Below are 57,671 nucleotides of genomic sequence, written 5' to 3' on the forward strand. Positions count from 1 at the left end.
GGTGTCCGATCAGCACGCTGCATCGCGTTTGACAGCCGTTCGAGCCGCGCAGGATACTGGCTGGCGCGCCTCGCGGCGCCCTCGCATTCGATCGGGAATCCACGTGAAGCCGGGCAAGACCGTTTCCGTCTCCGACGTCCCGCTGCGCTCGCGTTTGGCGGGCCTGCCAGGCGACGTGGCGGCGGGCGCCGTTTCGACGCTCGTCATGCTGTGCTATGCGATGAGCCTCGGCACGATGATCTTTAGCGCCGATCTTGCGCGCTACGCGATGCTAGGCGTGCCTACCGCGCTCGTGAGCTGCGTCGTCACGGCGCTGGTGATCGCACTGACGAGTTCGATGCGCATCAACATCGGCGGGCCCGACAGCAATGCGGCGGCCTTTCTCGCGGGCGTGGCGGCGGGTGTGGCCAGCAGCGTGCGCGCGGACGGCGGCTCACCGCAGACGCAGATCCTCACGGTGCTGATCGCCATCGCGCTTTGTTCGGTGATGACGGGCATCGTGCTCTATGCGATCGGCTCGTCCAGGCGCAGCCGCTCGCTGCAGTTCCTGCCCTATCCGGTGCTCGGCGGGTTCCTCGCCGGCACGGGCTACCTGCTGCTCGCCGGGGCGTTCCGCGTGCTGACGGGCCAGCCGCTGGAGTGGCACACGCTCGCGTTGCTCGCGCACCTTCACTGGATCACATGGATTCCGGCGCTCGTCGTCGGCGTGCTCGCCACGGTGCTGATGCGCACGTGGCAGCACATTGCCGCGCTGCCGCTCACACTGGCCTTCGGTGTCGTGCTTTTCTACGTTCTGCTACAGGTTGCCGGAATTTCGATCGATGACGCGCGCGGCATGGGTCTGCTGCTGCCGCGCGTCAAGCTGCAACTTGCCGGGCTGCCGGAGTTGCACCTGGCCGCGAGGCTCGGACAGGGCGCCATCGACTGGTCGGCGGTCGGCGCGCATCTTCCCGAAAGCCTGGTGGTGACATCGGTGTCGGCCGTGACGATCCTGATGAATTCGACGGCGATCGGCACCGCTACCGGAGAGGACGTCGACCTCAATCGCGAGATGCGCGCCGCCGGCCTCGCCAATCTCGCGAGCGGACTGCTGGGCGGCATGGTCGGCTACCAGTCTTTCAATCGCTCGATGATCAATGCGCGGGTGGGCGCGACGAGCCGGGTAGCGGGCGTGTTCGCGTCGCTTGCGTGCGTGGTCGTGCTCGCCACCTCGCCCGACATCGTGGCGCTGTTTCCGGTGCCAGTGCTGGTCGGTCTTCAACTGTTCATGGGGCTGCGTCTGCTCGTGCATTGGCTCGCGGGCGCCTGGACCAGGCTCGACTGGTATGAGTATCTGCTCGTGCCCGTGATTCTCGGCACCATCGCGGCGTATGGCGTGATCGTCGGCGTGGTCGTGGGCGTCGTTGCGGCGTGTGTGATGTTCACGCTGCTCTACGGCCGGGTCGGCTGCATACGCATGGAGTTCGACCTGCGCGCGCGGTCCTCGAATGTGGAGCGCAGCATCGAAGACACCCAGGCGTTGCGTGCAATCGGCGCCCAGGTATGCGGAATGTGCCTGCAAGGGTTCCTCTTTTTCGGCACGGCCAATTCGATTCTGCAGCGCCTGCGGGAACGCTTCGGTGGGAACAACCAGATGCCGATCCGCTTCGTCGTGCTCGACTTTGCGGCGACCCATGGCATGGATGCGTCCGTATCAATCAGCTTCGTCAAGCTGAGGCAATTCTGCGCGGCAAAAAACGCGGACCTCGTATTGACCGCGCTGCCGCCGCGCTCACGCGATCTGCTCGAGAAGACCGGCACGCTCAATCTGAAGATCCATCAATTCGATACGCTCGATGCGGGTCTCGAGTGGATCGAAGACAAGCTGCTAGCGTCGAACTCGCTCGCGCTCGCGCATGGCGGCGATCTGCGGGCGATGCTCGAGCCGCATTTCACGGCCAGCGCGTTGAACGGCTTGATCGCGTGTCTGGAGGTGCGTGATCTGCTTTCGGGCCAGGCACTGTTTCGTCATCGCGAGCCGGGCGATGCGCTGTATTTCATCGCGCAAGGACGTGTCGCGATCTCGCTGCCCCTCGCCGATGGCCGTTCCGCGCGTCTGCGTTCGTTCGGCCCGGGCACGGTCGTGGGGGAAATGGCGGTGTACACGCAGCAGCAGCGCAGCGCGGACGTGATTGCCGAGGCGCCGACGCGCGTGTACCGACTGTCGATCTCCCGGCTGCTCGAACTCGAACAGCATGATCCGGCAACCGCGCAACAGTTGCACCGGTTTCTCGTGAAGACGATTGCGTTGCGCCTTGCCGTTGCCGATGAGGCGCTACGCGCGGCTTTGTAAATGATGGATGCGGAACCGGCGCATCGCGCGCGATCGTCAGTTGTAGCCGAGGATCGCCGCCGTTGCGACATCCGTGCGGTCGAACGGGTTGCCAGCAAGCAGTACAGTTGGCTCTTTCAACAACAAACGGTATGACGGCACGTAGGTTTCGCTCATCCCATCCGCGTCGCGCGGCTGACCTTCCTGCAACTTGCTGTTTTCGGGGTAGTTCATCGTTGTCTCCTTCTGGATGGCCGGAGTTCACGTCACGGATGCTTTCAAAGCAGCAATAACGCATGCGTCCGTTGCGACGAAAACTCGCAGCCTGATATACATCATTTAGCAAATTCAATGCCACGGCGGCATCCGTCCGCAACGAAAGCAAGCGATGGCGGTACCGACGGTCGACGATGCGAATGTCTTCCGGCACGCACGTCCAACATATCACACCGTGAGATATATTTTTCCATAAACAAACCGTTATTGCACAGGCAAGTCTTCGACTGCCTGGCTCGCCTTTACCGCATCAACATTCGCATGGTACAAACATCGTGTTTCGCAGTTCGGGCTGGCTAATGTAAGCAGGCACACCATGCGGGCAGCGCTGGATCATCTTCGGCGCCGTGTCTGCAGAGGAAACCGATGCAAGGACGCTGATGAACGATCCTGCTCACTTCCTTCCCTCATTCGTTTGGCGTGCCGATCGCGACGGCGTCATTCGCTATGCCAACCCGTGGACATCACGGTATCTCGGCATTCCCGCTCTTGAACTGGTCGGGATGCACTGGAAGGCCTTCGTTCATCCCGACGACATCGATCATGTGCTCGACGCAGTGCGGCAGATGCGGGACGGCACGCTGCTCGGCAATGTCGAAGTGCGTCTGCTGCGCGCGGACGGCGAGTATCGCTGGCACGTGTTGCATCTTCAAGCCGAGCGCGACGCGAGTGGCCGCATCGGCGAGACGGTGGGCGTCGCGACCGATATCCACGAAGCCCGTCACGCGTGGGCCATGTACGAAGCGAGCGAGCGACGCCTGAAGGCTGCCTTCCACGGCGCTCGCATGGGTGCGTGGGAATGGGACATGAAGAACCGCGTGGTGCGAATGACCTCGCAACTCGCGGATCTGTACGGCTTTCCGCCCGGCACCGATGCGCTTGCGCTATCCGATCTGGAGAATCAGATCGAGCCCGAGTATCGGGCGCTATTCCAGCGCAAGCTCGATGACGCCCTGCAACACGGCGGTCCCTTCGAATTCGATTTCGTGCTGCATGGTGGCTCGGCTTCGCCACGCTGGCTGCGCATGCGCGGCCATGCGGAATTCGACGAGCACGGCACGCTCGCGCACGTGTACGGCGTGACCTTCGATATCAGCAAGCAGCGGGCAGCCGAAGAACAGCTCAGTCTCAGCGAGCGGCGTTATCGGGTGCTGGTCGAATCGACGGGCGCGCTCGTGTGGTCGGCCGAGCCGAACGGCGACATCCGGCCCGCAGACGAGCACTGGAGCCGGTTCACGGGCGACGACGTGGTCCGTCTGGCGGACTGGGGCTGGCTCGACTACGTTCATCCTGACGACCGCGAGGCGGCCCGGCAGGTGTGGGTCGATGTGCTGCAGCGACGCGCACCCGCATCGACCATGTTCCGCATGCGACGTCACGACGGCCAGTACAGGATGATGCACGCCCAGGCGGCGCCCCTGTTCGACAGCCACGGCAAACTACAGGAGTGGTTCGGCACCTCGACCGATGTGACGCCTCAGTATGAAGCGCAACTGGCGATCGAGGCGCGCAACCTGCGTCTGTCGGTGGCGATGCAGGCGGCGCGGCTGAACATCGTCTGCTTCGACCTGGCCTCGCGCACGCTATCGTTCGAAGAGGGCCTCGCACCGCGGATAGACCATGTGCTCAGCTACGACGAGGCGCTGCGCAACGTGCACCCCGACGACCGCGCGATGCTCGAACAATATGTCTGCCGACTGGCCGAAGGCCACGACCCGGTCGCGAACTTCGAATTCCGTTTGCAGAACGCGCACGGCGAACAATGGATGCACGGCAGCGCGATGCTCCAGCGAAGCGCGGACGGCAAGCCGTTGCGCATCATCGCCAGCGTGATCGACATCACCCAGCGCAAGCAGCTCGAACTGATGCTGCGCGAAACCGATCGCCGCAAGGACGAGTTTCTCGCGATGCTCGCGCACGAGTTGCGCAATCCGCTCGCGCCACTGCGCACGGCCATCGCATTGCTCGACAAGCAGCCCGGCACGGTGTCGCGCCCACATGAGCTGATCGACCTGATGCGCCGGCAGGTCGAGCACATGACGCGAATCGTCGACGACCTGCTCGAAGTGTCGCGCATCACGCAAGGACGCATCGTGCTGCAACTCGAGCCCGTTCTGGTCGGCACGGCCGTCTATCACGCTGTCGAGGCGATCGCGGCGATGGCCGAAGCTCGTCATCAGCAGTTGCACGTCAGTGTTTGCGATCCGACTACGTGGGTATCTGGCGACATCACGCGGATTTCGCAGATCTTCGTCAATATCCTGAACAACGCGAGCAAGTACACGCCGGAGAACGGGCATATCTCGGTGAACGTAGCGGCCGACGACGAATGGGTTTCCATCGTCACGCAAGATACCGGCACAGGCATTTCGGCCGAGCTTCTGCCGAAGGTGTTCGAGCTCTTTTCGCAAGGCGAACGCACGCTCGATCGCTCGGATGGCGGCCTCGGCATCGGTCTGTCGCTCGTCAAGAAGCTCGTCGAAATGCACAACGGCACGATCGCCGTGCATAGCGACGGCCCCAATCTCGGCACCACGGTGACGGTCCGACTGCCGCGTCTGCACCACCATGAGCGCCATTCGGCGGTCGCGCTGTCGGAGCCCGCGCCGGGGCACGCGCGAACCGCGTTGCGCGTGCTGGTCGTCGATGACAATCGCGACGCCGCCGATTCACTCTCGATGCTGTGCGAATCCGAAGGGCATGTTGCCCGCGTCGCGTATTCGTCAGCCGAGGCGCTGGAAGCCGCCCCGTTATTCGCGCCGGACGTGGCGTTGCTCGATATCGGCTTGCCGGATATCGACGGATACGCACTGGCGAGACAGCTTCGCCGCAAAGGCGATGCGAAGCCGTTGCTGATCGCGATCACGGGTTACGGACAGACGGACGACAGGCTGCGCGCGCAATCGGCGGGCTTCGACTATCACTTCGTCAAACCCGTCAATATCGATAGCCTGCTGAAGCTGCTTTCCTCGCTGATGCAGGGGCGGTAGAGCGGCTATCCGTCGCTTGCGATGCCGCGTCGCCCCAACCCATCACCAGGTGCCGCTAAACGCCTGCTGTACCTTGAGCGGGTCCGTCACGCCGTTGGCCACCAGCAACTGCGTCAGCAAGCGTGCCTTCTGCGGATTCAGATCGAGCGATGCGACGAAGCCGCGCTTGTCGTCATCCACCTCGACGTTCCGGTTCACGAAACCCGACACGAGGCGCGTCGAACGAACCACCACGATGCCTTTTGCGGCAGCGCGGTCGAGCGCCGCGAGCGCTTCCTTCGACATGTCACCATCGCCTTCGCCGGCTACCACGATGCCTTTCGCGCCATCGGCGATCGCATGCTCGATCTGGCGGCCATCCATGTTGCTATGCGCATAGACGATATCGACGCGCGGCAATTGCCCGTTCGCGGGCAGGCTCAGCGCGGTCCGCGCCGATTGCACCGCCGGCGTCACGAAGCGCACGCTGGCCGGATCGACGTAACCGATCGCGCCCGCGTTCGGCGACGCGAACGCCTGTACCGCCGTCGTATTCGTCTTGGTGATCCAGCGCGGAGCGTGAATCTGATCGTTCATCACGACCATCACGCCCCGGCCGCGCGACTGCGGGCTCGCCGCCACTTCGACGGCTTCGTACAGATTGTTGGGACCGTCGGCGCTCGTGGAACCGCCCGGGCGCATCGAGCCGACCAGTACCACCGGCTTGTCGGAGTGCAGCACGTTGTTCAGGAAGAACGCGGTTTCCTCGATCGTATCGGTCCCGTGCGTGATCACGACGGCGTCGGCCTCGTTGCGCTCGAAGGCCTCGTCGATCCGCCGCGCAAGCTGCAACCAGATCTTGTCGTTCATGTCCTGCGAGCCGACGTTCGAGACCTGCTCCGCGTTGATGCTCGCGAGCTTCTCGATGCCCGGCACGCCGCGCACCAGTTCCTGCCCCTTCACGTTGCCCGAGTTGTAGCCGATCGCCGAGCGCGGATCGGCGGTACCGGAAATCGTGCCGCCGGTGGCCAGCAGCAGAACGCGCGGCATTGCGGTGACGGCGCTTGCCTGTTGCAATGACGCGTCGGCCGCCTGCGCGCCGGTACCCGCGGCAAGTGCGGCGATCAGCAGTGCCGCCGAACCGCACAACCGCATTGCTTTTCGATTGATCTTGATGCTCATGTTTCGTCTCCACATCGTTTGAAAGAGCCGCGTGCGTATGCACGCGACCTGTGTCCAGCAAAACCGTCGTCGCTCATTGCGCTGGGGACATTTTTCTCGGTTGCGTCAGCATCGCTGGTTGAAGGATCTGGTCGAGCTGCGCCTGGCTCAGCAGCCCTTTGTCGATCACGATCTGCGCGACGCTCCTGCCCGAGGCCAGCGCTTCCTTCGCGACTTCGGTCGAGTGTGTATAGCCGATGTACGGGTTCAGCGCGGTCACGATGCCGATCGAGTTCTCGACGATCGCGCGCAGACGCTCGCGATTCGCGCTAATGCCGTCGACGCATTTCGACGCGAGCGTCAGGCACCCCGCGCGCAAATGGGCGACGCTCTTGAACAGGCTGTGCGCGATGATCGGCTCGAACGCGTTGAGCTGGAGTTGCCCTGCTTCGGCGGCAAAGCTCACCGTCACATCGTTGCCGATGACTTCGAACGCGATCTGGTTGACGACCTCCGGAATCACCGGATTCACCTTGCCCGGCATGATGCTCGAGCCCGCCTGCACCGGCGGCAGGTTGATTTCGCCGAGGCCCGCGCGCGGGCCGCTCGAAAGCAGGCGAAGATCGTTGCAGGTCTTCGACAGTTTGACGGCGACGCGCTTCAGTACGCCGGAAAGCTGCACGAACGAGCCGACATCCTGCGTCGCTTCGACCAGATTCGGCGACGTGGTCAATGCGATACCGGTTATTTCGCTCAGGTGCCTGCATGCAAGCTGCGCGTATTCCGGGTGCGTGTTGATGCCGGTGCCGATCGCCGTCGCGCCGAGATTGATTTCGCAGATCAGTTGGGCGGCCTCCTTCAGCCGCTCTTCATCTTCGCCGAGCATCACCGCGAAGGTGCTGAACTCCTGGCCGAGCGTCATCGGTACGGCGTCCTGAAGCTGCGTGCGGCCCATCTTCAGGTCGTTGCCGAATTCCACCGCCTTGCGTTCGAACGACGCGCGCAACACGCCCATCGCATCGACGAGTTGCATGATTCCGGCGTGCGTGGCGATCTTCAGCGCGGTCGGATAAACGTCGTTGGTGCTCTGGCCGAGATTCACATCCTCGTTCGGATGGAGAATCGCGTATTCGCCGCGCTGTCGCCCGAGATGTTCGAGCGCGAGATTGGCGATCACCTCGTTCGCGTTCATGTTGGTCGAGGTGCCCGCGCCGCCCTGAATCACATCGGCGACGAAATGCTCGTGCGCGGTGCCTGAACGCACCTGCCGGCATGCATGCACGATGGCCTGCATCTTCACTGCGCTCAACAGGCCGAGATCGTGATTCGCGAGTGCCGCGGCTTCTTTCACGCTCGCCAGTGCGTTGACGAGGTTCGGATACACGGAGATCGGAAGGCCGGTGATCGGAAAGTTCTGCAACGCGCGCAGCGTATGAACGCCGTAATACGCGGTCGCGGGCACGGCGAGATCGCCGAGAAGGTCGTGTTCGATACGTTCGGTCGGTGCAAGCATGAGGTCCTCTCAGGTTCTGAAAACGACAGGCGAGCGGGGTCATCCGGCACACGTCGTGTGCAGGTCCGTCGCGTTGAATGGGTGATGCGGTTGGGTTATCGAGGCGGCGCGGTCGCGCAGGCGACGCACTGCTTCGCGAGCACATCGGTCGGATCGACGACGCTCACGCGCGCGCCGTTCGCGCCGATCACATAGGGCTCACGCAGCAGCAGCGGCAGTTCCGTGCAGCCGAGAACGATTACTTCTACGCCTTCGGCGATGAGCCCATCGATCGCCGCGGCGAGGTCTTGCTGGCACTGCCCGGCGGTGAATCCGGCCTTCACGCCTTGCTTGCCGTAAATCGCGTCCATCACGCGCGCCTGCAGCGCGGGTGACGGCACGACCTGCCGCAAACCCTGCGATTCGAGCGCCTTCTGGTAGACGCCGCTCGCGAGCGTGCCGGAAGTCGCGAGCACACCGACCGAGCGCAGCGCGGGAAACGACTCGCGCAGATAACGCACCGTCACCGTCAGCATATTGACGATCGGCACGCCGAGATAAGGCTGAATCCGCTCGACGAAGGCATGTGCGGTATTGCAAGGAATCGCGATCAGATCCGCGCCGCCCGTTTCGAGCTTCTTGCAGGTCGCGTACAGCGAGATGGTCGGGTCCGGTCCGTCGCCGATCAGATTCTCCGTGCGATCCGGGATCTGCGGGTTCTGCTCGACGAGCAGCTTGATGTGGTCCTGATCGCGCTGCGCGGGCGTCGCGCGCACGATCTTGTGAATGAAATCGACGGTGGCCGCCGGACCCACGCCGCCCACCACGCCGACCTTGAAGATCGTCTCCGGCGTGTGGTACTGGCCGGACACGACATATTGCGCGTAAGCCAGGTTCGAATCGACGAGCGGCACACGCAACGCACCCAGTTCGTCCGCGACCAGCGCGATCTCGGTGAGCCCCGGCACGATCACATTGGCGCCCTGCGCGATCAGATCTTCGCAAGCCGCGCGCAGCAACTCGACCGGACGGCCACGCAGATTGCCGCTCTTCACGCCATCCTCGCCATAGACCGCTTCGGTGACGAAATCCGTTCCGTCGCTGATACGCGGATGGATCACTTCGAATTCGGGCGCCGCGAAGTACTTCTCGAACAGACGCTTGCGCCGCGTATAGGCCGACGCGAGTACGCCCACGCGGCGTACCGCGGGAAATCTTCTGCGCACGTGGCTGCGCACCGCCTCGACCATATCGACGATTTGCAGCGGCGAATTGGCTTTCAGTTCGTCGATGAACGTGTGGCTCAGGAAGCACGGCAGCACGACTGTCGTCACGCCGCGCTTCTCGAAACTGCTGATCAGATCGAAGATGTACAGCTTGCGCTGCGTCAATGTCTCGCTGTCGGCATCGGCGCTGCGAAACGGCTGCTGCTCGAAAATCGCATCGAAGTGCTCGGCGTCGCGCGTGGCCGGCGTCGATTTGATCAGTTTGAAGAACACGTCCGCACTCGCGAGCGGGCCGAGCCCGCCCACCACGCCGAACTTGCGCGCGCTCGTGGCAGCGGTTGCATCGATGCCGCTCATTTCGTCTCGCCTTCGAGCTGACCGAACGAAGCCGTCGCGATCGCCGCGCGGCGCTCCTGGCGCGCCACGCGCTTGCCTTCCCACTTCGCGATGGCCGCCGTCGCGATGCTGTTGCCGATCACGTTGGTCGCCGTGCGCCCCATGTCGAGAATCTGGTCGATCGCGAGCACCAGCACGACGCCCGATGGCGGCAGATGAAACATCGGCGCCACCGCCGCGACGACGACCACCGAGCCGCGCGCGACGCCCGCCATCCCCTTGCTGCTCACCATCAGCACCAGCAGCATCACGATCTGCGTGCTGATCGGCATGTCGATGCCGAACGCCTGCGCGATGAAGATCGCGGCGAACGCCTGATACATCATCGAGCCGTCGAGATTGAACGCATAGCCGAGCGGCAACGTGAAGCCGACCACTTTCTTGTCGACGCCGAATTCCTCCAGCTTCTCCGTCAGGCGCGGATACGCAGCCTCGCTGCTCGCGGTGGAGAACGCCAGCATCGCGGGTTCGCGGATCGCTTTGAGCAAGGCCCAGATCGGCTTGCCGAGAAACGCGTAGCCGGCAAGAATCAGCGCCGCCCACAGCAGCGCGAGCCCTGTATAGAAGCTCGCGACGAGCTTGCCGTACGTGGTCAGCACGTCGAGACCATGCACCGTGATCGCCGAGGCCAGCGCGCCGAACACACCGAGAGGCGCGAGACGCATTACGTAATCGGTCAGTTTCAGCATGGTGGGCACGAGCGCTTCGACGCCCGCGATCAGCGGCGCGACGCGCGGGTCCGACTTGATCACGCTGAGCACGATGCCGAACAGCACCGAGAAGACGAGGATCTGCAGGATATCGTTGCGCGCCATCGCATCGATGATGCTGGTGGGGAACGCGTGCGTGACGAAGTCCTTGAAGTTCAGGCTCGACGTATTGAGGCCGGTGGCCACGTCAGCGCTCGTCTGGGCCATGTGCAAACCCGCGCCCGGTTGCAGCAGATTCGCCAGCACGAGGCCGAGCGCGAGCGAGAACAGCGACGCGCACAGGAACCACGCGATCGAGCGCAGGCCGATGCGGCGCACGTCGCTGGTGCCTTCCATGCCGGCGAGACCCGACACGAGCGTGGCGAACACGAGCGGCGCGATGATCATCTTCACGAGCCGCAGGAAGATATCGGTGATGATCGAAAAGTAGCCGGCGATCTCCTTCGCGTGCGCGGCATCGGCCGCCGTGCGATGGCAGACATAGCCGACAGCCACGCCGAGCAGCATGCCGGCGAGGATGTAGAGGGTGAGCCGATTCTTCATGTGTCTCCGTCCAGGGATGGCGCACGAACGGTCGGCATCGACCGGCGCGCGCTCGGGAATGGCCGGCACATCGCATGTCGATGTACCGCTTTTTTGTGTCTGGACGGAATTCTAGAGACGGCAGAACCGCCTTGAATGCTAGTGTTGCATACGGCTATGCAAGTTTCGCATAACGCGGGATAACCCTATCAGCGCTGCTCGGCGGGCCCCGACGAAGCCCGAAGATGCCGCCACAGCGTATCGAGCAGTTCGCTGCGATTCGTCAGATCACGGTACACGCGCAACTCCAGTTGCAGTTGCCATTCCGAGCGGCCGGCGGCGACGAGTTGGCCGCTGTCGAGTTCGGCGGCGATCGAGCTCTTCGGCAGCCATGCGACGCCCTCGCCTTCCAGCACGAGCTTCTTCACGACCTCGGCCATGTCGGACTCGTAATGAAGATGCAAGGCGGGCGACGCTTTGCTTTGCTCCATCAGCAACTTGAAGCAGCGCCCAAAGTAGCTGGTCTCCGTATAGGCGATGAACGGCATCGGATGTTCGATCAGGCCCGGCAGACGGTACACGTGCGCAAGCCGCTGGTTGGGCCTGCATACCGGCATGAAGGTGTCGACGCCCACGGTCACGCATTCGTACCTGGCCGGATCGAGATGCAACGGCAGCTGCGGATGGTGATAAGCGAACATTAGCTCGCAGTTGCCGTTGACCAGCATCAGTATCGAATCGTGCACATTTGCCGGAATCACGCGCGCGCGTACTTCGCCGACATGCTTCGACAGCGTGCGCAACCACGCTGGCAGGAAGTTCAGCGCGATCGTGTGGCCCGCCGCGATCTGCAGGCTCGTGCCGGCAATGCGCTGTTCGGTGCGAATGATCGCGCGCGTGTCGAACAGCTTTTCGAGGATGTCTTCGGCCGCGTCACGAAACAGTTGGCCTGCCGGAGTCAAGGTCGGCGGAAAGCCGGTACGGTCGACGAGATCGGCGCCGACCCATTGTTCGAGCTGCTGAATCCGTCTGCTGAAACCCGACTGCGTGACGTTGCGAAACTCCGCCGCGCGGGAAAAGCTCTGATAGCGGGCGAGCGCGATGAAGTCTTCGATCCACTTGATTTCCATCAGCCATCGGTCTCCGGTCCGGCGACGAATCGGCTCGCCGCTGCGCCCGCAATTCTACGCTTGGCCGTGCCGCGCGCTGACTATCGGAGCGAGGTCAAACCGCCATGCACAGGTACTTGATCACGAGATAGTCATCGATCCCGTAGTGCGAGCCTTCCCTGCCGAGACCCGACTGCTTCACGCCGCCGAACGGCGCCACTTCGTTGGAGATCAGGCCGGTGTTGATGCCCACCATCCCGTATTCGAGTTGTTCGGCCACGCGCCAGATGCGGCCGATATCGCGGCTGTAGAAGTAGGCGGCCAGACCGAACTCGGTGTCGTTGGCGAGCCTCACCACTTCTTCGTCGCTCGAGAAACGGAACAGCGGCGCGAGCGGGCCGAAGGTCTCGTCTTTCGCCACGGCCATCTGCGCGGTGACGTTGGTCAGCACCGTGGGCTCGAAAAAGCCGTGGCCGAGCGCGTGTCGCTTGCCGCCGGTGACAAGCGACGCCCCTTTGCCGAGCGCATCGGCGATGTGCGCTTCGACCTTGCTGAGCGCCGCGTCGTTGATCAGCGGACCCAGCGTGACGCCGCCCTCCATACCGTGCCCGACCTTCAGGGCTTCGACTGCCGTAGCCAGCTTCGACGCGAACGCGTCGTACACCCGCTCATGCACGTAGAAGCGATTCGTGCACACGCAGGTTTGCCCGTTGTTGCGGTACTTCGATGCAATTGCGCCTTCTACCGCTGCATCGAGATCGGCGTCGTCGAATACGATGAACGGCGCATTGCCGCCCAGTTCGAGCGTGACCTTCTTCACCGTGGGCGCACTTTGCGCCATCAGCAATCTGCCCACCCCGGTCGATCCGGTGAACGACAGCTTGCGAACCACTGAACTGCTCGTCATCGCCCCGCCGATTGCCTTCGGATCGCCGGTCACGACGTTGAGCACGCCCTTGGGCACGCCGGCCCGCTCGGCCAGAACCGCGAGCGCGAGCGCGGAGAACGGCGTGGCTTCGGCGGGCTTCACGACGATCGGGCAGCCCGCCGCGAGCGCCGGGCCCACCTTGCGGGTAATCATCGCGTTCGGAAAATTCCACGGCGTGATCGCGGCGCACACACCGATCGGCTCCTTGAGGACGACGAGCCGCTTGTCCGATGCCGGCGTCGCGAGTGTGTCACCGGCCACGCGTTTGCCTTCCTCGGCGAACCACTCGATGAACGACGCGCCGTAAGCGATTTCGCCTTTCGCTTCGGCGAGCGGCTTGCCCTGTTCCGCGGTCAGGATCAGCGCGAGGTCGTCGGCGTTCTCGATTATCAGCTCGTACCAGCGGCGCATCACGACCGCGCGCTGCTTGGCCGTGCGGGCTCGCCACGCTGGCCACGCGGCGTTGGCCGCATCGATTGCCCGCGTCGTTTCGGCCTCGCCCATCGACGGAACGCTGCCGAGCGTTGCGCCCGTTGCCGGGTCCGATACGTCGAAGCTCGCACCCGAGTCGGCCGGGCACCATTGCCCGTCGATATAAGCCTGATGGCGCAGAAGCGCCGCGTCCTTCAACAGGGTCTTCAATTCCACGTTGCTTTCCTTCATTACACAAAATGCGGTTGATGCGATGTTCCGCGCGCCGGTTGATTGGAAACGCCCGAGTGCTAGCGCGCCTGACGCCATACCGCCTGCTCGTGCCCTTCCGCCAGCAGCTTGCGGGCGATTTCGGCCACCCGGTGCACATGCGCAATCGCGGCCTCGCGCGCGGCCGAGGTATCGCGCGCCTCGATGGCCGAAAGAATCCGGTGCATCTCGTCGACGGCCTGGCGGCCGCGGTCGTCGGAAGCGATCGTCAGCGCTCTGAGCCGGTTGATGCGCGCGGTCAGCGACTGCACGATCTCCCAGGCCACATGCTTTTTCCCGCTGATGAACATGCGTTCGTAGAACGCCGAAGTGAGTGCCCTGACGGCCCGATGATCCTGCGCTTCGAACGCCGCCTGGATCTGCTCGATGAAATCAGCCAGATCGGCAACTGTCTGCTCGTCCGCATGCTGAGCGCACGCCATCGCCGCCTCGCCTTCGAGCAGCGCGCGTATCTCGTAGATCTCCGCCGCCGTATCGAAGTCGAGCACGGCGACGATCGGCCCCTGGTTCTGTATCGAGTCGACGAGCCCTTCCGTTTCCAGATGCCGCAACACCTCGCGCACCACGGTGCGGCTCACGCCGAGAATCTCGCACAGCGAGCGCTCGACGAGCCGCTCGCCGGGATGGAAATGGGCCTCAAGGATCGCCGTGCGCATTTTTTCGAGCGCGAGTTCGCGCAAGGTGGTCGTCGGGCGTTGAACCTTCAGCGATGGCAGTGCGCCGCTCATGACAGTCGCCGTTATGCTTGAGCGAACAGGCGCACATCGCGTGCGTCCCAGTCGACGAGCGCCTGGGTGCCGATCGCGATACCGCTGTCGTGCCGATGCGCGGCCGGCATCCGGATCGAGATTTCCTGCTGCCACGGCGTCGCCACCGCGTAGTGCATCGCGTCGCCGAGATACGTGATATCACGCACCGTCACAGGCAGGCCGCTCGTGCCGCTGGCAGTTTGCAGCGCGCTGATGCGCATCTGCTCGGGGCGGATCATCAAGGTGCCGTCGTCGCCCGCGGTGAGCGCGGGACTGAAGGCGTCCGACGCGATCTCGTGACCGTTCGGGAACACGCCGTTCATGCGGCCGTCGGTGTTCTTCGTGACCTTCACCGGCAAAAAATTCGAATTGCCGATGAAGCTCGCGACGAAGCGCGACGCCGGGTTCGCGTACAGCTCTTCACCGGTGCCCACCTGCTCGATGCGGCCTTTGTTGAACACCGCGATGCGGTCGGACAGGCGCAGCGCTTCCTCCTGGTCGTGCGTGACGTAGAGGATCGTCACGCCCGTCTCCTGGTGGATGCGGCGCAATTCGAGCTGGATTTCCTCGCGCAGCTTCTTGTCGAGCGCCGACAGCGGCTCGTCCATCAGCAGCACGGGCGGATCGTAGGCGAGCGCGCGAGCAATCGCCACGCGTTGCTGTTGCCCACCCGACAACTGCGCGGGCATCCGGTCGCGGCACTCGGACAGATGCACGAGCTTGAGCATCTTGTCGACTTTCGCGTTGATCTCGGCTTGCGGGCGCCGGCGCACGCGCAGCGGAAACGCCACGTTCTCACCCACGGTCAGGTGCGGAAACAGCGTATATCGCTGAAACACCATGCCGATGTTGCGCTTGTTCGGTGCGACCGCCAGCAGCGGCTTGCCGTCGAGCAGCACGCGGCCGTCGGAGGGCTCCTGAAAGCCCGCGACGATATACAGCGTCGTGCTCTTGCCCGAACCGGACGGTCCGAGAAAGGTCATGAACTCGCCCTTGCGCACATCGAGGGAAACCTGGTCGATGGCGACGACGTCGTCGTAGGTCTTGCGCAGACGCTGGATTTGCAGGAATGCAGTCATGGCTTGTTTACCTCGCTGATTACGTCGATTAGCGCGCGCGGCGCAGCACGGCGCCCGCCAGCATCAATACGGTCGTCAATGCGACGAGCAGTGAAGACGCCGCCGCAACGACGGGCGTCAGGTCCTGCCGCAGCGTCGACCAAATACGCACGGGCAGTGTTTGCAAGGTCGGGCTCGACATGAAGATCGACACCACGACTTCATCCCACGACGCCAGAAACGCGAAGATCGCGGCGGCGAACAGGCCGAGCCGGATCGCGGGAAGGGTCACGCGCAGCTTCACGGTCAGCGGCGACGCGCCGCAGATCAGCGCGGCATCTTCGAGCGCCGTATCGAAGCTCACCAGCGAGTTGCTGATGGAGATGATCGAGAACGGCAGCGCAATGATCAGATGGCCGATCACGAAGCCGGTCATCGTGCCGTTCAGGCCGATGCGCAGAAAGAACGCATACAGCGCGACGGCCAGAACGACGACGGGCAGCACCATCGGTGTCAGGAAGAAGCCTTTCACCGCTTCACGGCCGCGGAACTTGCCGCGCACCAGCGCAAGCGACGCTAGAATACCGAGCAGCACCGAAAGCGCCATCACGATCACCGCCAGCTTCGCGCTCGTCAGCAGCGAATCGATCCAGCCCGCGTCCGTGAAAAGCTGCCTATACCACTCCAGCGTCCAGCCCGGCGGCGGGAAGATCAGCCACTGCGAATCGCCGAACGACAGCGCGACGATGAACAGGATCGGCAGCAGCAGAAACAGTGCGACGGCCGCGCCTATCGCCACCAGTGCCCAGCGAAGCCCGCCGAGACGATCGAAATCGAGCAACATGTCAGCGTCCTCCCTGAATTGCACGCGCACTGCCGGTGAAGCGCAATTGCAACGCATAGAGCACCAGCGTCACGCTCAGCAGTACGAAAGCGGCGGCACCGGCGAGGCCCCAGTTCAGCAGTTCCTGCACGAGCTGTGCGATGAGTTCGGCGAGCATCATGTAAGACGGGCCGCCGAGCAGCGCGGGTGTGACGAAGTAGCCGAGCGCCATCACGAATACCATCAGCGCGCCGGATGCCACGCCCGGCATCGCGAGCGGCACGAGGATGCGCCAGAACGCCTGCCAGCGGCTCGCACCGCAAACCGCGGCGGCGCGCAGCGTCGACGGATCGATGCCGCGCAGCGTCGCGTGCAGCGGCATCACGAGGAACGGCAGCATGATGTACGTCATGCCGATCGTCACGCCGGTGAGGTTGTTCACGAGCGCGAGCGGCTCGTGAATCAGGCCGATCGCCATCAGCGCGCGGTTGATCGGACCCGTGCCCTGCAACAGCACCATCCACGCGAAAGTCCTTGCGAGCAGGTTGGTCCACATCGACAGCAGCAGGATCGCGAATAGCAAAGAGCTGAGCTTGCGCGGCGCGATCGCGAGCAGCCATGCCATCGGAAAGCCCACTAGCACCGTCACGAGCGTGACGACCGTCGCGACGAGAAAGGTATTGCCGAACACGCGTAGGTACGTGGTCGAACCAACCAGTTGCTGATAGTTCTCCAGTCCCGGCGTCGGCTCGAGCACGCTGCGCAATAGCAGCGACAGCACCGGCAGCAGGAAGAAGATCAGCAGCAGCAGCATGGCCGGCGTCAGCAGCCATATGCTGCGCCAGTCGCGCCGCTTGCGCGCGGCCGTCGCGGGCGGATGCGCGACGGTACTCATTACGTTGGGCATGATGTCTCCTGCTCGGTGTCTCTGTGCGCGCCGGTTCACTGCGCGGCGCTCGGCTCTAACGTCGGTCCGTGCGGCTTATTTCGATTGCCATGCGTACCAGCGCTTCGCAATCGCGTCGCGGTTGTCGGCCCAGTACTTCATGTCGAGATTGATCTGCGAGTCCTTGTACTGGTCGGGCAGCGTCTTCGCCATCGCGGCCGGCATCAGCGCGGCCGACTTCACGTTGATCGGTGCGTAACCCGTCTCCGCGGCGAATTTCGCCTGCGCCTGCGGGCTCGTCGCGGCCGCCAGATACTTCATCGCTTCCGCGCGATGCTTGGCGCCCTTCGGAATCACGAGCATGTCGGCGGCGGTCAGGTTCTGGTTCCACGAAATGGCCACCGGCACACCGGTCTGCGCGAGCGCGTGCAAGCGACCATTCCAGAACATCCCGATCGGCGCTTCGCCCGATGCGAGCAGTTGCTGCGATTGCGCGCCGCCGCTCCACCAGACGATGTCGCCCTTGATCGTGTCGAGCTTCTTGAACGCGCGATCGAGGTCGAGCGGATAGAGCTTGTTCGGCGGCACGCCGTCGGCGAGCAGCGCGATTTCCAGCACGCCCGGTGCCGACCATTTGTAGAACGTGCGCTTGCCGGGGAATTTCTTGGTGTCGAACAGATCAGCCCACGTCTGCGGCTGTGCGCCCGTGTACTTCGACTTGTTGTAGCCGAGCACGAACGAGTAATAGAAGCTGCCTACCGCGTCCGGCGTCGCGAAGCGCGGGTCCAGTTCGTCCTTCTTCACGACCGAGTAGTCGATCGGCTCGATCAGGCCGGCCTTTTGCGCGGCGTACGCGAAGTCGCCCTCCACATCGACGACGTCCCAGCTCACGTTGCCGCTATCGACCATTGCCTTCAGCTTGCCGTAGTCGGTCGGGCCGTCCATCAATACGGTGATGCCGCTCGCCTGCGTGAACGGCTGCGCCCAATTCTTCTGTTGCGACGACTGCGTGGTGCCGCCCCAGCTCGTGAAGACAATCGGGTCTGCGGCGAGTGCGGGCGCTGCCGCGAACGCCGTCGCGCAAGCAACGAACAACGGTGCGATAAACGGAATGCTTCTGCTGCTCATGTCTGTCTCCGGGATACGGTTGGGTGTTGCTTCGTCGGTCCGGCGGCGAGAAAACGCGCCGGCTTCATCGTTGTGAGTTGTGAGTTTTGGGTTGCAGCGGTGCCGCGCTGTCAATGCGCGAGGCCGACCGGCTGCACGGTGCCGGCTTCGCTGTCGCCGACATAAATGCCGAACGCGTCCTGTCTGCGTTCGCGCTCATAGCGTTCGAGCATCGAGCGCACGGCGGCGTCGCTCACGTCGTCCCACGGAATCTGGGACAGCGGCACGATGCGCACGCTGCTGTCGAGCCACGGCGAGCCGTTCGGAATCACGCGGCCGCGATAGTAGATATGCACGCCGGGCTCCTTGCCGCTGCCGTCCTCGAATACCGCGAACAGGAAGTCGAGATGCACGCGCAGGCCGAGCTTCGCGAGCACGCCGTGCAGGCTCGCGGGGTCGGTGGCCGGGTCGAGCTTGATGCCGGTTGGCAGCCCCAAACCTTTGCCGGTGTCGACGAGCACCAGCCCGTCGCGATGCTCGAGGATCGCGCCGACTTTCGCGCGCGCACCCGCCGCGGCCAGCGCGTCCTGCGACAGGCTGAAGTTCACGTACGCGCCGCGGCAGTAGCCAAGCGGCGACGAACTCGTTTGCACGAAGTCCACCACGCGACCGATCAGGATGATGTGATCGCCCGCATCGACCACTTGATGCGTCGTGCAGTCGAAGCTCGCCGCTGAGCCATCCATTACCGGTGCACCCGTTTTGCGCGTGCTCCACGGCACTTGCGAGAATTTGTCCGCGGCCTTCGAAGCGAACACGCCCGACACATGCTTCTGGTCTTCGGCGAGCACGCTGACCGCGAAGCGGTGCGTGTCCGAGAACACCGCATAACTCGCCGCGGTCTTCGCGATGCACACGAGAATCAGCGGCGGATCGAGCGATACCGACGTGAACGAGTTCGCCGTAAAGCCGCGCGGCGAGCCGTCTGCCTGGATCGTCGTGACGACGGTGACGCCCGTCACGAAAGCGCCGAGCGCGCGTCGAAAATCGACGATATCGAAAGCGGGTTGCGCGCTCGGGGCGGTAATCGACTCAGCCATGGCGTTCTCCGGTTGGTACTGCGACTGCGGTAGTTGCTGCGTTCGTTGCTGTGGTCGTTGCGGGCTTCTTCCGTCGCAGCGCCGATGCTTCGACGAGGAAAGCGAGCAGGCTTGCGTTCACGCGCTCCGGGTCGGTGACGTTCATCATGTGGCGCGCGTTCGCGATGATTTCGGCGCGGCCATGCGGTGCCGCCGCGGCCATCGCCCGCGACATCTGCGCGCTCGAATTCGGGTCGCCCTCGCCCGTCAGAAATAGCGCGGGAACCGCGAGACTCGCGAGACGCCCGACATGCGCGTCGTCCGAGCAGGCGAACAGACGGTAGGTGCGCGCGTAGCCCACCGGATCGACGGCAAGCAGCAGCGCGCGCACCGCCCGCGCGGCCTGGGTGAGATGTCCCGGAATGGGATCGCCGAACCAGCGCGACAGTGTTCCGTCCACCCCGGTGTCGGCACGCGCATCGCCGAGCGTGGCCGCGCGCGTCATCACCGCCTCGCGCTGCGCCGGCGTGCGGTCGTACACCGCGTTCAACGCGGCGACGCTCAGCGTGCGCTCGGGGTGGGTCAGCGCGAATTCGAGCGCGACCAGCGCGCCCATCGAGTGCCCCACCACGTGCGCGCGCTCGATCCGCAGCGCGTCGAGCAGCGACGCGAGCTGCGCCGCGTATTCGTCGAGCGAGGGCTCCGCGCTCGGCAGCACGCTGTCGCCGTGCCCCAGCATGTCGTAGACAACGACGCAAAACGATTCGGCTAACGCATCCATCTGCGGCGCCCACACGCTCTGATTCATCCCCACGCCGTGGATCAGCACGACGGTTTCGGCGGCGGCGTCCGATTGCGGCGCGTACACGCTGTAGCAGGTGCCCGCGGTTCGGCCACGCTGACCATGCGAAATCACGCGCGTCGGCGATAAATCGGGCTTCATCGGACACGCTCCACTTCGAACGTCATTGGGTTCTCCTTTCAGGCTTCGAGCCGCAATACAAAATCGATGAGATTATGGTATGCCATCTTATGGCCTACGCCAATGCATGGCGTATTATGGAATACCATGATATTGGAGGGAGTTGCTCAGGCACGCTTTGGGCTAAGCGTTGTGTGTTTGGCTGATCAAACAAACAAAAAAAGGCCGCCGGCAGATGCCGGCGGCCTTGATGGGGCGGCTGCGGATGGGGTTTAGGCGTCGCCGGTCGCTTCGTTCTGCTCCGCAAGAACCGTCAAAGCCAGTTCCGACACCCGCTTGATATGCGCGAACGACGCTGCGGAAGCCGCGTCGCCGTCGCGCCGCTCGATCGCGTCGAGCAGCAGGTTCATCTCGCGGTTCGAGTCGCCGCCGCGGCCCGGCGTTGCGATGGTCAATGCGCGCAGCCGGTTGATGCGCGCGTTCAGCGACGTGACGACCGCCAGCGACACCTGTTTGTTGGCGGCTTCGAACAGCGTTTCGTAGAAGCGCTCGGTATACTCCAGCACGCGCGGCAGATCGCGTTTCTCGAACGCGTCTTCGATGACTGCGCGGATCTCGCGCAGTTGCCGCACGACTTCTGGCGTCGCGTTCTCGGCGCAGGCCCGCGCGGCGTTCGCTTCGAGCAGCCCGCGCAATTCGTAAATCTCGCCGACCTGTGCGGGGTCGAGCCGCGCGACGATCGGACCTTGCCGCGCGACGATCTCGACCAAGCCTTCGGTCTCCAGATGCCGCAGCACCTCGCGCACGACAGTGCGGCTCACGCCAAGCTCGTCGCACAGCGTGCGTTCGACGAGACGGGTGCCCGGCCGGAAATACCCCTGGACTATCGCGGCGCGCAGTTTGTCGAGCGTGAGTTCACGCAAGGTTTTGACATTGCGGTCGATTTTGAGGTCGTGCATAGGCGGCAGTGGGACGATGGACGAAGGCCCCCACCAAGGGCGCGGGCGTGGAATGCCATATTATGACTTATCCGGCGTCCAGGCTTGCACACGAGGGCACAATCCGCCGCCCAGTGGTTCTTTGCAAAGGAAACCTGTTTCGGATTCTGGCCTGCCCTGACGGGTTGGTTTCCTCGTAGCGATCGATCGTTTCCGTATCGATGACCATGACGAAGGGCACGATCGCGTCGTGTCTCAACGCCATGCGCTGCCGACCTGTACGTAGAACGCGGTCTGATCCTTGCTGTGGGCAATGTCGATACCAATCGAAACGCCGAGCTTGCGCGCAATCAGATATCGGAACCCGACGCCGACACTCTGGACATCATGAGCTTGGGAGAAGCTCTCCAGTCGCCCGTAGGCCTTGCCGGCGCCAGTAAAACCTAGCACTCGCCAACGCGGCGTAAGATCCCACCGCAACTCCGCCTCGATCGAGATCGCATTGCGGTCCTGGTAACGGCCCTTCTGCACGCCACGCAAATCGACGTACGGCTGCGCATAAAACGGAATGTAATTCTGCGTACCGCCGAAGCCCGTGCGCGCGAATTGGCTCTCGAGTTCGGCGAAGCTGCCGGAGCCGGGATAGAAGATGTTGTCGCGCGAATCATAGTCCACGATCAGACTGCCGGCGCCGATCCGCTGATCCTTCTGGAAGTTGCGCACCTCGGTGGGAACGACTCCGCCCGCGAAGTTCGACGAAGCATCGAAGAACACATAACGCACGCCCGCATACCAGCGGCTATTGCCAATGCGCGCAAGAAACTGCTGAAGCAGACCCGCGCCCAGCAAGGTGTAGGCCCTTGGCTGCCCGGATAGACCGAAGTAGTCGAGATGCGCGTCGACTTTCGCGACCGCGCCGAGGTAGCGGAAACGGTCGTCGCCCCACGTGTGGAAATGAGCGGCCGCCACGGCCCAGGTGCCGTTCTGCGTGTACAGACCACCCAGCGCCGTGACGTTCGGCGGACCACGGTTGGCAGGTTGGCCCGTCGAATCCGTCGCGCCAGATTCGCCAATCGGCCCGGAAAAGAACAGCAGCCCAAGTCCGAAGCCATAGCCAACGGCCGGTTCGGTGATCACGACCGGCACGGGTAACGCGCCTTTGTGTTTGATGAGGAAATCGGTAAAACTGAGCGGCTGCTTTTCGTCGGCGCACGCGTCAAAGGACAGAGCCGTGATCGTTGCAAGGACAGCGGCGGTCCACGTCGATATCGTTATATGACTGTGCACGTGTGCACCGGCCCTGGACGATAAAGCTCGCAGCAATTAGCGGCTGTCAAAAGTGAAGCGGGCGTTCAGAAATCCCTGCTGCGCGTGAGCCACGAGCAGCTATCCTCACGCCGCTCATGCGACGTTCATTGAGTTGCAGACCGATTGAATAGCACCAAGGACAGCGCTCATTCAAATCCTTCAAGCATCCGTTCTATGGAAATAGTGATTCATGTAACGCAATTTACGATTCACACGACGGAAAACAATAGTGTCAGTCGTGAATCGCCAGGGCATTCGTCACCGACGTAACGCCGGGAACGTCCTTCGCAATGTTGCCGGCCTTTTCGATCTGGTAATTATCCGGGACATGCCCTGCGAGCGTCACCGCACTACCTTTGACCAGAACTGTGAAGTGCGAGGTGTCGACCCCACCCTTTGTAAGCGCGCGCAGCACCTTTTTGCTGAGGGCTCCGTTCGCTTTTCTAATGTCCGACTTCGATGGAGCCGCCGTTGTGCCCGACTCCGTGGACGTGGCGGCGGACTCGTTTCCTTGCGGCCATGCGTTGATGGATGCGACAGCGATCAATGCTCCACTAGCCAGCTTGAGTGTTCTGTTTGCTTTCATGGCTTTCTCCCTTATTGACGCGGCATCCGCAGTCACGCGCCGACCCGCGCCGCGCCGCAGCCGTACCGCCAATCGCAATCTTCATCTCGGCCCGTCTGTGACGACGTCCAGACAGCACATCCGATCAGAGAGCGACGATCAGGTCTCCGGCGATCGCTGCCGGGTGTACGCCAAAAATAATTCCTCTGTGGCTTGCACGCTATTGGACTTTGGTCTCATATTCGAGCGATGTGTCAGACGAAGCATGCTGAGCAGAGCCGCGAGTGTGATGCCGAATTGGATGAAGGTGCACGCCACGAGCCCCGAAGTGATCACGCGCAGACATGCGGTCGTGTTGGCCTTCACACCTTTCCGGTTCGTGAGTCCGTGGAAGAACTGCGCGCCTAACTAGAGTTTCGTGAGCACCATCGGTCTTTAGTCCCATTGGCTTCATGCACGTGGTCGTATAGGTTGATATTCAACCGACCTTTAGGGCGGCGACATATCCACAAACTCGCACCGGAGTAGATCATGAGGATTTCAGCATTTACGGCCTCAGCCATCTTCGTTGTAGTGCTATCGAATTCGTATGTATGGGCCCAGGACAATTCAGCTAGCAATGCGCCTGCGACTACAGAGCATCCCGACGAAATCGTGCGGATGCACCAACAGGTTGCAGCAGCTAATCGTGTTTACAACAAGAAGGTAGCCGCCGCAAAGAAAGCTTTCGATGAAAAAAAGACAGCCGCCGGAAAGGAGCGTGATGCTGCAATAGCGGCAGCACACCAGGGAGTTGGAGAATAGGCCGAGTTCGGCGAGCTTTCCTGTAAGTCAATGTTCTTTCGTCAAGGAGGTCCAAATGGCGGCAGACTCCCGACACGCCGGCGAAGTGTTCGGGTGTCCCGCAGTGTTTGGGTCTCTTCGGGCGACACTGCCTTTATAAGATCCGACGTTCGGCAGACGCCTGCAGCAGCATCGCTCTCTCTCGTGCGAATGCTATTCTGTTGTGGGCAGCTACCAGGAATCCACTGCCATTCTTGCGCGGGACGGTAATCCCTCAGTGTCATCCACCATGCTGGGCGAATACATGAAAGAGGCATGACGCGACCTGGCCCGTCCGCCAGTATCGTCATGGAAGCATCCCCGGAGGATTCACATGTTGCTGTTGTCGCTGATGCGACGCGAAATTGCAGCGCCGGTCAAGCTCATCGCGAACGGCGGGGTCGCTCAGCAACCGGGCGCTTCGGTGTTCCCCATATCGAGCACACAGGGGCTGGGAGATTGCGATCCAGTCCGCGTAGGTCCCTGTGTCTGCTAGCTCCCTTGCGTAGCGCAACACCGACTCAGGCAGCTTGATTGCTGGATACCGATTTCTCATCCGTCTCACTCCTCAGGTCAATGCCCGGACAGTGCCGGTCCGTCACGCGCTGTGCGAAAGCGTTCGTGGCGTGCATGACGACGGGATCTGGCTTAGGCCAGACTCGCGCTGCATCGTCAGTGGGGCCGCGCTCGCACTCAGCCGCTTGCGCGGGACCGAAAGCCGCGCCGCGACCGTTTCCCCGGCGCGCGCGTCACGCCGCGCAATGTGGACCTGGCTGATACCCAGCATGGCGCGTAACGCTCGCCGCACAATCTGTAATGCGCCACTGAACCGCGGTGTGCGGGTTGCCGGCTCCCAGCGCCGTGACAACCTCGCGTGCAACAGCGGCAAACTCCGCGCCTTTCTTTGCCGGCATACCAACTCTGCAAGCGACTCCAGGTTCGTCTTCTCCGTCACCCGTGCCCAATGAATCTTGACGGTCTTCTCCGGCGCGCCAAGCTCGTCCTCAATTAGCTTGTTCATCCGACCCGTCAGCCCGAGTGACACCGTAGGCCTGCACGCTGTAGTTGCTTGATCCCAGCGAGCCACGCAGGGCGTTGCACACGTCCTGGGCGCAGGCGCGTTTTCCGTTATATTGCAAAACCCCGTTCTCAGCATCCCGGTTGTGTAGGAAGTTCGACATGGAACGTCAGGCCGCGCCCGGCATTGCGCTCGACCCATAACCGACCGCCGTGCGCCATGACGATGGTCCGGCTGATGGCAAGTCCAAGACCGAGCCCTCGCGGTTTGGAGGTGACGAACGGCATGAACAGCGTCTCGAAGCGGTCCGCATCCACACCCGGGCCCTCGTCTATCACCGCGATGCATACCTTGCTGCGATCGTCACTGGCACAAACCGTAACATCAATCCTGCGATGCTCCGCGCGGCAGTCGCGCACAGCATCGAGCGCGTTGAGCAGCAGGTTGACGAGCACCTGCTGGAGTTGAACGACATCACCGCGCGACCGCGGCAGCCCGTCTGCAACGCTGGCGCAAACCGTTGCACCGCGCGCTTGCGTCTCGCGACGCAACAGTCGAATGACTTCACGCACGAGGCTGCCCAGGTCAACCAGACTCGTTGCGGTTGGTTCGCCTTTGGCGGACCGACGCATCTTGCGGACGATGGCGTGCGCACGCTCGCTGTCGGCAACAACGTCCGCTAACAACTCGCGCAGGTCGCCGAGAGCCGGTGGCATTTGCGCGAGAAACCGCTGTGCCGCCTGGGCATTGCTGAGAATGGCGGTGAGCGGCTGATCGACTTCGTGGCCCAGCGCGGCAGCCAGGTCGCCGAGATCCGCCGTGCTCGTGCGCAGCGGGATGCCTTCCAGGTCGCCGCGCGCCAGCACATCCGTTGCATCCACTCCTTGCGGCTCAATAACGATCACCACCCGCGGCTCCGGTTCGATCGCCAGCGAAGCAGACATGCTGACCTGAGCCTGAAGTTCTCTTCCGCTCTTTGTGCGCGCAACGGCCGACCACGTAGTGCTTTGAGACAAACCTTGCAGGACCCTCTCTGCGGCAAACGAAATCGGGCGGTTGTCGCGGGGCGAAGGAACGAGAATTGACTCGATTTGCATACCCGACATTTCATCGAGCGCGTAACCAAGTACCTGGGTCGCCCTTCCATTGGCCCAGACAACGTGATGAGACTTATCGAGTACCAGCGCGACCGCGGGCACCACCTCAAGAATGCTATGCAGGCTCTGCGCGAGGAGATCTTGTGGGTCGGATAACGCCTGATGTCTCTTCTGCATCGTCGGCTTCACCGCGTGTCTCAGGCCGGATCGTGTCATCCGTATCAACCACTCACGCAAAGCGGCAACCGCACGCGGTGTCATCGAGTCAGTCACAGTGAGCTTTTCGTTTCTCATGTTTCTCCCGATACACCGGTCCGTGAAATGACCGCCTTGGGCACCTTGAAAGTGTACCAATAGGTCCACAAGCCAACACCAGGGTAAGCCATGAGAAATGTACTGCTCGGTTCATAACCTTAGGGACTATTATCGTTCAATGGAAAAGCGGCAAAAGACGACCAATCGTCGAGGTCGGCGATCGCGCCAGGAAATCCTCGACGCGGCATCGCGTGTGATGTCCGCTTACGGTTATGCCGGCACTTCAATGTCCGCCCTTGTCAATGCAACCGGCATCCCGAAGAGTGCGATCTACCATCACTTTGGCTCTAAAGCCGGACTCCTGGCCGAAGTGATGGCTCAGGGGGCCCGGGGCTTTTTCGCAGCCATGCAGGAAGCTCACCGGAATCCACCTGAAGATGGCACACCGCGTGAGCGGCTAGGCTGGTACCTCAAAAAGGCGGGCGAGGTGTTTAAGACTCGGGAAAACTTCCTGCGATTGATGCTCGTCCTGGTCATGAGCAACGAGGCCGCGGAACCTGAAGCTCTGCGGATGGTTATCAAAGTCCGCAACGAGGGCCGCGGCTATATGCGAGAGTTGGTCCAGAACGCTTTCAGCGTTCAGGACGACACCCGGGCATCAGAGGTCGTCGACGACGTTGCTCACTTTGGCATGCTTGGCTTTGACGGTGCCTTTATTTCCTTGCAGTCTGGCGACGAAAGATCAATGGACACGCAAATGGAACAACTCACCGACGCCATGATCGCACTCGGCGAGGCGCGGGTTGCATCCTTGAAGAGCGCTCGCTCCCGCGCCGAAAACGCGGTCAGAATCGTGCGTAGCCATTCCCGGAAATCGAAGACAGTATCATCTGAATGAAAAGGACGCACGGGAGCGATACGTTAAGAGCTATCGGCGTAAGATTATGAGCGCACAGGTTTTGTGGCAAAAGGCGACCTTACTCAGAATCGCACACAGTGCGATCAACGCGCTCTCTTAGCGGCCAATTTCTGCGCTAGCATGGGAGTTCGATCAGCATGCAGACGCCGACGGCCATTACGCCCGGAGGCTGTCATTGCTATGACCTCCCCAACATCTTCCGAGCGGGCGGCGTCGCCTATCTCGCATGAAACCGCACCCCGTAGCGGGTCGCAACGCGGCCGCTAACTGCTATTCACGCATGCCAACGCGGGGCCATTTCAAATGGCGGTTTCTCCACTGAAAGCAGCCGTAGATTTGCCAATTGCATCTCCGTTTGCGGCCGCAGGCCTCCGGTTCCGGCAAGTATTGGTCCGATAATCATTCGATTGATCGGTTCGGTCATCCTGAAAGGCCATTCGGTGCTTCGATGTAAATGGTGAGAAACGGGAGTAACTGAGGCGTACCTGGTCTCACAAAGCGGTGTCGTCCACTTTGCTGCCGGAGAAAGACATGACCGGCGTTCATACAAATCGGTCTTGCATACCCCTCGAAATACCGCTCCTTACTTTCCGCGCAATTCTTGTATTTCCAGAACACACGCCAGCAGTAGCGACTTCTACCAAAAGCTTTGCCCTATTGGACCAAGGTCCTATTGTGAGCCGTGTCGTTCCCTAGCAGATTTGAAACGCGATCAGGCGCGCTTTCCATTTTTGCTTCAGGAAATTCGCGCACTCCTCACACAAGAAAGCGCTTTCACTGGTCGGTGCAACGCGAGTCTGCGGCGCGACCGGCTTGTACCGGAGACCATCCATGTCCGATTCGACGTCCACGCCTCGTGCCGCCCCGACACCCGAAAGCGCCGCGACGCCCGCCTCAGCGAACAAGCTGCGCCTCGGCGCGCTCACTGCCCTCGTCGTAGGCTCGATGGTGGGCGGCGGCATCTTTTCACTGCCACAGAACATGGCGGCCAGTGCGGATGCCGGCGCCGTGCTGATCGGCTGGACAATTACCGCGGTCGGCATGCTGATGCTTGCATTCGTGTTCCAGGCGCTAGCCTTGCGCAAGCCCGAACTCAACGGCGGGGTCTATGCATTTGCGAAGGCTTCAGTAGCGGAACCTTCACGGCCGACTTCTGGGGTCAACTGAACCCCAATCTCGGCAGCGTGACGAACCAGGTTCGCAACATGATGCTCGTGACTGGCGTGACTTTCTATTGAGCACTGAGGGGAAAACGTATTGGCGCACGCTCACTTCCCGCAGAGCGGGAACGTCACTGATGCGGATCTGCTCCGTGGAATACATCCGCCACAAGCCACATCGACTTCCTCAGTGGCGCGCACGTGCTGCCCGACACATACACGACGCCAACCAGACAACTTGCTGGGAAACGCGGTGCTCGTGGGCATTCTCTCTCCAGAATCTAGCAGGCCAGTGGCTGTCCGATCCTGAAATCGATCGTCCGGCAGACCGGTATCGTATGAGTCTCGGCAGGAGATCGCCATGCCCACCTATGTTTCTCTTTCCCTACTTCTATTGCCGTTTCTCGGTGCCGGCTGCAATACCCCATCCATTCCCCTTGGCAAGCCGGTCAACATTTCGATCGCCCTCGAGCAAGCCCTCAAGGGCTCATGCAACTTCAGCAATGAACAGGCAGCTCAGAGGCAGGCCCGGGGTGTCGATGCCTACTCATCATGGAGAACCGGCCAGGTTGCTTAAGAATGCGTGCACTGCCGTTACATCGGACTCTTCACACGTCACGGATGTGTGTCGCTCTGTCCTTGCTCCTGCTACCCGGCCTCGTGATTGCCCAGACGACCCCAGCGCGATCTTCGATCAACACTGTGATCGGCGGCAATGTAAAGCAGCACGCGGACGCTGTGCTCGCGATCATGAGCTACACGACGGTCCCGGACGTCACGACCAGCAATCTGTCGGTCAATAACGGCCTGACCGGTAATCCCGGCTTCGGGCAGACGCAATTCGGCGGCGGCTTCACGCTCAGCAGGTCGTTTCCGTTGTACATGGAGGGCACGCTCGCCTACAGCCGCTACGATCCGATTTTCATCGCCACGGATGGCGCCCAGCAGCGTGCGGTGCCCACCAAGTGGAACACCTTCAGCGGCACGGTCGGCCTGGGCTGGGATTTCCGCATCACCGACGAACTGGCATTCCGCCCGATCCTGAACGGTACGATCGGGCGCGTGTCGAGCGACCTGAAGGTGGGGCAGACGCTGTTCAATCACGTCACCGACAGCAACCTGCAGTTCCTCGAGAACGGCTCGCTCGATGCCTACGGCTATGGCGGCTCCCTGATGCTCGACTACGAGCACTACCGCGAAAACTACGAAATCGACGCCGAATTGCGGGCGACCGATATCTACCTGCGCAGTTTCGGCGGTTCATCGCAGGCCGTTCAGGGCTCGGCCACGGCCCAGCAAGTGAGCCTATGGACACGCTGGCGCGCGCCCACCGGCTGGCATGCGCTGGACCGGCCAGTCCGCTATGTGCTCGAAGCCGCTTACTCGCACTATTTCGGCGACAGCGCCGGGGTGCTGGGTTTCAACGACCTCACGTCGCTGGGAGTCGGCCTCGAACTCGATAGCAGCAGGTATCCCGTCATCGTCACCCGCACGCGCGCGATGGTGCGCTACGTGTTCGGTCGCAACGTGCACGGCGTGTCGTTCGGATTCGCGATGAGTTTCTAGCGGGTCCGACGAGCCGACCGCAAGGTCCAGCGCGGTAAAAAGTGCAGCGCCGGGCTGCTATCGGACTTTGGTCCCATTGGTTTTGCCCGCTTGACCGGGTACGGTAAGACTCCGAAGACGATCGAACGTCGCCGTGCACGCAATTTGCCCGGCAGTCAATCATTAAATGTCTTGTCAGGATCGCCCTCCTGGAAACAGGTTCGCTCATGTCGATGGCATTCGTTATGGAAGTCGGAGGCTACCGCTTCTCGAGCGTTCAACGTCTGACGCGCATTTTGCCTTCTCTCGTCGCCGCAAAAACACAGGGCGTCGCACTGCAGCACGCGAGGCACTGATTTTCTCGAGGGGGAAAAGAGTCACTTCTAATGTCTGCTGCGCGAACGCACCCGACTACGCGGCACCGTACTGGTGGCGACCTTCCTGAAGGATGTCCATGAACGCGTTCATGCGGCGTCAATCTGGCCACGCCCGGCCTCTTTCCGCGCCGAATACTCTCGGGGCTGTAGCTGCTCCGTCGCATACACCAAGGATGGGCGGAACGGCAGGACGAACCACACGGCGTGCTCGCGCATGCATGATGCTGATTGGCATCCTCGCGCTGCTGCCAGCATGGGTCAGCGCGGCCGCAGCAGCGCCCTTGCCTGCCCCGCTGCAAAGCAGCATCACCGCTATGACGGGTGCCTCTACACAGCCGCCCTCGGCGCCACAGGCCGCTTCTGCACCTTCGCCCGCCAGTCAGGCAGAACTTACGCGTTCGCTGAACACCCTGATCGTCACGCTTGAGAATGAGAAAGGGCGCGAAGCGCTTATCGCCCAGTTGAAGGGACTCCGCGACGGGACACAAGCTCCGGCACCCGTTGCGGCGTCGGCGCAGACTAATGGCGCTCTTCTCGGCGTGATCGCATCGGGCATTGCGTCGGTCGAAACGAATCTGAACGAAGGCCGGACACCGCTGCACTTCTGGGCGGCACGTTTTGCTTCGGCCGCTAGCGAACTGCGAGCCCTGGTCATGGGCGGGAGGGGCGAGACACTCGGCCAGGCTTTGCTCGGCATCGCCTCGACGCTTGCGGGGTGGGGCGCGTATGCCGCGCTGCTAGTCCACTTGCAGCGGCGCGTGCTTGCGCACTATGGCCGGGACGTCACACTAGCTGCGGATCCGAGTTTCGTGGACCTGTTGAGCTTCACGCTGCGCAAGACAGGGCCATGGATCATCGCGTTCGTAGCGGTCCTGCTGTTTGGGCAGAGCATGCCCGAAGCCATTGGCCGTACGCTCGGACTCGTGATCGCCTACGCGATCGTCGTGGGTATAACCTTCCGGGTGCTCTGCGTGGTCGTGATTTCGGCCTTTAGCACGGCACACCGGCGTGTCGCAGTGCGGCAGTTGTTGGCGGGCGGCCTCTTGCCGATCTTCGCGATAGGGGCATTCGGCGCGCTCGGCGACGCAATGGCCGACCCTGACGTGACGCGCATTGTCGGCCCGAATGTTGCCGGCATCGTGTCGAGCTTCGCAAACATGGCGGCGGCCGTTTTGAGCGGTTACTTCGCGCTTGCATACCGCCGCCCCGTCACGCATCTGATTCGCAATCGACCTTATTCGCGAAGACGCGACCACAAACTTGCCACCGAAGCGCTCGATATCCTCGCCTCGCTGTGGCACATCCCGATACTGCTGATTGCAGTCGCTTCGGTCGTCGCCACCATTGCTGGACGCAGCGACGAGGGCAACGTATGGCAGCCGTCGCTGCTCAGCGCGCTGTTGCTCGTGCTCACGCTGTTTGCGTCGGTGCTGCTGCCGCACCTGACGCGTCGAATGGACAGCCGCGCCGAGCGCCGCGCGCCACACCTGATGCGGCTCCTGCGCTTTGCCAGTTCGCTGCTCGTTCTCGTGATGTGGCTCGCGTACATTCGATTCGAACTGGTTCTGTGGAGTGGCCCGATTGCAAGGCTGGTCAAACGAAGTGCGATGACACCCGGTTTCAGACATGCGCTTTTTACAGTCATCGCGACCGTTTTCGGCGCATGGTTCGTCTGGATTCTCGTCGACACGGTCATTCTCGAGGTTCTAGGCCCGAGCAGTTCACGCAACAAGGCACTGGAGCCCGGCGTTCGTGCGCGTACGATGTTGCCGCTGGTGCGCAATGCAACCCTTGCGACGGTGGCAACCCTGGCCGCCATCATCGGCGCGGCCAGCCTGGGCATCAATCTGACGCCCCTGCTCGCGGGCGCAGGCGTAATCGGTCTTGCATTCGGCTTCGGGGCGAAATCGCTCGTCACTGACCTGATCACGGGGCTCTTCATCATCGTCGAGGAGACCATCTCCGTCGGCGACTGGATCGACGTCGATGGCGGCCATGCGGGCATCGTCATGGATCTGACGATCCGCACGGTCCGGTTACGCGACGGGCAGGGCGCGGTCCACACGATTCCGTTTTCGCAGATCAAAATCGTGAAGAACCTGTCCCGCGACTTCGCCAACGCCGTCTTCGAAGTAAGAGTGCCGTTCTCTGCTGACATTGATCAAGTCACGCGCATCATCGCGGAAGTGGGCACGGATTTGATCGAAGACTATCGCTTCCGCGACGAGATACTCGCGCCGATCGAGGTGTGGGGGCTCGAGCGCTTCGACACCAACTGGCTAGTGGTGAAAGGGCAGATCAAGACTCGACCGCTGCAGCAGTGGAGCATCTCCCGCGCGTTCAACGCAAGGCTCAAGCTTAAGATGAATGCGGCCGGCATCGAGATCCCATTGCCGCAAATGCAGCTTCATACGTCGTCGGAAGAGATCAACCTGTCGCTGCAAACCGACGATCTCCCCTACGGAGAGGGTCCGCAAGCGGCAAGCGCAGGCAGTGCGGCCCCGCCCCGGCCGGATAGCGCTGCCCTACCGGAACTCCACGTACTGCGGCAGCCGCCCCCTCCCGGGAAACCTGGCGGCCAGGCTGTTTCTGCATCGTCAACCGCTCCCCGTCGCGAGGGTGAGATCCGTAATTGAGGCGAGCCTGGCGGTGAAGATTTCCTGCCCAACGTGACGGTGGTGAAGGGCTGGCCACCCTCCCCGCCTTGACAGTACAGTCAGCACGTACATCGATATCCGAACTGATGCCGGCAGGCGAGGAGGTCATCGCAAAGCGAACCCTGGCAGCTTTCCCCGATAAGAACTTGCTGCGTGCCTGGCTGCGCGGCACGCCCCAAGGACGTCAGTACAGATTTCATTTGCAAATCCGTTTTTGCAGCGCGCCGCGCACCTAGACCATATTTGTTTGCAACGAGGGAATTGCGAGGAAGAACGAATTCATACAAACAGTGACTTAGCCATTTGCGTCAGGACACGTTTTGTTTTCAAACATCCACCAAGCCCTCCACGATCGTGATCTGCGCCCGGCAATGTCCATCGCGCTTCTGTTTGGCGGCCTGATACTCCGGCGAGTGATAGCAGTCGAGCGCCGTTTGCATGTCCCTGAAGCGCATCACGACGTGCCGCTCGAACGACTCGCCTTCCAGCACCTCCGACGCGCCGCCGCGCGCGAGAAACACCGCGCCGTACTTGTTGAACGCCTGCGGTGCGATGTCCGTGTAGCCCTTGTATTTCGCCGCGTCGAGCACGGTTACGTGGGCGATCCAATATGCAGCCATATCTCCTCCTTCTAAATCCGGAATGGTTTGCGCAATGCCTGCCGCTTCCTTGATGGTCTGACAAACCGCGCGCTGCGTGTTTTTGGCGTCGCTGCTCGCCGTCAAATCCCTCGCAAAAAACGCCCTTCTCCCTGCCCGACGCGGCTTCCTCCGACGCCGCGGGTTAACACTCATGGCATGCCGTAACATGGTATACCACAATGCCTCACACATCCAACCCACGCAGGAAGCTGCCATGAGCCTGATTCGCAAATCCATCCTCCATGTCGAGACCGTCTTCGTCGACGGCGACAAGGTCGCCGCGAAGCCGCTGAAAATGATCGGCGCGGCCGCCGTGATCAAGAACCCGTGGGCGGGCCGCGGTTATGTGGAAGACCTGTCGCCGGAGATTCGTGCGCTCGCGCCGCAACTGAGCGAGCACCTGACCAGGCTGATCATCGACGAAGCCGGTTCCGGCGAAGCGGTCGAAGCGTTCGGCAAGAGCGCGATCGTCGGCCTTGCGGGCGAGATCGAGCACGCGTCCGCGCTGATCCACACACTGCACTTCGGCAACACGTATCGCTCGGCCGTCGGTGCGAAGTCGTATCTGGCGTTCAACAACACGCGCGGCCCCGCCAATGCGCCGCTGCTGATCCCGATGATGGACAAGAACGACGAAGGCCGCCGTTCGCACTATCTGACGCTGCAGTTTGCGATTGCGGACGCGCCGGCCGCGGACGAACTCGTGATCGCGATTGGCGCTGCTACAGGTGGCCGTCCGCATCACCGCATTGGCGATCGCTACAAAGACCTCGCAGAGCTCGGAAATGACGTCAAGAACCCTGCAGCTGTCAAATAAGCGCGTCGCGCACTATCTGGAGCAGGGCAGCGGCGAACCGCTGGTGCTGATCCACGGCGTGGGCATGCAGGCGCACGCGTGGTATCCGCAGATCGAAGCGCTGTCGCCCGAGTTCCGGGTGATCTCGGTCGATATGCCCGGCCACGGTCGAAGCGATCCGCTCGAACCGGGCGCCGGCTTGCAACAGTTCGTCGAGTGGGCAGCGAGTTTCATCGAGGCGCTGGATATGGGCCCCGTCAATCTGGCCGGTCACTCGATGGGTTCGCTGATCGCAGCGGGCGTCGCAGTCACGCGGCCCGATCTGGTCAAGCGCGTCGCCGTGTTGAACGGTGTGTACCGGCGCACCGCGCAAGCGCGCGATGCCGTGCTGCGTCGCGCGGCCGAACTACACTCGGGCGCCGTCGATGTGGCAACACCGTTGCAGCGCTGGTTCACGGCCGAGGAATCGCAACGCGTTGCCGCGCAACGGGTCGAGTCGTGGCTGAAGTCGGTGGACCTGTGTGGCTACGCGACCGCCTATACGGCCTTCGCGAACGGCGACGACGTATATGCCGACGGCTGGAACACAATCGCCCGCCCTGCTCTCGTGCTCACCGGTTCCGGCGATCCGAACTCGACCCCGGCGATGGCCAGACAGATGGCGCAAGCCGCCCGTCACGGCCACGCGGTCGTGATCGACAACGAGCGACACATGGTGAATCTGACCGCGCCTCGCGAAGTCAATCGCGCGCTGCGTGCCTGGTTGCAGACGACGCCGCAGACGCAAGACCACGAATTGGAAGTGTGAAATGAGCCAACAGACGAGCCAGCAAGTTTGTCAGGCAGTTAGCCAGGAAGCCGCGAAAATCAACACACGCGAGCTGCGCGACGCGTTCGGCGCGTTCATGACCGGCGTGACGATCGTGACCACCGCGAGTGACGACGGCAAGCCGCTCGGCTTCACCGCCAATTCGTTTTCGTCCGTTTCGCTCGACCCCGCATTGCTGCTAGTGAGCATCGCGAAGACGTCGAGCAATTATCAGACGTTTTCCACCAGCGGGCACTTCGCGATCAACATCCTCGCGGAAGGGCAAAAAGATCTGTCCAACACGTTCGCGCGGCCGAGCGACGATCGCTTCGCCAACGTGGCATGGCATCTGAGCCAAAACCGCAACCCGCTGATCGACGACGTCAGCGCGTGGTTCGACTGCACGACGCACGCGGTGATCGACGCGGGCGACCATGCGCTGATCGTCGGCAAGGTCGAGGCGTTCCATTCGGCCGGCTGCGCGGGTCTCGGCTACTACCGCGGCGGCTATTTCACGCCGGCCAGAGTGTCGGCCGAAGTCATCGCGGGCCCGAAGGTGATCGTCAGCGCGATCATCGCGCGCGACGACAAAGTGCTGCTCGTCAAAACAGCAGACGACAAATGGGGACTCCCGTCGAAACAGATCGGCAACGAAGGCGCCGACAAGGCACTCGCCGAGATCTTCGAGAAGTACCAGCCCGACGCATCGGCAAGCTTCATCTATTCGACCTACAACAACACCGAAACCCAATACCAGTACATCTCGTTCCTGTGCAGCGCACCGGATGAACTCGCCGCTTCGGGTCACGCTTCGGGCAAATTCATCAGCCTCGACGACATCGACACGCAAGCGTTGCAGGACAGCGCGTTGGCCAGCATGCTGCACCGCTACCGCAAGGAAAGCCAGTTGAAGAGCTACGGGTTGTACTTCGGCGACCATAGCAACGGCACAGTCCGCCCGCTTCATTCCTGAAAGGTCACATCATGCGATTTTCCCTCTTCGTTCACATGGAGCGCGTCTCCGAGCAGACCAGTCAGAAGCAGCTGTATGACGAAATGGTCGAGCTTTGCCAGATTGCCGATCGCGGCGGCATGCACGCTGTCTGGACCGGCGAGCACCACGGCATGGACTTCACGATCGCGCCGAATCCGTTCATCAATCTCGCGGACCTCGCCAACAAGACGAAGCACGTGAGGCTCGGCACCGGCACGGTGGTGGCGCCATTCTGGCACCCGATCAAGCTGGCCGGCGAAGCCGCGATGACAGACATCATTTCGAACGGCCGGCTGGAGTTGGGCATCGCGCGCGGCGCGTATTCGTTCGAATACGAACGCCTGCATCCGGGGCTCGACGCGTGGGGCGCGGGTCAACGCATGCGCGAACTGATCCCGGCCGTGAAAAAGCTCTGGGAAGGCGATTACGCGCACGGAGGCGAATTCTGGAAATTCCCTGCCACGACGTCTTCGCCGCTGCCGCTGCAGCGCCCGCACCCGCCAATCTGGGTGGCCGCGCGCGACCCGAACAGCCACGAGTTCGCGGTGTCCAACGGTTGCAACGTGCAGGTGACGCCGCTGCATCTGGGCGACGAAGAGGTCGAGAAGCTGGTTGGCCACTTCAACGCCGCGTGCGAGAAGTTCAGCAACCTGCCGCGCCCGCAGATCATGCTGCTGCGTCACACGTATGTGGCGAGCAGCGAAAACGACGCGCAGATCGCCGCCGACGAAGTGAACACGTTCTACAACTACTTCGGCGCGTGGTTCAAGAACGAGAGACCGGTAAGCCGCGGCATGATCAAGACGCTGAGCCCGGAAGAGATCGCTGCTCATCCGTTCTATACGCCCGCGGCGATGCGCAAGAACAACGTGATCGGCACGCCCGAGGAAGTGATCGCGCGCCTGAGGGCATACGAGGCACTCGGCTTCGACGAGTACTCGTTCTGGATCGACACGGGCATGAGCTTCGAGCGCAAGAAGGCATCGCTCGAACGCATGATCAACGACGTGATGCCTGCATTCCGGTAAGGGGCCGACGCCATGGATTCACATTTTCAGCTGTATATCGACGGACAGTTCGAACCCGGCGCCGCCACGTTCGCGAGCGTGAACCCGGCCACCGGCAAAGCATGGGCGCAGATGCCCGAAGCGCGCACCGAGCAGGTCAACCGCGCGGTCGAGGCGGCCAATCGCGCGCTCACCGATTCCGCGTGGGCCGGCCTCACCGCGTCGGCGCGCGGCAAGCTGCTGTACAAACTGGCCGGGCTCGTCGAGAAGGCTGCGCCGCGACTCGCTGAAATTGAAACGAACGATACCGGCAAGATCATTCGCGAGACCTCCAGCCAGATCGCCTACGTCGCCGAGTATTACCGCTACTACGCCGGCATCGCCGACAAGCTCGAAGGGAGCAGCATTCCCGTCGATAAGCCGGACATGCAGGTGTGGCTCGAACGGCAGCCCGTCGGCGTGGTCGCCGCGATCGTGCCGTGGAACAGCCAGTTGTTCCTGTCCGCCGTCAAGCTCGGACCGGCGCTCGCCGCCGGTTGCACGGTCGTGCTCAAGGCGTCCGAGGAAGCGCCGGGGCCGCTGCTCGAATTCGCGAAGCTGGTGCACGAAGCCGGCTTCCCGCCGGGCGTCGTCAATGTGATCACCGGCTTCGGGCCGGAATGCGGCGCGGTACTCAGCAGCCATCCGAAGGTCGACAAGGTTGCGTTCACGGGCGGCCCGGAAACTGCGCGGCACATCGTGTCGAATACATCGAACAACCTCGCGAAGGTGTCGCTCGAACTGGGCGGCAAGTCGCCCTTCATCGTGTTCGCCGATACCGATATCCAGAGCGCCGTGAACGCGCAGGTCGCGGCCATCTTCGCGGCGAGCGGCCAAAGCTGCGTGGCGGGCTCGCGGCTGCTGATCGAAGACTCCGTGAAAGAGCGGTTTCTCGCCCTGCTGGTGGAGCGTGTATCGCGCATCCGCGTGGGTTCGCCCAACGAGATGTCGACCGAGTACGGACCGCTTTGCACCGAGAGGCAACTGCGCAACATCGAGAAGGTCGTCGCGAACTCGGTACGCCAGGGCGCCAGGGTACTCGCCGGAGGCAACGCGCTCGCGCGCGACGGCTACTACTACGCGCCGACGATTCTCGACTGCACCGGCGTAAGCAACGCCGACAGCATCACGACGGAGCTGTTCGGGCCGGTTCTTTCGGTCGATACGTTCACCACCGAGCAGGAAGCGATCGACAAGGCGAACAGCACCGCCTACGGTCTCGCCGCGGGTATTTTCACCACCAGCCTGACTCGCGCGCATCGCGTGTCGAAGCGCGTACGCTCGGGGATCGTGTGGATCAACACCTATCGCGCGGTGTCGCCGCTGGTGCCGTTCGGCGGCTTCGGCCTGTCTGGCCACGGCCGCGAAGGCGGCTTGGCCGCGGCGCTCGAATACACGACGACGAAGTCGGTATGGCTGCGCACCTCGGACGAACCGATCAGCGATCCGTTCGTGATGCGCTGAGTCCAACGCGCGGTCCATTCGCCGCTGCACCGTTTCAAAGCCGTAGAGCGCAATGCCATGTCACGTCTATCGAACGTGGCATCGCGCACGCCTGCGCGATAAAGATGGAGACACTATGAAAGACCAGTCGAACGACAACAGCGTTCTGGCCATTGAAAGCAACTCGATCGAGTACGTCGCTCCGTCGGATCGGCACGGCAAACCGGTCGATCTTTTCACCCTGTGGTTCTGCACGAACGTCGCGCCGCTCGCGGTGATTTCCGGTGCGACTTCCGTACTCGTCTTTCACCTCGATGTGGTGAGCTCGATTCGCGATCGCCGCCGGCCAGTTCTTCGGCGCGGTCTTCCATGCGCTGACCTCCGCGCAAGGTCCGCTCGTCGGCGTGCCGCAGATGATTCAAAGCCGCGCGCAGTTCGGCCGTTATGGCTCGCTGCTCGTGGTCGGTTTCACCACGCTGATTTACCTCGGCTTCTTCGTCTCGAACATCATCCTCGCGGGCAAGACGCTGCACACCGCTGTCCCTGCGGTACCGGTGGCGCTTGGCACCGTGCTCGGCGCGATTCTCGCCACGCTGGTCGGCGTTATCGGCTATCACTTCATCCACCGCTTCAACAAGGTGGGCGCATGGTTCATGGGCGGCGCGCTGCTGATCGGCATGATCATGATGGCGCCTGGTCTCGACGCGCGAATTCTTCAGCAAGGCCATTTCGATCTGTCGAACTGGTTCGCGATGTTCGGACTTTGTGCCGTCTGGCAGATCAGCTTCGCTCCCTACACGTCCGACTATTCGCGCTACCTTCCGGCCACCACCGGCTTTATGAAGACCTTCGCGTTCACGTATTTCGGCACGTCGCTCGGCACGATCTTCGCGTTCCTGTTCGGCGTACTTGCGATCAGCACCAGCCACGCCACCGATGCGATGCAAGCCATCCGCACGCAAACCGGCCTGTTCGGCTACGTGCTGATCTTGCTGTTCCTGGTCAATATCATCGGCCACAACGGCATGAATCTGTATGGCGGCGTGTTGTCGTTCATTACCGCCGCGCAAACGTTCCGTCCAAACTGGGTGCCGGGCCGCAACGTTCGCATCATCGTGTCGACGGTGCTGCTGGTTTCGTCTACCGTCACTGCGTTGTGGGCTTCGAGCAACTTTATCGCGATCTTCCTCACCGCGATCTTCGCGATGCGAATCGTGCTCGCGCCATGGGTAGCGATCAATCTCGTCGACTTCTACCTGATCAGCAACCGGCGCTACCGCGTGTCGGAAATCATCAGCAGTAACGGCGGCGTGTACGGTTCGTTCAATTTCAAGGCCATCGCGATTTACATCTTCGGCATCGCGGTTCAGGTGCCGTTCATGGAGGAGAGCTTCTTCCACGGTCCGTGGGCATCGATCATGGGCGGCGCGGACGTCTCGTGGATCGTCGGACTGGTGGCGACGGCAGTGACCTACTACCTGTTTGCATCGAACGACGGTTCGCGCGCCCGCCATACTGCTCCGGCAGGTGTTCCCGCTTCCGAGTGAGCGGACCCTGCCTTCGACACCGCCGCCCTCCCTACGAGCCCATTGCGCGTCGCCATTCCCGCGACGCGCGCCATCACATCAACGATCCCGTCACGCAGGCGAGCTTTCGGTGTTCAGCTTCGACACCGCACCCGTCTGCTCGTCGTAGCGGTAGCCTTGTTTCTCGAGGTGAGCGGTGATCGTTTCGACGATCACTTGCTGCTGGATCTCCTTGCGCAGCAATTCATGCTCCGGCTTGACCTGACTGAGTTCGGCGGAAAGCCGGCGGCTCAAGGTCGCTTCGCCTGCGCCGCGGGCAAGAACGACCACCATTTTTTCATTCGCCTGAGTCAGTTGCTGCTTCAGTGCGTTCGAGTAGTCGGACCATTTCCTGACGGTCTCCCGTGCTTCGGCAATCGCGGCGGCATGCGCTTCCGCGTCGCGCGACATCTGCGCCTTCAGTGCTTCGAGTTCCTGCGAGTCGACACCCGCCGACGACGCCGATTCCACGTCCTCGGCCTTCTCGCTCGCCGCCGCGCTTTCGGCCAGTTCGGCCGCGCGCTGCTGCTCCGCGTCGGCACGTTCCTGCGCTTCGGACAAGCTGGCCGACAACCGCGCGATTTCGGAGGCGTCCGCATCGCGCTCATCGCTCAGGGTGGCGATTTGCGTCTGGGCATTCTGCAATTCGAGCGCGGCGGCATCCCGTTCGGCCTGCGCGCCCGCGATCTCTTCGCGTCGAGCCGCATGCGCTTCCTGCTCGGCCTGCAGCTCCGCGCGAATCGCTTCGAGCTCGCTCTGAAGACGAGCGACCGCTTCGGCATGCTCCGCTTCCTGCGCCGCGCGCTCTGCTTCGCCTACAGACGTTTCGACAACCGGCTCAGCCGACTCGCTCGCCACCTCGCCCTCGCCTGCGGCATCGCTCCCGTCGCCCGCAATCGCTCCACGCCCGGCGGCCTGTTCCGCGCGCTCCAGTTCCGCTTCGAGGTGCGAAACGCGCTCGGCCAGCTCCTGTGCGCGCTTCTCGGCTGCGTCGGTGCGTTGCACCGCGAGCGCGATGTCCTCTTCCAGCCCGGCCACGGCATCGACCTTCTCGTCGTAGGCTCGGGTCATCTTGTCCAGCTGGACTTGCAGCGCATCCAGTTCCTGGACGGTGGTTTGCAGTTCGGCGAGCGCTTCGTCGCGCTCGTTGCTGGCGTCTTCGACACGCTGGCGCATCGCGGCGAGGCGTCGCGCCACCGAGCGTTCCGCTTCGTCCTGCGCCGACGTCCACAGCCGGTCGAGCGCTTCGCGCATGGTGTCCGTCACGGTTTCCGGCAAAGCAGGACGTTCGACGACCTGCGGCACCCGCGCGGCGCGCGTTTCGCGCCACTTGCGCAATGCCGCGGACACCGCGACCACCGAACCGCTATGGACTTCGGACCAGATGGCTACGGGGGACACCTTTTGGCCCTCGTCGGCCATCCGGTTTGCGATTTCAGCTACGAGTTCGTCCGTGATCGTAATGTTGCTTGACATGTCTGCCTCGACAAAGTGCACGTGGTGACGAATACCGTTTCGTCGTCCGGGAGGCAGCCGCACGCTGGGACTCGCCTCGTATAGCCACCAATTGTCGGCTACCTGGCTGGCGGCCAATCGGTCGAAAAGCCGAGGTTACGGGGAGGTATTCACGGGATTGGCGCGCGGCCTTGCGGCGTCCGATCCGCGTGATACGACGAACGCACGAGCGGCCCCGCCACCACTTCGACGAACCCCATCTTCAAACCTTCATCGCGCAGCATGTCGAAAGTCGCGGGCGGCACATATCGCCGCACCGGCATGTGATACCGCGACGGCGCGAGATACTGACCGATCGTCAGCACGTCGACGTCGTGCGCGCGCAGATCGCGCATCGTCGCGAGCAATTCGCCGTCGGTCTCGCCGAGGCCGGCCATTAGCCCGGATTTGGTCAATACCGCCGGGTTCTGGCGTTTCGCGCGCGACAGCAGTTCGAGCGAGCCGCGATAGTCCGCGCCGGCCCGCGCCGCCCGATACAGCGACGGCACCGTCTCGATGTTGTGATTGAAGACGTCCGGCCACGCCCCGGACAGCGCATCGAGCGCGCGCTCGATGCGCCCGCGAAAATCCGGCGTCAGGATTTCGACGCGAATTCCCGGTACGCGCTCGCGCACGAGCTTGATACAGCGCGCGAAGTGCGCGGCGCCGCCGTCGCGCAGATCGTCGCGGTCCACCGATGTAATCACGACGTAGCGCAGCCCGAGCGCCGCGACGGCGTCGGCGAGCCGCGCGGGCTCGTCGTCGTCGAGCGCTTGCGGCCGGCCATGCGCGACGTCGCAGAACGCGCAGCGCCGCGTGCAGATCCCTCCCATGATCATGAATGTCGCGGTGCGCTGCGCAAAACACTCGCCGATGTTCGGACACATCGCCTCCTCGCAGACCGAATGCAACTTGTGCTCGCGCAGCACCGCCGCCACGCCCGCGACGGTTTCGCTCATCATCGGCCGAGCATGCAGCCAGGGCGGCTTCGGCAAGACGGCCGCATGGTCCGCCGGCACGATCTTGACCGGAATGCGGGCGAGCTTGTCGCGATTGCGCTTGCCATGCTGGCCAAGCGCCGTGAAGCTGTCGGTAGGAGAAGCGGCGTCCATCGCGGTTATCCGAAGAACTCGTTGAGCAGGCGGTTCACGTCCGATGCAGCCTCCATCTGCACCATGTGCCCCTTGCCGTCGATCACGTGCACGCGCACCTGCGCAGGCAGCCCTTGCGCGTGCGCGGCCGGAATGATCTGGTCCTGCGCGCCCCAGATCACCAGCGTGCGCGGCGCGAGCGTGTCGAGCCGGTCGCGATAGACGCGGCTTTGCACCCCGCCTTCGAACTCGGACGCGGCAATCTTGCGCAGCGCGTCGTTCACGCCTTCGAGCCGCTTGTACTTGACGATGTCTTCGACCAGTCGCCGCGTGACCAGCGATCCGTCGGCGAACAGCTTCACCAGATGCGGCTTCAGCGTGTTGCGGCTGCTGCCCGCGACGAAGCCTTCGATGTACTCGCGGTTGATCTCGTCGCCGAGCCCCGCGCCCGCGATCAAGGCCAGCGACGCGACGCGTTCGGGCGCCTTCGCGGCAACCGTCATCGACACGGCGCCGCCCATCGAATGGCCGACCAGATGCGCGCGCTCGATGCCCCGGTCATCGAGAAACGCGATCACGCTGTCCGCCAGCTCGTCGAGGCTGCCCGTGTCGAGCGCCTTGCCCGACTCGCCATGCCCCGGCAGATCGAGCGCCCACACGGCGCGGTGCGCGGCGAGATCCGCATGGTTGAATAGCCAGTTGTTCAGATCGCCGCCGAAGCCGTGGATCAGCACCGCGGGCGTGCCGCCGTCGCCGATCTTCAGGTAACGCACGGTGCGCCCGCCGATCTGCGCTTTTTCCGGCTGCGGTCCCGCGTCCGCGGCATCCGCGGCGGCCGGCACGAAGTCGCGCTGGAACGCCTCGACGGCAGCATCGATGTCGGCGTCGGACGTCTCGGCGTCCGCGACGACGCCGAGCAACGCGCCGATCGGCAGCGTGTCGCCCTGCTGCGCGATCTGCCGGCGCAATGTGCCGTCGAAAGCGCACTCGACGCCCGACGAAATCTTGTCGGTCTCGACGTCGAGTATCTCGTCGCCCTTCGCGACCTTTTCGCCGACCTCCTTCAGCCAGCCGTTGACCTGCCCCTGCTCCATCGACAGCCCCCATTTGGGCATCGTGATCATGTGAATCGGCATTGCTCAGCTCCTTACTTTCCGCACGGCCGCGGCGATGTTTTCCGCCGACGGGATATACAGGTCTTCGAGCACGCCTGCGAAAGGCGCGGGCGTATGCGGCGCGGTCACGAGTTCGATCGGCGCCTTCAGCGAATGGAACGCGCGCTGCGCGACCAGCGCGGCGATATCGGTCGCAATCGAGCAGCGCGGATTCGACTCGTCGACCACGACGACGCGCCCGGTACGCTCGGCGCTTTCCAATATCGTTTCCTCGTCGAGCGGCGAGGTCGTGCGCAAATCGATCACCTCGGCCTGGATGCCCTCTTTCGCGAGCTTTTCTGCGGCATCGGTCGCGTGATGAACCATGCGGCCATAGGTGACGATCGTCGCGTCGTCGCCTTCGCGTACCACGTTCGCTTCGCCGAACGGAATCGCATACGACTCTTCCGGCACGTCGCCCTCGCGGCCATACAGCAGTTTGTGCTCGCAGAAGATGACCGGATCGTTGTCGCGGATCGCCTGGATCAGCAGGCCCTTCGCGTCATACGGCGTCGACGGGCACACCACTTTCAGGCCGGGTACGTGGGTGAACAACGATGTCAGCATCTGCGAGTGCTGCGCGGCCGCGCGCAGGCCCGCGCCCTGCATCGTGCGAATCACGACCGGCGTCACTGCCTTGCCGCCGAACATGTAGCGAAACTTCGCGGCCTGATTGAAGATCTGGTCGAAGCACACGCCCATGAAATCGATGAACATCAGCTCGGCCACCGGACGCATCCCGCATGCGGCCGCACCGACCGCCGCGCCGATGAAGCCGCCTTCGGATAGCGGCGTGTCGAGCACGCGCCCCGGATACTTGTGAAAGAGCCCTTTCGTCACACCGAGCACACCGCCCCACGCATCCTGCTCGCCGGGGGACCCGGCGCCGCCCGCGTTGTCCTCGCCCATCACGATGACGGTTTCGTCGCGCGCCATCTCCTGGCTCAGCGCTTCGTTGATCGCCTGAGAAAACGTGATCTTCCGTGCCATGACTGTCTCCTGATTGAATGGTTCGCGCTGTGGATTACGGATAGGACACGTAGACGTCGGTCAGCAGGTCAGCGGCGGTCGGCAGAGGCGCGGCCTTCGCTTCCGTCACCGCGCCGTCGATCAACTGCTTCACCTCGGCATCGACGCCGCGCAATTCGTCGGCGCTGAGCATTTCGGCGCGCACCACGCGCTGCTCGAAGCGCTTCAGGCAGTCTTTTTCGTCGCGCAGCTTCTGCACCTCACCGGGTGCGCGATAGGTTTGCGCATCGCCTTCGAAGTGACCGAAATAGCGGGACAGCTTGACTTCGACGAGCGTCGGGCCACCGCCGCCGCGCGCCCGCTCGATCGCGGCGCCGAGCGCCTCGTGCACCGCGAAGAAATCGAAGCCGTCGACGATCACGCCGGGCATCCCAAAGCCGCTCGCGCGGTCGGCGATGTTGTCGGCCGCGACCGACCACGTCGACGAGGTCGCCTCCGCATAGCCGTTGTTCTCCGCGACGAAAATCGCCGGCAGGCGCCAGACGGAAGCCAGGTTCATCGATTCGAAGATCACGCCCTGGTTCGACGCACCGTCGCCAAAGAAGCACACGCCGACGCCGCCGGTCTTCTTTAGCTTCGCGGCGAGCGCGGCGCCGCACACGAGCGGACCGCCCGCGCCGACGATCCCGTTCGCGCCGAGCATCCCTTTCGACAGATCGGCGATATGCATCGAGCCGCCTTTGCCACGGCACACGCCGGTGCTGCGGCCGTAGATTTCGGCCATCATGCCGCGCACGTCGACGCCCTTCGCGATACAGTGGCCATGACCGCGGTGGGTGGTCGCAACGTAATCCGCGTCGTTCAGATGCATCATCGTGCCGACCGCCGACGCCTCCTCGCCGGCATACAGATGCACGAAGCCGGGTATCTCGCCGGTCGCGAATTCGACGTGCAGACGCTCCTCGAACTCGCGGATCGTGCGCATCATCCGGTACGCTTCCAGCAGCTTTTCCTTGTTCAACTGCGTCGAAACAGACATGGTGTGTCTCCTTGGAATGATCTCGATGGTCACTGCTACTTCAGCCGGCTTTGCTTCCAGCGTTCGCTTCCTCCTTTGATTACCTCCGACGCGCCGCCGCTTCGCGCATCAACTGCCGCGACGCGCAAAAGCGCAGCGTGCGGCCGACATCGACCGTGAGCGGTCCCGCCCAGTCGAGCGCGATCTCGTAGCGGTCGTCGCGTTCGAGCTCGATCTCGCGCTCGCCGTCGAAGGCGAGCGTTCCTCGTTCGGTATGCAGCGGCGTCCAGCAGCCCGCTTCGAAGCGCTCGCAGGTGCGCATCGTCACCTGGTCGACACGGCCCGGTGCGAGCGGCGCGAAGATCGGCACGCCGGATTCGCCCGCGCGCGCGAACGTCAGATGCAGCCCGTACGGCGCACCGCGCTCGACCGGCGCCCACGCGCCGCCGATCGACGACAGGCCGATGCCATCCGGCGCCGCGAACGTCAGAAACAGCGCTTCGAGATCCGCCGGCTCGCAGACTGCCCGCGCACCGACGAAACGCTGCCGGCTCACGCACACATCGACCAGCGCGATTTCCTCGCGTCCCTTGTTCGGGCCCGCGACACAGCGGACCACGAGACGCTTGTTGCGCGTCAGCGCGACCTCGGGCGGCACGAGCCCGGAAGCGGCGAGCGCGCCCGCGAGGCCCGCCACCGTCGCTTCGCGCATTTCTGGAAATGCGTTGTTGGTGCCCGTCGATAGCGTGAGCAGCGGCACGTCGCCGCAATGCGCGGCCACCGCGCGATGCGTGCCGTCGCCGCCGAGCACCGCGATCAGATCGACACCCGAGCCGACCATTCGCGCGACACCCGCGTGGGTGTCCGCCGCGCTGTCCGTGATCGGCAGTTCGAGGAATTCGACCTTCGGCCAGGGCTGCGGCTCGGCCACGGCCGCATGGGTTTCGAGCGCACGCAGCACCAGGGCGGCGACACCGGTGCGGTCGCGCAAGGTCAGCACGCGAGCGACACCGAGCATGCCGAGGCCCGCGAGCAGGCGCACGACCATGTTCGCTTTCTCGGCGGTCGGAAACACCGAAGCGTGGGTGGTGAGGCGTCGAATATCACGGCCCGATGCCGGGTTCGCGATCACGCCGACGGTGATGGGGGATAACACTGGCTTGTCTCCTGTGCGCGAGTTGCGAAGCGGACTTGCTGGGTGAAGCGCGCTCGCTTTTGCGCTTGCTGTCGCGTTTGCTTTCGTCTGCCAGCGATACTGCAAAGGTCGGGCCAGTTGCTTGCGTGCCGTGAGCACGCGCCGGAAGCGCCGTGTTCAAAAGGCAGACGCGGAGAATCGGCGTTTGCGGCCGCTTTCATCAGACCTGCGCCGCGCAGTTCACTGTGTCTCACGAGCGCGCTTCGCGACGCGGAGCAAGGCTCGACGCACGTCGCGGTGCTGGCGCGGCACCGCGCCAGACAAGGGTTTGCGCGATGCGACCAGCGTCTCGCCAGCCTCTGAGACGTTCGTCTCACGCGGCTCGAGTGCTGCGCCGCAATGTGATTGCCCGTTGCGGATGTGCTACAAGACAGGGACTCGCCCTACTCGGTGTCGCTCGCCTGGAGCCGGCCATGCCCTATGTTTCTCAAACGCAGCACGTCGATCGCGTACGCGGGGCCATCGAAGGACGCTTGCCCGCGCCAGCGAATTCGCCGCGCCTCGTGTCGTCGTGGCAACGCTCGTACGAGCAGTACCGGCTCGACCCCAGCTCCGTGATCGGCCCGCGCGTGCTGTCGTCCGCCGAGCTGCGTGAAGTCCAGGGCAAGGAGGAGGCCTTTCTGCGCGCGTCGGGCCAGTGCCTGACGCGGCTGCACGAGATGATTCGCGTCGCCGACTATTGCGTGATGCTGTCCGACGCGCACGGCGTCACGATCGACTATCGGATCGACCGCGACCGGCGCAACGATTTCAAGCATGCGGGGCTGCATATCGGCTCATGCTGGTCCGAGCGCGAAGAAGGCACCTGTGGCATCGCGAATGTGCTCACCGATCTCGCGCCGATCACGGTGCACAAGACCGATCACTTCCGCGCCGCGTTCACCACGCTCACGTGCAGCGCTTCACCGATCTTCGCGCCGACCGGCGAATTGATCGGCGTGCTCGACGCCTCGGCGATCCGATCGCCCGACAACCGCGACAGCCAGGGGCTGGTGTTTCAGCTGGTGCGGCAAAGCGCGAGTTTGATCGAGGACGGCTACTTCCTGAACCAGACCGCGCAGCACTGGGTGCTGTTCGGCCATCAAAGCCGCCATTTCGTCGAAGCGCAACCCGAAGCGCTGATCGCATTCGACGAATGCGGCAACATCGCCGCCGCCAACCGCAAGGCGCATGAGAGCATCGCGGGCCTCGACGGTCCGCGCCACATCGACGAGATATTCGACACGTCCGAGGTCCGTCTGCACGACGTCGCGCGCACCGACATGATCGTGGCGCTGCGGCTGCGCTCGACCGGCGCGATGCTGTATGCACGCATTCGCGCGCCGATGAGACGCGCGGCTCGCCCGCTCGTCACGACACGGCCGGGCGATCTGCACGCCGATAGCAGCATCGGCGCAATGAGCCGCTTTCTGCACAGCTCGGACGAACGAGTCGCGCGCAACGCTGAAGTCGCCTTGCGGATCGCCGGCAAGCGGCTGCCGGTTCTGCTGCTCGGCGAAACCGGAGTCGGCAAGGAGGTGTTCGCGCACGCGGTGCACGACTCGGGTTCGCGGCGCACGCGGCCGTTCGTCGCGGTGAATTGCGGCGCGATTCCGGAGCCGCTGATCGAGAGCGAGCTATTCGGTTATGCGCCTGGCGCGTTCACCGGCGCACGCAGTCGCGGCGCGCGCGGCAAGATCGCGCTCGCGCATGGCGGCACGCTGTTTCTCGATGAAATCGGCGACATGCCGCTCGGCCTGCAAACACGGCTGCTGCGCGTGCTCGCCGAGGGCGAAGTGGTGCCGCTTGGCGGCGACACGCCGGTGCGCGTCGATATCGACGTGATCTGCGCGACGCACCGCGATCTGATGCAGATGGTCGTTGCCGGATCGTTCCGCGAAGATCTTTACTATCGCCTGAGCGGCGCGACGCTGCGGATACCGCCGCTGCGCGAGCGCACCGACATCCGCGGTGTGATCGATACGGTGTTCAACGAGGAAGCTCAGGCGGCCAGCCACGTGCTGATGCTCGATCCGCAATTCGCCGAGCGTCTTGCCGCTTTCTCGTGGCCCGGCAATATCCGGCAGTTGCGCAACGTGTTGCGCTATGCGTGCGCGGTCTGCGATTCGGCTCGCGTCGAATTGCGGCACGTGTCGCCGGAGTTCGCCGCGCAACTCGCGCCCGCTGCGACACCGGCTCTCGCGGCGGACTCCACGTCGCCAGCGAGCGCCGACGACGAGCGGGCACGCATCGTCGCGGCGCTCACGCGTTGCCAGTGGCGGCCTAACGCCGCCGCGCAGGCGTTGGGCATATCGCGCGCGACGCTGTACCGGCGCATTGCGCGACTGGGGATCGTCGGGCCGCATCGCGCATAGGCGGCATCACAGCGGCACTTTGCACGCACGGCCTCGAATTCGAAGGCTTGAGTTCGGAGCAGGAACTCGCGGCGAGACGCGATCTCTTACTGCGCTGCGCACGCGGCTCGGCACTGCTGTCGATCTACCGGTAGCGAAAGGCGGCGGCCAGCCAGGTCCGCCGCTGCCCACACCTCGCCCGATTCCCACGCCCTCACCCAGCGAGTGAAATCTTTCCGCAGTTCATCCATTGCGAGCGAAAAGATTTTATTTCCGCACCACCCTGCTCCCACGCGCAACTTGTGCCGACAGACAGCCATGACTTGCCGGACTCAGTGATCGGTCGCAGCAACGAAAGACCATCCACTACCGCACATCAAATGTCCTGAACGGCTCACGCGACGCACTCGCGACCCGCAGGACTCCCATCTCTCTCCAGATTTTCTCGTGGGCCGCCTCGCGGCAGCCCGCGCTATTGTCATGATTGGACGACGTCAATTTCTTGGCTGTCTTACTGCGTTCGGCGGAAGCGTCGTATTGAGCGCGTGCGGCGGCGGTGGTGGTAGTAGTGGTACGCAGGATACCGGCGGTTCTCCCACGGGCAATTCCGCCAGTCCGTCGGGCACGGCGGCAGCACCCTCCACCGGCACGGCAACCTCCGGCATCGCGGCCTCGACGGGCACCACCGGCACCACCAGCTCGAGTATTGCGCCCTTGACAGGTAGCGCGACCACCGTCGCGAACGGCTCGTCGCCGGCGCCATCGAATGGAACGGGACCCGCCGATACGTCCGGCTCGACCTCGGGCGACAGCTCCGGCTCTGCATCAGACCCGAACTCGGGGTCGCCCGGCAACGCTTCGAACGCTTCGCCGCAGAACACGACGATCCCGCCGGCGACGGTGATCATCGACGGTCAGAACGCGTCGTGGACCCTGGTCGGCGGGTCTGTCTACCGGAACGGCGTCGCGGCGGGCAACACCTACAACGTCTCGTTGATCCTCTGGTACGGGAATGCGATCTATCACGTGGGAACCGGCGGTCAGTTTTACGGATGGAATGGAACGACATGGCGCGCGTGCAACGACCCGCGTTTGGGCGGCACCTCGGCCGACGGCGCGATGATCCCGCCCGCGACGTATCTGATCGACAAGGCCGGCTCGATATGGACCGTCGTGAACGGCGTCGTGTATCGCAACCGCAGTGCCGTCGGCACGATGTCGAATGCAGCGCTGCTGCTGTGGTACGGCGGCAAGTTCTGGGCACAATCGACCGGCGGTCAGTTCTATGTATGCGGCGATGCCGATCAATGGTTGCCATGCAACGATCCGCGCATCGCGACCGCGGCACCGGCCGGCTCGTTTCACGGTATCAACGGGCATTACGACTACCTCTATTCGACCTCAGATATCGTATCGATCATGCAAGCCCTCGGCTGCTCGACGTACCGGCTCAGCTGTACGGACTACGCACCGCAACTCGCCAAGGTCCTGGCGTTGGCGCAAGCATTCCAGCCGGCGGGCTTGAAGCTTTTCGTGCTGGTCGACGTCGGCATCTACGACGGTAACGGCAACCTGTTCACGAGTGAATCGGCGGCCTATACGCGGGGCTTCAATTGCGCGGTGACGGTCGCGTCGGCATTGCAGCCCCACGGCGTGACCATGTATGAATGCGGCAACGAACTGACGCGCGCGAACGGGATCATTCTCGACTCCACCAGCGCGGGAACGAGCCTGGCCGACTTCAACAACGCGAACTGGCCGCTGATGCGCGGTGCGATGCGCGGCATGATCGACGGAGTGAAGTCGGTGCAGGCGGACGCTAAGTGCGGCGTCAACTTCTGTGTTGCGGATACCGGCGCATCCGACGCTCTGTGGGATGGCAAGCAGCCCGATGGCACGAGCGGCCATCCGACCGTGAGATGGGACCTGACTACGTGGCACAACTACGAGGTGTACGGCGACATCTTCGACATCGGCACCGACGGGTCCGGCCCGGGCTTCGATTTGCCCACCTATTGCAAGGCCCGCTATGGCGTCCCCTTCATGATCTCGGAATGGAACACTGGGCCCGAGAAGAGCGAGGCATACCGGGCCAACTACATCAGCTCGCGTCTGCTCAGTTACTATCAGGCGAGAAAGACGAAGAACATCCAATCGGCGATGTATTACGAGCTCGATAGCGGGGACTCCACTTACGGCCTGATGATCAACGGCACGGCGCTTCCGCTTCCGTATAACGCGTTCGCGAGCTTTGTCGCGAGCCATGTCGATAGCTGAGCGTATGTCGCGACGCGTACTTTCCGATCGCCTTAAACAAGGAGAATGGCCAATAACTGACCGGCGGTCGCAATAACGACAGCCAGTTCGACCGGATTGGCCAGAAGAAGGCCGAGAAAATCTGAATCGATAGAGCGCGCGCGCCAGGTGCCGACAAAACCGACCGAGAGAATCAGCCCGAATAGAAGGTCGAAACCAAATCCTGCGGCGATCCATTTGTTATGCCTGACGACATGCTCAGCGAATGCGAACATTGCCAGAAAGGCGATTTGGGATATAAGAACAACCAGTACCGCAATATGCTGCTGATCATCCTTTTTCATTGGCTGGCGGATATCCGGTTGCTCGAACCCGCTACGACCTCCTCGCTCGTCTGGCCGAACTTCGGCAATACGGGCGCCTACGGGACAGACGCCCGCATGCCTCAAGTACGAAGTGGGCTCCGGCTTCGGTCGTGGCCTGAGCGCTGTCAGTGCCAGGCCACGACCGACTGTGACCGTCGTACCCACTCCATTCGCGGCGCAACCGTTATTCGACCGCCTCTCCGTGCAGCACCAGATCCAGTCCTTCGCGCTCTTCTTCCTCGGCAACGCGCAAGCCCATCACCGCGTCGATTACCTTGAGCAGGACAAACGAAACCACCCCGCTATAGATCAGCGTCGTCGCGACACCCTTGAGCTGCAGCAGCACGTCACCGTCCGCGCCACCGATGTCCTTGACCGCGAACACGCCCGTCAGGATCGCGCCGACGATCCCGCCCACGCAGTGAACGCCGAACGCGTCGAGCGAATCGTCGTAGCCGAGCTTGTGCTTGAGCCACGTGGCCGACCAGAAGCAGACCACACCGGCAACGATACCGATCACCAGCGCGCCGACCGTGCCGACGAAGCCCGACGCCGGCGTCACCGCCACCAGACCCGCGACCGCGCCCGACACGATACCGAGCACCGACGGCTTACCCTTGGCCGCCCATTCGGCGAACATCCACGCGAGCGCCGCCGCGGCGGTCGCCACCTGCGTCGCGAACATCGCGAAGCCGGCACGGCCGTCCGCCGCTACCGCCGAACCCGCGTTGAAGCCGAACCAGCCGACCCACAGCATCGCGCCACCGATCAGCGTCAGCGTCAGGTTGTGCGGCGCCATGGCTTCCTTGCCGTAGCCCACGCGCTTGCCGAGCACCAGACAGCAGAGCAGCCCCGCGATACCCGCGTTGATGTGCACCACCGTGCCGCCCGCGAAGTCGAGGATGCCCGCGGTAGCCAGCCAGCCGCTCGGTTCCCACACCATGTGCGCGATCGGCGAGTAGACGAGGATCGACCACAGCGTCATGAACACCAGCATCGCCGAGAACTTCATGCGGTCCGCGAACGCACCGGTGATCAGCGCCGGCGTGATGATCGCGAAGGTCATCTGATAGACGAAGTAGACCGTCTCGGGGATCGTCGGCGCGAGATGGCTGACGGTCAGCGTCGTGGCCTTGTCGCCCTTGATGTAGTTCATGCCCGTCATGAACACGCGCGAGAAGCCGCCGATGAACGAGCCGCCCGGCGTGAACGCGATGCTATAGCCGATCACGGTCCAGACGATCGTCACGACACAGGTGATCGCGAAGCTTTGCATCAGCGTCGCCAGCACGTTCTTCTTGCGGACCATGCCACCGTAGAACAACGCGAGACCCGGGATCGTCATGAACAGCACCAGCGCGGTGGAGGTCAGCATCCACGCGGTGTCGCCGGAGTTGATCTTCGACGAATCGACCGAGAACGGTGCGGTCGGCGCGGCGGGCGCGGCCGGCGCCGATGCAGCGGCATCTGCCGCGGGAGCCGCGGACGCTTGCGCGACCGGCACGGAGGCGGCCGCGGGTGCCGACGCGTCTTGCGCGAATGCGGGGCTCAGCCCGCCCGCGAGCAATGAGCCCGCCATCAACAAAGTCATCAACAGTTTGCGCATCTCTCTTTCCTCTTGTCCGAATGTCTTTATAGGGCGTCGGCGCCGGTCTCGCCGGTGCGGATCCGGATCACCTGCTCGATCGGCGTCACGAAGATCTTCCCGTCACCAATCTTGCCCGTACGCGCCGCACGCTCGATCGCTTCGATAGCCTGATCGACGATGTCATCCGGGACGGCGACCTCGATCTTCACTTTCGGCAGGAAATCGACGACGTACTCCGCGCCCCGATACATCTCGGTGTGGCCCTTCTGACGCCCAAAGCCCTTGACCTCCGTCACCGTGATTCCAGAGACGCCAAGCGATGACAAGGCTTCACGAGCCTCATCAAGCTTGAATGGCTTGATGACCGCAGTTATTAGTTTCAATTTGCCTCTCCGTTGATCGCCCATCCCGATGCTGGCCTACGATGACCGTGGCTCAGCGCGCGGGGACGTTCAAAGCAACTGTCATGCCATTTGCACGAACGGTATTGGAGCGGGAGAGTTATCGGAGGCGCCGCGCGTTGGGTTTTACGGCGATCAGATGGATGTTGAGAGGAACGGAGCAGGATTGGGTGGCGGGACCGTCAGAAGGCTTCTTCGCCGAATGCGGCATGTACCCAGGCACCATGTGCGAGCGCGCTTTCCTTAGTCCGCCCAAGATGGGGCATGCGTGCACGGTTCTGTCGCTCGCTATTACAGATTCATTAATCGAAGCTTCCAGGTTTCCAGTCGCAGGCCCGGCACTCGCGAACGCCTAAAGGGCCGAGGATGGCTGTGGTATGACTCGACCGCTTTTCCTTATCGGCAGGCCATATGATGGCAACCCAGCGGAACACGGAAACGGCCAGATGGTGGCATTGCTTGCGCCTGATCGTCGTTCAGTCGACAGCGCATACGCTACCGCGTTGGCAAACACAGGTTCTTGCGAAGGCCCTCCCGGTTTGCGCGCGCACTATCACCCGAACTATTACGGCGCGTATTTCCGCGACCCAGAGGGAAACAGGATTTGCGTGTGTTGCCACGATCCAGTGACTCAGTAGCAATCACAAAATCTCGAACACGCTGGCGGGAAGCGGCTGGTTAGTCGCGGTACTCGTCAGTGCTACTCGGTCAAAGCAAGTGGTATAGCGGCGGAGCCGATCATCTACAACTACGTTCGCAGCTATAGCTCAGGCTTTGGAGTGCGCATAGCTATTCCGGCAGAGCCAAGCGCACATGCTTTGGAAAAACGCGCTAGAGAATACTGTCGAGCGCCTTGGCGAACCTGGCGACCGAACCCTCGACGTCATGCAGTTTGTCCAGGCCGAATAATCCTACGCGGAAGGTTTTGAAATCGTCAGGCTCGTCACATTGAAGAGGAACACCGGCCGCGATCTGCAAACCGGCATCGGCGAATTTCTTGCCAGATCGTATGCCGTCATCGTCCGTATAGCAGACCACGACGCCCGGAGCCTGAAAGCCTTCGGCCGCGACGCTTTTGAAGCCTTTGTCGCTCAGTAGTGAGCGAATGCGCTTGCCGAGTTCGAGCTGCTCTGCCCTCACTTTGTCGAGGCCATATGCTTCGGTTTCCTTCATGACGTCGCGCAGCGTCGCGAGACTGTCCGTCGGCATCGTGGCGTGGTACGCGAACCCGCCGTTCTCGTACGCTTCCATGATCTGCAGCCACTTGCGAAGATCACAAGCGAAGCTGGTGCTGGTCGTCGCGTCGATTCGTTCGCGGGCGAGCGGGCTGAGCATGACCATGGCGCAGCAAGGTGACGCGCTCCATCCTTTTTGCGGTGCGCTGATCAGGACATCGATGCCACTCGCCTGCATGTCCACCCAGATCGTGCCGGAGGCGATGCAATCGAGAACGAACATGCCGCCGACCGCATGCACGGCGTCGGACACCGCGCGCATATAGGCATCGGGCAGCATCACCCCGGATGCGGTTTCGACATGCGGCGCAAACACCAGGTCCGGCTTGTGTTCCTTGATCGCAGCGACCACTTCTTCGATCGGAGCCGGGGTATAGGCGGCCTGCCTTCCCTCGCCGACCGGGCGCGCCTTCAACACGATCGATTCAGACGGAATGCCGCCCATGTCGAAAATCTGCGACCAGCGGTAACTGAACCAGCCATTGCGGATGACCAGACACTTCCTGTTCGTCGCGAACTGCCGGGCGACGGCTTCCATGCCGAACGTCCCGCTGCCGGGGACGATCACGGTCGACTTCGCGTTGTAGACTTTTTTCAGGGAGGCGGAAATATCGCGTACGACGCCTTGAAAGAGCTCCGACATATGATTGATTGATCGGTCGGTGTACACGACCGAATATTCGAGGAGTCCCTCGCGGTCGACATCGGGAAGTAAACCTGGCACGTTCGCCTCCAGTAATTGACGAGTAAAAGAATCGAAAACAGATTCTAACGAAAGCTGCCCGCGACGGCATTGGCCGGGACGCCTCTGTTACCCATCCGGCTGACGCCGATGGCCTCGTCTCAGCCGCTTCTTACGGGAAGATCGGCATCGTGGGCTCCGCGCCCTCCAGATCGGCCTTCGGTACATGCTGCGCGACCATCTGCTCGATCTCCTGTTCGCGCGATCCAGGCACGTCGGCCATGATCAGGAGCTGGCCGTCACGTATCGCGCCCCGAAAGCGCTCGAGTTGTGCGTTCGGTTCGCCGACGCCGATCATCGCGGCCGTCCAGGCCCCGAAGCCGGCACCTGCCAACGTCAATGCGACGACGGCTCCGCCCGCAATGGCGAGCTCCGCGGGAGGAAACGCCAGCGCCACGAGGCCAACGAGCGCTCCGGTCGCACCGCCGAGCGCCACGCCGCGTTCGAGCGAGTGCACGACATCGCTGCTTTGCAGCAAAGTTGCCTCGGGTAACTCTTCGAGTGCGACGCTGTGATTCGCGAGAACATGGATATGCCGCCATGTGATTCACGAGCGCAGCAAGTCGTCTACGATCGCCTTCGCCGTCGTCGTGTCGGGTGCGAGGAAATAAAGACGTCTCATCTCGATCCTCCCATCAATCAAGGCGTCCGCCAACGGGACGATGCTGTTTATCGTACGCCTGACGCAGGCGATACTGTGGGCGGATGATCACTGCTGTATGCCAACCTACAAATTCAGAAAATTCTCTTGAACACGTATGGTTAAGCATAAATCTGCTGCCAGACTATTTCGCGTAGTTCCGCAAATCATGCAGATCTACGGTCCACAGTCCACATTACGTTAGGCGTCCAATCGGAGGGAAACGATGACACGCGTTCGCGTTCAGGGCTTCACCATCTCGCTCGACGGATACGGTGCAGGTCCGAATCAGGACATCGACAATCCGCTCGGCATTGGCGGGACGGAATTGCATCAGTGGCTAGTCCCAACCCGCACTTTCCAGCGAGCCTTGTTCGGCAAGGACAACGGTACGACAGGGGTTAACGATGATTTCGCCGCCCGCGGCTTTCAGAATGTCGGGGCCTGGATTCTTGGCAGGAACATGTTCGGCCCCATTCGTGGGGAATGGCCGGACACAAGCTGGAAAGGCTGGTGGGGAGACAGTCCGCCGTATCACGTCCCGGTCTTCGTCCTGACCCATCATCCGCGTGCCCCCATCGAGATGGCGGGCGGCACGACGTTCCACTTCGTCATAGGGGGCATTCGCGAGGCGCTCGACCGTGCACGCGAGGCCGCTGCCGGAATGGACGTGCGGATCGGCGGTGGGCCGCAGACGATCCGGCAGTATCTCCGCGAGGGCCTCATTGACGAACTGCACATTGCTATCGCGCCGGTCCTGCTCGGCCGGGGAGAATCGCTGTTCGAAGGGGTCGACTTGCGGGCTCTGGG

Annotated in this window: 46 protein-coding genes and 3 pseudogenes (1 of these 49 only partly in view); 18 read left to right on the forward strand and 31 right to left on the reverse strand. The window is 62.9% G+C overall.

Annotated elements, in window-relative coordinates; translation table 11 throughout:
- Window positions 1-103 precede the first annotated feature (103 nt).
- Window positions 104-2,332 carry a SulP family inorganic anion transporter gene (locus tag ACLFKU_RS18380; RefSeq protein WP_410850010.1) on the forward strand — a complete coding sequence of 743 codons (2,229 nt, stop codon included), beginning with the start codon at window positions 104-106 and terminating at the stop codon, window positions 2,330-2,332.
- Between the two features lie 36 nt (window positions 2,333-2,368).
- Here the strand turns inward: ACLFKU_RS18380 and ACLFKU_RS18385 are convergent, their stop codons facing one another.
- Window positions 2,369-2,545: a hypothetical protein gene (locus ACLFKU_RS18385; RefSeq protein ID WP_410850011.1), complete on the reverse strand. Its 177-nt coding sequence runs from the start codon at window positions 2,543-2,545 to the stop codon at window positions 2,369-2,371.
- 422 nt (window positions 2,546-2,967) lie between these two features.
- Here ACLFKU_RS18385 and ACLFKU_RS18390 point away from each other — a divergent pair, with 422 nt between their 5' ends.
- A complete protein-coding gene (locus tag ACLFKU_RS18390; protein ID WP_410850012.1) occupies window positions 2,968-5,577 on the forward strand; it encodes a PAS domain-containing protein in 2,610 nt (869 codons plus the stop codon).
- A gap of 42 nt (window positions 5,578-5,619) precedes the next feature.
- Here the strand turns inward: ACLFKU_RS18390 and ACLFKU_RS18395 are convergent, their stop codons facing one another.
- The 16 genes from ACLFKU_RS18395 to ACLFKU_RS18470 form a co-directional block, all read right to left on the reverse strand.
- Window positions 5,620-6,738: an asparaginase gene (locus ACLFKU_RS18395; protein ID WP_410850013.1), complete on the reverse strand. Its 1,119-nt coding sequence runs from the start codon at window positions 6,736-6,738 to the stop codon at window positions 5,620-5,622.
- A gap of 73 nt (window positions 6,739-6,811) precedes the next feature.
- Complete coding sequence (aspA, locus tag ACLFKU_RS18400) at window positions 6,812-8,230, reverse strand: aspartate ammonia-lyase (protein ID WP_410850014.1); 1,419 nt, start codon at window positions 8,228-8,230, stop codon at window positions 6,812-6,814.
- A gap of 95 nt (window positions 8,231-8,325) precedes the next feature.
- Window positions 8,326-9,792: an aspartate/glutamate racemase family protein gene (locus ACLFKU_RS18405; protein ID WP_410850015.1), complete on the reverse strand. Its 1,467-nt coding sequence runs from the start codon at window positions 9,790-9,792 to the stop codon at window positions 8,326-8,328.
- Window positions 9,789-11,084: a dicarboxylate/amino acid:cation symporter gene (locus ACLFKU_RS18410; RefSeq protein ID WP_410850016.1), complete on the reverse strand. Its 1,296-nt coding sequence runs from the start codon at window positions 11,082-11,084 to the stop codon at window positions 9,789-9,791. The genes ACLFKU_RS18405 and ACLFKU_RS18410 overlap by 4 nt, the downstream gene beginning before the upstream one ends.
- 188 nt (window positions 11,085-11,272) lie before the next feature.
- Entirely contained in the window at window positions 11,273-12,193 is a 921-nt protein-coding gene (locus ACLFKU_RS18415) for a LysR substrate-binding domain-containing protein (protein WP_410850017.1), read from the reverse strand.
- Window positions 12,194-12,287: 94 nt separating this feature from the next.
- Window positions 12,288-13,763, reverse strand: coding sequence for an NAD-dependent succinate-semialdehyde dehydrogenase (locus ACLFKU_RS18420; RefSeq protein ID WP_410850018.1), 1,476 nt, complete (start codon window positions 13,761-13,763; stop codon window positions 12,288-12,290).
- A 59-nt stretch (window positions 13,764-13,822) separates the two neighbouring features.
- Window positions 13,823-14,530 carry a GntR family transcriptional regulator gene (locus ACLFKU_RS18425; protein ID WP_410850019.1) on the reverse strand — a complete coding sequence of 236 codons (708 nt, stop codon included), beginning with the start codon at window positions 14,528-14,530 and terminating at the stop codon, window positions 13,823-13,825.
- Between the two features lie 11 nt (window positions 14,531-14,541).
- On the reverse strand, window positions 14,542-15,630 hold the full coding sequence (locus ACLFKU_RS18430) for an ABC transporter ATP-binding protein (protein WP_410850020.1): 1,089 nt from the start codon (window positions 15,628-15,630) through the stop codon (window positions 14,542-14,544).
- 28 nt (window positions 15,631-15,658) lie between these two features.
- The gene (locus tag ACLFKU_RS18435; protein WP_410850021.1) at window positions 15,659-16,453 is read right to left on the reverse strand and encodes an ABC transporter permease; all 795 of its coding nucleotides are present in this window, start codon (window positions 16,451-16,453) and stop codon (window positions 15,659-15,661) included.
- A gap of 1 nt (window position 16,454) precedes the next feature.
- Window positions 16,455-17,339, reverse strand: a complete 885-nt coding sequence (locus tag ACLFKU_RS18440) for an ABC transporter permease (protein ID WP_410850022.1) — start codon at window positions 17,337-17,339, stop codon at window positions 16,455-16,457.
- A 75-nt stretch (window positions 17,340-17,414) separates the two neighbouring features.
- Window positions 17,415-18,446: an ABC transporter substrate-binding protein gene (locus ACLFKU_RS18445; protein WP_368583858.1), complete on the reverse strand. Its 1,032-nt coding sequence runs from the start codon at window positions 18,444-18,446 to the stop codon at window positions 17,415-17,417.
- Between the two features lie 110 nt (window positions 18,447-18,556).
- Window positions 18,557-19,525 (reverse strand): flavin reductase, encoded by a 969-nt coding sequence (locus ACLFKU_RS18450; RefSeq protein WP_410850023.1) that lies wholly within the window; start codon window positions 19,523-19,525, stop codon window positions 18,557-18,559.
- A complete protein-coding gene (locus tag ACLFKU_RS18455) occupies window positions 19,518-20,447 on the reverse strand; it encodes an alpha/beta fold hydrolase (RefSeq protein WP_410850024.1) in 930 nt (309 codons plus the stop codon). Before ACLFKU_RS18455 ends, ACLFKU_RS18450 begins: the two co-directional genes overlap by 8 nt.
- A 251-nt stretch (window positions 20,448-20,698) precedes the next feature.
- Window positions 20,699-21,385 (reverse strand): GntR family transcriptional regulator, encoded by a 687-nt coding sequence (locus tag ACLFKU_RS18460; RefSeq protein ID WP_410850025.1) that lies wholly within the window; start codon window positions 21,383-21,385, stop codon window positions 20,699-20,701.
- A 234-nt stretch (window positions 21,386-21,619) separates the two neighbouring features.
- On the reverse strand, window positions 21,620-22,651 hold the full coding sequence (locus ACLFKU_RS18465; protein WP_410850026.1) for a glyceraldehyde-3-phosphate dehydrogenase: 1,032 nt from the start codon (window positions 22,649-22,651) through the stop codon (window positions 21,620-21,622).
- A gap of 253 nt (window positions 22,652-22,904) precedes the next feature.
- Entirely contained in the window at window positions 22,905-23,258 is a 354-nt protein-coding gene (locus ACLFKU_RS18470) for a BON domain-containing protein (RefSeq protein WP_410850027.1), read from the reverse strand.
- Between the two features lie 510 nt (window positions 23,259-23,768).
- Between ACLFKU_RS18470 and ACLFKU_RS18475 the strand changes: the two genes are divergently transcribed.
- The gene (locus tag ACLFKU_RS18475) at window positions 23,769-24,041 is read left to right on the forward strand and encodes a hypothetical protein (protein ID WP_410850028.1); all 273 of its coding nucleotides are present in this window, start codon (window positions 23,769-23,771) and stop codon (window positions 24,039-24,041) included.
- 616 nt (window positions 24,042-24,657) lie between these two features.
- On the opposite strand, the gene ACLFKU_RS18480 is transcribed toward ACLFKU_RS18475, so the two are convergent.
- Together ACLFKU_RS18480 and ACLFKU_RS18485 are read right to left on the reverse strand one after the other, a co-directional pair.
- Window positions 24,658-25,080, reverse strand: coding sequence for a hypothetical protein (locus ACLFKU_RS18480; RefSeq protein WP_410850029.1), 423 nt, complete (start codon window positions 25,078-25,080; stop codon window positions 24,658-24,660).
- A 128-nt stretch (window positions 25,081-25,208) separates the two neighbouring features.
- Entirely contained in the window at window positions 25,209-26,468 is a 1,260-nt protein-coding gene (locus tag ACLFKU_RS18485) for an ATP-binding protein (RefSeq protein WP_410850030.1), read from the reverse strand.
- Between the two features lie 139 nt (window positions 26,469-26,607).
- On the opposite strand from ACLFKU_RS18485, the gene ACLFKU_RS18490 reads away from it, so the two are divergent.
- The 5 genes and pseudogenes from ACLFKU_RS18490 (at window position 26,608) to ACLFKU_RS18510 (ending at window position 33,066) form a co-directional block, all read left to right on the forward strand.
- Window positions 26,608-27,327 (forward strand): TetR/AcrR family transcriptional regulator, encoded by a 720-nt coding sequence (locus ACLFKU_RS18490; protein WP_410850031.1) that lies wholly within the window; start codon window positions 26,608-26,610, stop codon window positions 27,325-27,327.
- 852 nt (window positions 27,328-28,179) lie between these two features.
- Window positions 28,180-28,485 (forward strand): annotated as a pseudogene (locus tag ACLFKU_RS18495) (amino acid permease); the annotation flags it as partial.
- A 384-nt stretch (window positions 28,486-28,869) separates the two neighbouring features.
- Entirely contained in the window at window positions 28,870-29,085 is a 216-nt protein-coding gene (locus tag ACLFKU_RS18500; protein ID WP_368583867.1) for a hypothetical protein, read from the forward strand.
- 44 nt (window positions 29,086-29,129) lie between these two features.
- Window positions 29,130-30,074, forward strand: coding sequence for a hypothetical protein (locus ACLFKU_RS18505; RefSeq protein ID WP_410850032.1), 945 nt, complete (start codon window positions 29,130-29,132; stop codon window positions 30,072-30,074).
- Between the two features lie 574 nt (window positions 30,075-30,648).
- Window positions 30,649-33,066, forward strand: coding sequence for a mechanosensitive ion channel family protein (locus ACLFKU_RS18510; protein ID WP_410850033.1), 2,418 nt, complete (start codon window positions 30,649-30,651; stop codon window positions 33,064-33,066).
- A gap of 347 nt (window positions 33,067-33,413) precedes the next feature.
- On the opposite strand, the gene ACLFKU_RS18515 is transcribed toward ACLFKU_RS18510, so the two are convergent.
- A complete protein-coding gene (locus ACLFKU_RS18515) occupies window positions 33,414-33,707 on the reverse strand; it encodes a DUF1330 domain-containing protein (RefSeq protein WP_410850034.1) in 294 nt (97 codons plus the stop codon).
- A 235-nt stretch (window positions 33,708-33,942) separates the two neighbouring features.
- Here ACLFKU_RS18515 and ACLFKU_RS18520 point away from each other — a divergent pair, with 235 nt between their 5' ends.
- The 6 genes from ACLFKU_RS18520 to ACLFKU_RS18545 all read left to right on the forward strand — a co-directional run bounded on the left by ACLFKU_RS18520 (window position 33,943) and on the right by ACLFKU_RS18545 (window position 40,362).
- Complete coding sequence (locus ACLFKU_RS18520) at window positions 33,943-34,545, forward strand: amino acid synthesis family protein (protein ID WP_176125497.1); 603 nt, start codon at window positions 33,943-33,945, stop codon at window positions 34,543-34,545.
- A complete protein-coding gene (locus ACLFKU_RS18525; RefSeq protein WP_410850035.1) occupies window positions 34,514-35,332 on the forward strand; it encodes an alpha/beta fold hydrolase in 819 nt (272 codons plus the stop codon). The genes ACLFKU_RS18520 and ACLFKU_RS18525 overlap by 32 nt, the downstream gene beginning before the upstream one ends.
- Window position 35,333: 1 nt before the next feature.
- Entirely contained in the window at window positions 35,334-36,305 is a 972-nt protein-coding gene (locus tag ACLFKU_RS18530) for a flavin reductase (RefSeq protein ID WP_410850036.1), read from the forward strand.
- 11 nt (window positions 36,306-36,316) lie between these two features.
- On the forward strand, window positions 36,317-37,354 hold the full coding sequence (locus ACLFKU_RS18535; protein WP_410850037.1) for an LLM class flavin-dependent oxidoreductase: 1,038 nt from the start codon (window positions 36,317-36,319) through the stop codon (window positions 37,352-37,354).
- Between the two features lie 12 nt (window positions 37,355-37,366).
- On the forward strand, window positions 37,367-38,836 hold the full coding sequence (locus ACLFKU_RS18540) for an aldehyde dehydrogenase (protein WP_410850038.1): 1,470 nt from the start codon (window positions 37,367-37,369) through the stop codon (window positions 38,834-38,836).
- Between the two features lie 353 nt (window positions 38,837-39,189).
- Complete coding sequence (locus ACLFKU_RS18545; protein WP_410850097.1) at window positions 39,190-40,362, forward strand: purine-cytosine permease family protein; 1,173 nt, start codon at window positions 39,190-39,192, stop codon at window positions 40,360-40,362.
- Window positions 40,363-40,452: 90 nt separating this feature from the next.
- On the opposite strand, the gene ACLFKU_RS18550 is transcribed toward ACLFKU_RS18545, so the two are convergent.
- The 6 genes from ACLFKU_RS18550 to ACLFKU_RS18575 form a co-directional block, all read right to left on the reverse strand.
- Window positions 40,453-41,856 (reverse strand): DNA-binding protein, encoded by a 1,404-nt coding sequence (locus ACLFKU_RS18550; protein ID WP_410850039.1) that lies wholly within the window; start codon window positions 41,854-41,856, stop codon window positions 40,453-40,455.
- A 149-nt stretch (window positions 41,857-42,005) separates the two neighbouring features.
- Window positions 42,006-42,986, reverse strand: a complete 981-nt coding sequence (lipA, locus tag ACLFKU_RS18555) for a lipoyl synthase (protein WP_368583879.1) — start codon at window positions 42,984-42,986, stop codon at window positions 42,006-42,008.
- Between the two features lie 5 nt (window positions 42,987-42,991).
- Window positions 42,992-44,101, reverse strand: coding sequence for an acetoin dehydrogenase dihydrolipoyllysine-residue acetyltransferase subunit (locus tag ACLFKU_RS18560; protein ID WP_410850040.1), 1,110 nt, complete (start codon window positions 44,099-44,101; stop codon window positions 42,992-42,994).
- A gap of 3 nt (window positions 44,102-44,104) precedes the next feature.
- Complete coding sequence (locus tag ACLFKU_RS18565) at window positions 44,105-45,109, reverse strand: alpha-ketoacid dehydrogenase subunit beta (protein ID WP_368583881.1); 1,005 nt, start codon at window positions 45,107-45,109, stop codon at window positions 44,105-44,107.
- 34 nt (window positions 45,110-45,143) lie between these two features.
- A complete protein-coding gene (locus tag ACLFKU_RS18570; protein ID WP_410850041.1) occupies window positions 45,144-46,127 on the reverse strand; it encodes a thiamine pyrophosphate-dependent dehydrogenase E1 component subunit alpha in 984 nt (327 codons plus the stop codon).
- Between the two features lie 79 nt (window positions 46,128-46,206).
- Window positions 46,207-47,262: an ATP-NAD kinase family protein gene (locus ACLFKU_RS18575; protein WP_368583882.1), complete on the reverse strand. Its 1,056-nt coding sequence runs from the start codon at window positions 47,260-47,262 to the stop codon at window positions 46,207-46,209.
- 452 nt (window positions 47,263-47,714) lie between these two features.
- On the opposite strand from ACLFKU_RS18575, the gene ACLFKU_RS18580 reads away from it, so the two are divergent.
- Both ACLFKU_RS18580 and ACLFKU_RS18585 read left to right on the forward strand, forming a co-directional pair.
- A complete protein-coding gene (locus ACLFKU_RS18580; RefSeq protein WP_410850042.1) occupies window positions 47,715-49,655 on the forward strand; it encodes a sigma-54-dependent Fis family transcriptional regulator in 1,941 nt (646 codons plus the stop codon).
- A gap of 459 nt (window positions 49,656-50,114) precedes the next feature.
- The gene (locus ACLFKU_RS18585) at window positions 50,115-51,911 is read left to right on the forward strand and encodes a hypothetical protein (RefSeq protein WP_410850043.1); all 1,797 of its coding nucleotides are present in this window, start codon (window positions 50,115-50,117) and stop codon (window positions 51,909-51,911) included.
- Window positions 51,912-51,943: 32 nt separating this feature from the next.
- On the opposite strand, the gene ACLFKU_RS18590 is transcribed toward ACLFKU_RS18585, so the two are convergent.
- The 3 genes from ACLFKU_RS18590 to ACLFKU_RS18600 all read right to left on the reverse strand — a co-directional run bounded on the left by ACLFKU_RS18590 (window position 51,944) and on the right by ACLFKU_RS18600 (window position 54,226).
- Window positions 51,944-52,234 (reverse strand): hypothetical protein, encoded by a 291-nt coding sequence (locus ACLFKU_RS18590; protein WP_410850044.1) that lies wholly within the window; start codon window positions 52,232-52,234, stop codon window positions 51,944-51,946.
- A gap of 205 nt (window positions 52,235-52,439) precedes the next feature.
- Window positions 52,440-53,861: an ammonium transporter gene (locus tag ACLFKU_RS18595; protein WP_410850045.1), complete on the reverse strand. Its 1,422-nt coding sequence runs from the start codon at window positions 53,859-53,861 to the stop codon at window positions 52,440-52,442.
- Window positions 53,862-53,887: 26 nt separating this feature from the next.
- Window positions 53,888-54,226, reverse strand: coding sequence for a P-II family nitrogen regulator (locus tag ACLFKU_RS18600; RefSeq protein ID WP_368583888.1), 339 nt, complete (start codon window positions 54,224-54,226; stop codon window positions 53,888-53,890).
- A 401-nt stretch (window positions 54,227-54,627) separates the two neighbouring features.
- Between ACLFKU_RS18600 and ACLFKU_RS18605 the strand changes: the two are divergent.
- Window positions 54,628-54,882, forward strand: a pseudogene (locus ACLFKU_RS18605) (VOC family protein); the annotation flags it as partial.
- Between the two features lie 193 nt (window positions 54,883-55,075).
- On the opposite strand, the gene ACLFKU_RS18610 reads toward ACLFKU_RS18605, so the two are convergent.
- Both ACLFKU_RS18610 and ACLFKU_RS18615 read right to left on the reverse strand, forming a co-directional pair.
- Window positions 55,076-56,203, reverse strand: coding sequence for an aminotransferase class V-fold PLP-dependent enzyme (locus ACLFKU_RS18610; RefSeq protein ID WP_410850046.1), 1,128 nt, complete (start codon window positions 56,201-56,203; stop codon window positions 55,076-55,078).
- A 130-nt stretch (window positions 56,204-56,333) separates the two neighbouring features.
- A pseudogene (locus ACLFKU_RS18615) lies at window positions 56,334-56,843 on the reverse strand (DUF1269 domain-containing protein).
- Window positions 56,844-57,087: 244 nt separating this feature from the next.
- On the opposite strand from ACLFKU_RS18615, the gene ACLFKU_RS18620 reads away from it, so the two are divergent.
- Window positions 57,088-57,671 carry the 5' portion of a dihydrofolate reductase family protein gene (locus ACLFKU_RS18620; RefSeq protein ID WP_410850047.1) on the forward strand. Its footprint extends 79 nt past the window's final position, so 584 of the gene's 663 nt are visible here — the first part of the coding sequence; its start codon is at window positions 57,088-57,090; its stop codon lies off the right edge, out of view.

Origin of the sequence: Paraburkholderia sp. EG304 (assembly GCF_046543485.1) — a bacterium.
Taxonomy (GTDB): Bacteria; Pseudomonadota; Gammaproteobacteria; order Burkholderiales; family Burkholderiaceae; genus Paraburkholderia; species Paraburkholderia youngii.

Bases quoted from the DNA above. Each gene is read 5' to 3' on its own strand.
- ACLFKU_RS18500 (WP_368583867.1), top strand. From the start codon at position 28,870: ATGCCCACCTATGTTTCTCTTTCCCTACTTCTATTGCCGTTTCTCGGT.
- ACLFKU_RS18505 (WP_410850032.1), top strand. From the start codon at position 29,130: ATGTGTGTCGCTCTGTCCTTGCTCCTGCTACCCGGCCTCGTGATTGCC.
- ACLFKU_RS18485 (WP_410850030.1), bottom strand. From the start codon at position 26,468: ATGAGAAACGAAAAGCTCACTGTGACTGACTCGATGACACCGCGTGCG.
- ACLFKU_RS18445 (WP_368583858.1), bottom strand. From the start codon at position 18,446: ATGAGCAGCAGAAGCATTCCGTTTATCGCACCGTTGTTCGTTGCTTGC.
- ACLFKU_RS18490 (WP_410850031.1), top strand. From the start codon at position 26,608: ATGGAAAAGCGGCAAAAGACGACCAATCGTCGAGGTCGGCGATCGCGC.
- ACLFKU_RS18480 (WP_410850029.1), bottom strand. From the start codon at position 25,080: ATGAACAAGCTAATTGAGGACGAGCTTGGCGCGCCGGAGAAGACCGTC.
- ACLFKU_RS18475 (WP_410850028.1), top strand. From the start codon at position 23,769: ATGAGGATTTCAGCATTTACGGCCTCAGCCATCTTCGTTGTAGTGCTA.
- ACLFKU_RS18455 (WP_410850024.1), bottom strand. From the start codon at position 20,447: ATGAAGCCCGATTTATCGCCGACGCGCGTGATTTCGCATGGTCAGCGT.
- ACLFKU_RS18585 (WP_410850043.1), top strand. From the start codon at position 50,115: ATGATTGGACGACGTCAATTTCTTGGCTGTCTTACTGCGTTCGGCGGA.
- ACLFKU_RS18550 (WP_410850039.1), bottom strand. From the start codon at position 41,856: ATGTCAAGCAACATTACGATCACGGACGAACTCGTAGCTGAAATCGCA.
- ACLFKU_RS18415 (WP_410850017.1), bottom strand. From the start codon at position 12,193: ATGGAAATCAAGTGGATCGAAGACTTCATCGCGCTCGCCCGCTATCAG.
- ACLFKU_RS18425 (WP_410850019.1), bottom strand. From the start codon at position 14,530: ATGAGCGGCGCACTGCCATCGCTGAAGGTTCAACGCCCGACGACCACC.
- ACLFKU_RS18580 (WP_410850042.1), top strand. From the start codon at position 47,715: ATGCCCTATGTTTCTCAAACGCAGCACGTCGATCGCGTACGCGGGGCC.
- ACLFKU_RS18520 (WP_176125497.1), top strand. From the start codon at position 33,943: ATGAGCCTGATTCGCAAATCCATCCTCCATGTCGAGACCGTCTTCGTC.
- ACLFKU_RS18525 (WP_410850035.1), top strand. From the start codon at position 34,514: ATGACGTCAAGAACCCTGCAGCTGTCAAATAAGCGCGTCGCGCACTAT.
- ACLFKU_RS18460 (WP_410850025.1), bottom strand. From the start codon at position 21,385: ATGCACGACCTCAAAATCGACCGCAATGTCAAAACCTTGCGTGAACTC.
- ACLFKU_RS18590 (WP_410850044.1), bottom strand. From the start codon at position 52,234: ATGAAAAAGGATGATCAGCAGCATATTGCGGTACTGGTTGTTCTTATA.
- ACLFKU_RS18405 (WP_410850015.1), bottom strand. From the start codon at position 9,792: ATGAGCGGCATCGATGCAACCGCTGCCACGAGCGCGCGCAAGTTCGGC.
- ACLFKU_RS18595 (WP_410850045.1), bottom strand. From the start codon at position 53,861: ATGCGCAAACTGTTGATGACTTTGTTGATGGCGGGCTCATTGCTCGCG.
- ACLFKU_RS18440 (WP_410850022.1), bottom strand. From the start codon at position 17,339: ATGCCCAACGTAATGAGTACCGTCGCGCATCCGCCCGCGACGGCCGCG.
- ACLFKU_RS18390 (WP_410850012.1), top strand. From the start codon at position 2,968: ATGAACGATCCTGCTCACTTCCTTCCCTCATTCGTTTGGCGTGCCGAT.
- ACLFKU_RS18565 (WP_368583881.1), bottom strand. From the start codon at position 45,109: ATGGCACGGAAGATCACGTTTTCTCAGGCGATCAACGAAGCGCTGAGC.
- ACLFKU_RS18385 (WP_410850011.1), bottom strand. From the start codon at position 2,545: ATGAACTACCCCGAAAACAGCAAGTTGCAGGAAGGTCAGCCGCGCGAC.
- ACLFKU_RS18540 (WP_410850038.1), top strand. From the start codon at position 37,367: ATGGATTCACATTTTCAGCTGTATATCGACGGACAGTTCGAACCCGGC.
- ACLFKU_RS18435 (WP_410850021.1), bottom strand. From the start codon at position 16,453: ATGTTGCTCGATTTCGATCGTCTCGGCGGGCTTCGCTGGGCACTGGTG.
- ACLFKU_RS18515 (WP_410850034.1), bottom strand. From the start codon at position 33,707: ATGGCTGCATATTGGATCGCCCACGTAACCGTGCTCGACGCGGCGAAA.
- ACLFKU_RS18570 (WP_410850041.1), bottom strand. From the start codon at position 46,127: ATGTCTGTTTCGACGCAGTTGAACAAGGAAAAGCTGCTGGAAGCGTAC.
- ACLFKU_RS18430 (WP_410850020.1), bottom strand. From the start codon at position 15,630: ATGACTGCATTCCTGCAAATCCAGCGTCTGCGCAAGACCTACGACGAC.
- ACLFKU_RS18510 (WP_410850033.1), top strand. From the start codon at position 30,649: ATGATGCTGATTGGCATCCTCGCGCTGCTGCCAGCATGGGTCAGCGCG.
- ACLFKU_RS18535 (WP_410850037.1), top strand. From the start codon at position 36,317: ATGCGATTTTCCCTCTTCGTTCACATGGAGCGCGTCTCCGAGCAGACC.
- ACLFKU_RS18530 (WP_410850036.1), top strand. From the start codon at position 35,334: ATGAGCCAACAGACGAGCCAGCAAGTTTGTCAGGCAGTTAGCCAGGAA.
- ACLFKU_RS18420 (WP_410850018.1), bottom strand. From the start codon at position 13,763: ATGAAGGAAAGCAACGTGGAATTGAAGACCCTGTTGAAGGACGCGGCG.
- ACLFKU_RS18395 (WP_410850013.1), bottom strand. From the start codon at position 6,738: ATGAGCATCAAGATCAATCGAAAAGCAATGCGGTTGTGCGGTTCGGCG.
- lipA (WP_368583879.1), bottom strand. From the start codon at position 42,986: ATGGACGCCGCTTCTCCTACCGACAGCTTCACGGCGCTTGGCCAGCAT.
- ACLFKU_RS18560 (WP_410850040.1), bottom strand. From the start codon at position 44,101: ATGCCGATTCACATGATCACGATGCCCAAATGGGGGCTGTCGATGGAG.
- ACLFKU_RS18450 (WP_410850023.1), bottom strand. From the start codon at position 19,525: ATGGCTGAGTCGATTACCGCCCCGAGCGCGCAACCCGCTTTCGATATC.
- ACLFKU_RS18470 (WP_410850027.1), bottom strand. From the start codon at position 23,258: ATGAAAGCAAACAGAACACTCAAGCTGGCTAGTGGAGCATTGATCGCT.
- aspA (WP_410850014.1), bottom strand. From the start codon at position 8,230: ATGCTTGCACCGACCGAACGTATCGAACACGACCTTCTCGGCGATCTC.
- ACLFKU_RS18410 (WP_410850016.1), bottom strand. From the start codon at position 11,084: ATGAAGAATCGGCTCACCCTCTACATCCTCGCCGGCATGCTGCTCGGC.